This is a genomic window from Martinezella sp. CNPSo 3732 (assembly GCF_057784515.1).
Map to the genome: position 1 here is coordinate 914,661 of NZ_JBXSOO010000001.1, position 57,671 is coordinate 972,331.

Below are 57,671 nucleotides of genomic sequence, written 5' to 3' on the forward strand. Positions count from 1 at the left end.
GTTCCCGTGGTCATCGAGTTTATTCTGGAGCGCGTCACCAACATCGCCATGGGGGCCGACATCAATGCGGTCGTCGAGTTCGAGGAGCTTGCCGAACGTGGCGAGGATGCCCCAACCGCAATCCTCGCTCTACTGGACTGAAGGAGAAATAACATGCCGAAGTTTGCGGCCAATCTCACCATGCTTTTCACCGAGGCGCCGTTTCTGGATCGCTTCGCGCTGGCCGCCAAAGCCGGTTTCGAAGGCGTCGAATATCTGTTTCCTTACGATTTTGCCAAGGAAGCCCTGCGCACCGAGCTCGATCGTCACGGCCTGACCCAGGTGCTGCACAATCTGCCCGCCGGCAATTGGGCCGGCGGCGAGCGCGGCATCGCGGTCCTGCCGGATCGCATCGACGAATTCCGCCGCGGCGTTGCCTCGGCGATCGACTATGCGATGACGCTCGGCTGCCGCCAGGTCAACTGCCTCTCAGGCATCGCGCCGGCGGGCGTGCCCGATGAAGTGCTGCGGACCACTTTCGTCGCCAATCTCAAATACGCGGCTGCCGAATTAGGCAAGCACGGAATCCGGCTTCTGATCGAGCCGATCAACAGGTTCGATATTCCGGGATTTTATCTCAACACGCCGGATCAGGCGGCCTCGATCATCGCCGAGGTCGGCAGCGGCAACCTGTTCATTCAGTACGACCTCTATCACCAGCAGCGCACCGAAGGCGAGCTGATCGGCACGTTCAAGAAGCATCAAGCGCAGATTGCCCACGTGCAGCTGGCCGACAATCCCGGCCGAAACGAGCCGGGCACCGGCGAGATCGCCTACCCCTTTGTGTTCGAAACGCTCGATGCGCTCGGCTACGACGGCTGGATCGGCTGTGAATACAAGCCGCGCACCACGACGGCGGCCGGGCTCGGCTGGTTTGCCGCAGCCGGCCGCCACGCCGAAAGCGCCGCCATTCTCAATATCAGGAGCTAACAACCATGGCACATATCGGATTTATCGGCCTCGGCATCATGGGAACCCCCATGGCGCGCCACCTGCAAAATGCCGGCCACATCGTCGTCACATCAAAGTTTTCGATACCACCGCGCCAGGAGCTGCTCGACAACGGCCTGCAATTCGTCGAAACACCGAAGGCGCTGGCCGAAACCGTCGACATCATCATCCTGATGCTGCCGGATACCCCCGAGGTCAAGGATGTACTCTTCGGCGAGAATGGCGTTGCCTATGGCCTCACGAGAGGCAAGCTCGTCATCGACATGAGCTCGATCTCACCGATCGAGACCAAGGAATTCGCCAGGAGAGTTCGCGAGACCGGTGCGGAGTATATCGACGCACCTGTCTCCGGCGGCGAGGTCGGCGCCAAGAACGCCTCGCTCTCCATCATGGCCGGCGGTTCTGACGCCAGCTTCGAGCGAGCGCTGCCGCTCTTTCAGCTGATGGGCAAGAATATCACGCTCGTTGGCGATTGCGGCGACGGCCAGGTCACCAAGGTCGCCAACCAGATCATCGTCGCATTGACGATCGAGGCCGTGTCCGAGGCACTTGTCTTCGCTTCCAAGGCCGGTGCCGATCCGGCGCGCGTGCGCTCGGCCCTGATGGGCGGCTTTGCCTCCTCGCGCATCCTCGAAGTGCATGGCGAACGGATGATCAAGCGCACCTTCGAACCGGGATTCCGCATCTCGCTGCATCAGAAGGATCTGAACCTTGCGCTCCAGGGTGCCAAGGTGCTTGGCGTGTCGCTGCCGAACACAGCGGCAACGCAGGAGCTTTTCAACCAATGCGCCGCCAATGGCGACAGCGGGCTCGATCATTCCGGTCTCGTCAAGGCGCTGGAGCGCATGGCGAACCATCCCGTCGCGTAAGATGTGAGAGACCCGATGTCTGATATCGCCGATCCCCGCGCCTTTCTGAAAAAGCTGTTCTATACGGCGGTCGCTGCCGCCGATCCGGACAAGGCGCTGGCCGCTCATTTGCCGGAAAAGCCGAAGGGTCGGACGGTGGTGATCGGTGCCGGCAAGGGGGCGGCACAGATGGCGCGTGCCTTCGAGCGTCTCTGGCGCGCTCCGCTTTCCGGCGTTGTCGTCACGCGCTACGGCTATACCGCGCCATGTGAGCGCATCGAGGTTCTCGAGGCCGCTCATCCCGTACCGGATGAAAGCGGACTGCTCGCAGCGGCGCGGTTGATGGCGACGGTAAGCGGCCTCACGGAAGACGATCTGGTCGTCGCCCTCATCTGTGGCGGCGGCTCGGCATTGCTGCCGGCGCCGGCCGGCGATCTCACGCTTGCCGATGAGATCGCCGTCAACCGGGCCTTGCTTGCCTCCGGCGCGCCGATCGATGCTATGAATGCCGTGCGCAAACAGATCTCGCGCATCAAGGGAGGGCGGCTGGCGGCCCTGGCCCATCCGGCAAAGGTCGTCTCCCTCGTCGTTTCCGATATTCCCGGCGACAACCCCGCGCTGGTCGCCTCCGGTCCGACCATTGCCGACGAGGCGACCCGCGCCAATGCACTTGCGATCATAGAACATTATGGTCTCGATTTGCCTGACGCGGTGATGCGTCATCTCGAAGATGACAGGGACGAACCGCCCCTACCCTCGGACTCTCGTTTCGCCGGCAACGAGGTGAAGCTCGTTGCTTCGGCGGCCATCGCACTGGATGCCGCTGCCGATGTCGCCCGCAAGGCCGGCGTCGAGACCATCGTGCTGTCCGATGCCATCGAGGGCGAAGCATCGGAGGTCGGTCGCCAGCATGCGGCGATCGTAGCCAAGATCCTGCAGCGGGGTCTGGCGTCGCAAGACCCCATGCTTCTTCTGTCTGGCGGGGAAACTACGGTAACGATCAAGGGCAAGGGCAAAGGCGGCCGCAACAGCGAGTTCCTCCTGTCCTTCGCCTGCGCCATTTCCGGCCAGGAGGGCATTTCAGCGCTCGCCGCCGACACGGACGGCATCGACGGTTCCGAGGACAATGCCGGCGCCTTTGCCGACGGCACCACCGTTTCACGGCTTGCGGATCGAAACAAGAATGCGGCTAAATTCCTTGAACACAACGACAGCTGGTCGGCCTTCGCCGCTCTCGACGACCTCTTTATCAGCGGTCCGACCGGCACGAATGTCAACGACTTCCGCGCCATCCTGCTGCAATAGGATCATCTCCGCCTGCCGATCGAGCGAGTGGGAGAATACGCAGCCGATGGCGTGACGCATTCTGTATTGAGCGGCGCAGTTGGAAAGCGTATGAGTTCATCAAAAAGCTGACTATTTTTCTTGCCGGCAAGGCCAACCGTTGCGGGCAAGCAGGGGATCGAAACTATCATGAATTTGTTGCACTTGCTCACTATCGAGGAGTAGCAAGGAGAAAGCGCTGTTGCGCCAGTCAATTTTTTGATCTGGTCATCGCGTGTCTTCGGTATGATGAATAGGGGGGTGAAATCGCAGTATCCTTACAACTGCCGAAGCTGCCGGGAAAATCCATATCGGCACTCGTCGACTTCATAGCAAAAGTGCAGATCAGCGGCACGCAAGCCGGAGCTTACCGACCTGGAAATAGATCAGTAAGTTCCGATAAATGCTACGCCCAATATTGAGCTGTTAAGTTTGTTTCCATTGCCCTGTGGAACTTAACCGATCTTTAACAGCCAGTTGTGCAGGCTGGAGATAGAACGGGCAAGGCCCATACCCCGAAAGCATCGGACCCTCAATGCGTCTTCTTGCCTCAATTATTTTTGCAGTCCTTGCTGCGTTCGTCGCGCCCGCCCTGGCGCAGGACGTGCCGTCAGTGACGATTACCGGTTCCTCGGGCTCGGTGACGTTCGATCGCAATCAGCTTGAGGCGATGGGCCTCGTGTCGATCAAGACTTCGACGCCCTGGAATGCCGGTGTCGTCAACTTCGAAGGCGTGCCGATGGCGCTGTTGCTTGAAAAGGCCAAGGCCCAAGGTGCGACGGCCACGGTCATTGCCCTCAATGATTATAGCGTCGATATCCCGACCAGCGATTTCACCAAGTTCGGCACGATCCTCGCCGTCAAGCGCAATGGGGCATACATGCCTATCGACGATCAGGGCCCGTTCTTTGTGATGTATCCATTCGACAGCAACCCCATCCTGCAGGGACAGCCCTATCACGGTCGTGCTGTCTGGCAGGTCAAGGCAATCTCCGTGAAATAGCCCCGGACCGCATGCGCTACCTCCGCACAGCGCTGATCATTGTGATCCTGGGTTTCATCACCTCGGCGATCTATATTTCCGCCTTGGTCTTCCAGCGCCAGACCGCACTACAAGATGTCGGCTTGGGCAATATCACCTGGACGATAGCCCAAGCTCCGAGTGAGTTCACCAGGCTCGAACAGCGCGTCAGTGCCATCGGCATGAACGATGGCCAGGTCGATGCCCACGAAGTCAGGCTGCGCTTCGATATCGTCGTCAATCGCCTCAAGACCCTTCGGTCGAACGGGGTCGAGAAGTTCGTACAATCCAACCCGCATATCGGCGAGACCCTCGACGACCTCGAAGAGGCGCTCAACCAGACCCGGCCACTGCTTAGCCAGCTTTCAGTGCCCGGTACGCCGGCGCGGATCCTGGCGATCCTGGAGCCGATCTATCCGAAGCTGGCGCGGCTCTCCAGCGACAGCAACATGTGGTACTCGGCGCGCATTGCCGAAGATCGGCGCGGTCTCCTCGGGCTGCAATTGGCCCTGACCTGGGTCACCGTCGGCATGCTCATCGGCGGTTGCCTGCTGATTCTGCTGCTGCTCATTCACAATGGCCTTCTGGGCCGGGCGCAGAAGATCCTGCAGGCCAAGGAGCAAACCCTGGCGATCCAGAATGCCCGGTTCGATGCGGCAATGGAGGCCATGTCGCTCGGTCTCTGCCTGCTCGACGACCAATATCGCGTCATCGTTCATAATCCCCGTTTCCTGGCGCTGTTCGGTCTGGACGAAGTCCGGGCTCGGATAGGCACTCCCTTGGCTGATCTCATCGCGCCCGAATTGCTGCCTCCTGGATTGTCAACCACCGGGCCGCGCGGCATTGTCGGCGATAAGGCTCGTGTCCGGAACGACATCGCCGTGCTCAGCGACCATATCCATCATCTCGCGAACGGCATGGTGCTGGCCGTATCACACGAGCCTACGGGTGAAGGCGGCTGGGTTTGCACTTTCGAGGATGTCAGCGAGCGTCATCGCGCGCAGGATCGTGTGGTGCATATGGCTCATCACGACGCGCTGACCGACATGCCCAATCGATTGCTATTCTGGGAAAGCGTCGGTCACGCATTGCGCGGATTGGCGGCCGGCGGCCAATTATTCACCATACTCTATCTCGATCTCGATCGCTTCAAGGAAGTCAACGACACGCTGGGCCACCCTGTCGGCGACGTGTTGCTGCGCAAGGTCGCCAGGCGGCTACGCAACACCGCATCACAACATGACATCGTGGCGCGATTGGGCGGCGATGAATTTGCCGTGCTGCACCGGTGTCTGGATTCCACACTCGACAGTGCCCGCGATCTGTCGGAGCGCCTCATTGCCAGCATCAGCCGGCCTTACCGCATCGATGGCAATGAGATCGTTGTCAGCACCTGCATCGGCATCGCAGTCGCACCGCGCGCTGGCGGTGATACCGGCCAGCTGATGAAGAATGCCGACTTGGCACTATACCAGGCCAAGGCCGACGGTAAGGGAGTCTACCGCATCTTCTCCCCGCAGATGGAAGAAGATCTCCAGAACCGGCGCATTCTGGAGGCGGATATGCGTCACGGCATCAAGCTTGGGCAATTCGAGGTTCACTATCAACCGCAGATTTCGCACAAGACCCGCAAGATCGTTGCCAGCGAGGCACTGGTGCGCTGGCGCCATCCAGAGCGCGGGCTGATCCCGCCAGCCGAATTCATCCCGCTGGCAGAGGAAACCGGCTTCATCGACACGCTCGGCAAATGGGTGCTGCAACAGGCATGCGAAGATGCCCTTAACTGGCCCGAGGACGTGCGCGTCTCAGTCAACCTCTCTCCGGTTCAGTTCCGTCAGGCGGATCTGGTCGATATGGTCAAGAACGTGCTGGAATTTACCGAATTCGATGCGCGGCGGCTGGAACTGGAAATCACCGAGTCGGTACTCTTGCGGGACAATGCCGCGAACATCGAGGTCCTGAACCGGTTGCGTTCGCTTGGCTTGACCGTCGCGCTTGACGATTTCGGCACCGGCTATTCTTCGCTGAACTATCTGCAGCGCTTCCCCTTCGATAAGTTGAAAATCGATCGCAGTTTCGTGCGCGACCTGGAAAACCGGCCCGACAGCTTTGCCATCGTCCAGTCCATCGCTACGCTCGGTCGCAATCTCCAGATGCTGACCACGGCGGAAGGCGTCGAGACGCAGACCCAGCTCGACATGGTCATCAAGGCCGGTTGCTCGGAGAGTCAGGGCTATTACTTCAGCCCGCCTGTCCCGGAAGCCGAATTCCGCGCCATGATCGGCCGGAAGAACAGCGATACCAGCGGAGCCTCAAACGGTCGAAGCCCCAAGCCTGGCAGGGACAAAAGTTCGGAGAAGGCTGCGGATGCTGATTCTGCGGACGGGCAATATTAGCCCATCCCCGACTGCGCGGCATTGACCTGATGGGTGAGTGACACGTCCTAACGGAAAGCGACCTGCCGTTCAAAGCTGATGCCAATACTGAAGGGTGCGTCCGACGACAAAGGATGGGGGCAGTCGTCGGACGCTGCACTGTCCGGCCCGAGGGTGGCATTCAGACCGGTAATTAGAATATTAGCATCTACCGTAGATTTAGGTGAGCTACCCAATTGGATTGGAAGGCGGGTAGCAGCAATTCCTTTGTGTTGATCGTGCAGCATCGATCGATTGCAAGTTTGGCAGGGCCGGCGGCACCGACGGATCGCACGATGACGGATCAAGCCGTCGCCGGCCAGGACGAAGCAGGTCCATTCGAAGTACGCGTTGGTCATTATTTCGTGCTGGGCGACAACAGGCACAATTCTGTCGACAGCCGTTTTCCAGATCAGTTCGGCGAAAACGGATTTATTTCTGCCAAGGATGTTTCCGGGAAGGCCACGATCATCTTCGTTTCTCCCGACCCCGATCGAATTGGCGCGTTGCTCGAGTGAAAATCGTGCTTTGCAGCTTTTGCAGTCCGAGGTTTCCCTCATGCAACTGCTGAATTCCGCCTTTATTGGCGAGAATATTATTCCAAAATCGTTTCGAAAGTTAGCAAATCACTATAGGCTCGATTTCGACTCGGCTGCGCACACGCTTTGAGCGAGCTCGCTGCATCGCCGATCGAGATAATCCTGCGAAGAAAAGCCGACATGCCCAATAGACCCTCTCCGCTCGTCGCGTTCCAGTCGAAGACTTTCCGCTCTCTCTGGTCGGCAACGCTCATTTCCAATCTCGGCGGATTGGTCGAAGGCGTCGGTGCCGCGTGGCTGATGACCAGCCTTGCGACATCACATGGCATGGTGGCGCTCGTTCAGTCCTCCACCACCCTGCCCGTCATGATCTTCTCGCTTGCGGCCGGAGCGCTGGCTGACAATTACGACCGCAGGCGGATCATGCTGATTGCGCAGACGCTGATGCTCTCAGTCTCGGCGACGCTGGCGATCCTGTCCTACAGCAATGCGCTGACCCCATGGCTCTTGCTCTGCTTCACCTTCCTGATCGGCTGCGGCGGCGCGCTTCACAATCCGTCGTGGCAGGCGTCGATGGGCGATGTCGTGCCACGCGAGCACCTGCCGGGTGCGGTCGCGCTGAACAGTATGAGCTACAACCTGATGCGCAGCATCGGGCCTGCCATTGGCGGCGTCATCGTCGCGGCGGCCGGCGCCGCCTTTGCGTTCCTCTTCAATGTCTTCTGTTACTTCGCCCTCATCATCACCCTATGGCGCTGGAAGACCGCGCCCGCCCGCAATACGCTGCCGCGCGAGCCGTTCGGCAGTGCCATGTCGGCAGGCTTTCGCTATGTGCTGATGTCGCCGAACCTTCTCAAGGTCATGTGCCGCAGCTTCGTCTTCGGCTTGACGGCGATCGTTATCCTGGCGCTCCTGCCTCTCGTTGCGCGCGATCATGTCCACGGCACGGCGATCACTTACGGCATCATGCTCGGCTTCTTCGGCTTCGGCGCCATCTGCGGCGCGATGCTGATCGGCCGCATCCGCGATATCCTGAGCAATGAATGGGTGATCCGCGGTGCCTTCTTCACATTGGCGGTGAGCTGCTTGTTGCTTGCGCTAAGCAACCAGGTATGGCTGAGCTGTCTTATTCTTATGCCGGCCGGCGTCGCCTGGGTGCAGGCCTTCTCGCTCTTCAATGTCACGGTTCAGCTTTCCACGCCGCGCTGGGTCGTCGGCCGCGCTCTGTCGCTCTATCAGACCGCCACCTTTGGCGGCATGGCGGTCGGAAGCTGGCTCTGGGGCGAACTGGCGGACGCTCACGGCGTCACGGGCGCGCTTTTCATCGCAAGCGTCGGCCTGGCAATAGGCGGCCTGCTTGGACTGCTGCTGCGCCAGCCGGATTTCGAATCCCTCAATCTCGATCCGACGAACACCTTCAGCGAGCCACAACTGCAGCTCGACCTGCGTTCCAGAAGCGGCCCCATCCTGGTTATGGTGGACTACGACATCGATCAGGAGGATGTGGCGGAATTTCTAGCCGTCATGGCCCAGCGTCGCCGGATGAGAATCCGCGACGGGGCAAAGCAATGGTCGCTGTTACGCGATCTGGAAAGGCCGAACACCTGGACGGAAAGCTACCATCTGCCGACCTGGATCGATTATGTTCGCCACAGCCAGCGCCAGACGCATGCCGATGTCGAAGTCGCCGAACGCCTGGACAGATTGCATCGCGGCGACCGCCCGCCCGTCATCCACCACATGATCGAACGGCAGACGGTGCCCAGGCACGACGACATGCCATTGAAGCCCTATCTCGACGCGACATGACGTTCATGGCTGGGCGCTTGCAACGGCGGAATCGCTTCCCGCGTGCTGGCGCGCCATTTCGCGTGGCGAATAACCGAAGGCGCGCTTGAACATGGTCGTAAAGGCGGCCGGGTTCTTGTAGCCAAGGTCGATCGCGATCGTCGTCACCGGCACGCCGGCAACAAGCCGCGGAAGCGCGGCATGCAGGCAGGCCTGCTCGCGCCATTTGACGAAACTCAGCCCCGTCTCCAGGCGAAACATGCGGGTAAATGCGCGACGGCTCATGCGCATGTGGCTGGCCCACAGATCGATCGTGTCATGCGTTGCCGGCTGCCTGAGGAAATCCTGGCACTTCTGAGCCAGCGTCCTGTTGCGCGGGATCGGCAGGGACAATGGCAGCGGCCTCAACCTTGCCAGTTCGTGCAGAAGCAATGCCATCAAGGCGCCGGCCCGATCATTGACGTCGTAATCGACCGGAATGTCGACGGCTTCGGCGATGAGCGTGCGCAGCAGGGGCGAGATTTCGACCACCTGACAGTGATCCGGCATTGTCTTGATCGCTTCCGGCTCAATGTAGAGACTGCGCATGCTGACCTTGCCGAGCATGCGCACGCTATGGATCACGCCCGGAGGGATCCACATCCCACGCTCCGGCGGCATGACGAGCGTGCCGTCAGGCGTGGTCACGACCACTACGCCGGAGAAACCGTAGAGCAGTTGGGCACGGCGATGCTGATGCGGTTCGACGCGGTGGCCGTCGCCATATTCATTGCCGAGGGCAATGAGGGGACGGTCGACGTCGATGAACGGATCTATGCGGCTGTTCCTGACCATTCTGGCCCAGTCTCGTAAGAACTACGCCCTGTCGCGGTAGCGGGCAATTTTGTTTTCTAATACCAGCGCTGCAGAACATTGAAAAGTGACGGTCATGAGCCAGGTGATGAATCCGCCCCGGGCGGCTACGACGATATATCCGGTCATTATGGTGGCGAGCCTCGGCCATTTCATCAACGACGTCACTCAGGCATTGCTGCCGGCAAGCTATCCGGTGCTCAAGACCGGCTTTGACTTGAGCTTCGCCCAGCTCGGCGTGCTGACATTCGTCTACCAGATCACGGCCTCGATCCTGCAACCCTTCGTCGGCTGGTACACGGACGGACGGCCACAGCCCTATTCATTGCCGTTCGGCATGGTCTGCAGCTGCGCCGGCATGATCACGCTCGGCATGGCGCCCAATTATCCGACGCTACTGATGGGCGCGATACTGCTCGGCTTCGGCTCCTCGATCTTCCATCCGGAAGCATCCCGCATCGCCCGCCTGGCATCAGGCGGAAAGCACGGCTTCGCCCAGTCCCTGTTCCAGGTCGGCGGCAATTTCGGCACCTCGCTCGGCCCGCTGCTCGCAGCCTTCTTCATCCTTCCGCATGGCCAGCATGGAATGGCGGCGCTTGCGAGCCTGGCTTTTGCCGGCATTCTTATTCTCGGTGGCCTCGGCCGCTGGTATCAGCTGAATGGCAGCCACCTGCGCGCGCCGGCAAAATCCGGCAAGCCCCATAAGGCGCGGAGCCTATCGCGCGCCCGCGTCGGTCTTGCCATTGCCGTCCTGATCGCGCTGATCTTCTCGAAGTATTTCTATCTGGCAAGCTTCACCAGCTACTACAATTTCTATCTCATGGCCCGGTTCGGCGTGACGGAACGAACGGCTCAGCTCTGCCAGTTCGTGTTCTTCGCCGCCGTCGCCGTCGGCACGATGGTCGGCGGCCCCGTGGGCGACCGCATCGGCCGAAAGAAAGTTATCTGGGCCTCCATCCTTGGCATCCTGCCCTTCACTGTCGTCTTGCCTCACGCCAATCTCGAAACGACGATCATCCTCAGTGCAATCATCGGCACGGTCATCGCTTCCGCCTTCTCAGCGATCGTCGTCTACGCGCAGGAATTGCTGCCCGGCCGCGTCGGCATGGTGTCCGGCCTGTTCTTTGGCTTCGCCTTCGGCATGGGCGGCATCGGAGCCGCAGCGCTCGGCGTCCTTGCCGACCATACAAGCATCGAATTCGTCTTCGAGCTTTGCGCCTTCCTGCCGCTGATCGGACTTTTGACGATCCTGCTGCCGAACGTAGAGGATTAAGGGCAACCCAAAAGGGGCAGGGCGCCGAGGTGGGGACATCGGCGCCTTGCTCTCTACCTTTCACGAGGCGGAGATTTTCTTCATCCAGGCTTCAACATCATCGCCGCTGCTCATGCCGGCCTGCACCCGCCCGTCGATCATGAAGGTCGGGGAAACGTGAATACCGTTCTGCCGGGCATATTTGCAGCGCCACTTGATCTCGCGATCGAGATTCGGGATGGCAAAAGCCTCCTTCAATGCGATAGCGCTGCAGCCGCTCGATCAGTTCATTCGGCGTCACAACGACATGCCCGAGATCAAAAATCTCAAGCGCGAGAAGCAAATCTGAAAGATCGCGACGCGCTTTAAACGGGCTCGTCTGCACCGGTCAAAGTTGCGGTACAAAAAGGTCACACCCATGCGGGTTTGCTGTGGGCATCACCATGAAATCGTCGAATGGCCTACAACCGGGTATTGAGCTGACGGGTAGAGTGTCTATTTCCTCGCGCTGCAGCTGTGGGCGCCAAATACCCCTAGGATTTTGCGAAGCATATGCTTCGCTCCTCGCCTTGCGGCTGTCTACGCAACCATTCGGAGTTTCAGGGCAGACAATGACATTTCCGACGATCAAACTTCCCGAAAGAGCCCTGCAGCTTGCTCAGAGCCTTATTACAATGCCGAAGGCCGTCTATTTCTCGCTGCCGATCCTGATCGGCCTGACCGTTTTCATGGCTATTTCCGAAGCGCCGGGCATATTGAGGGATTGGACGATCAGCCAAAATCCCGTCAAGCTCGTCAACGGCGATATCCGCGATGGAAAATGCTCGACCCGGAAGGGCTTCTTCACAACCTGCGAGGCGCGCCTCAACTACGCCTACGATGGCCAGACCTATGACAAGGATGTCGAGATCATGTTCGTCGACATCCACGCCGGTGACTATGACACGGACCTCGTCATCTCCGGCGACCATCCGGACTTGGCGACCCTCAGCCTCGGGTTGGATATGCTCTGGAACCGGATCATAACGCTTGGCGTCTTCGTTGCCCTTCTTGGCGGCGCCTGCATCGCGATGATTTTCCAGATCCTGCGTGTCTGGCGTGTCCGCGGGCAACTGCACAGGGCTGCACAGCTTGAGCCGGTCCCGGTGGAAATCACAGCCTTCCAGCGCCGAGGCAAGCGGCTGACGGTGACCTATACCGACAAGATCGCCGGCAGAAAAACCGGACGAGCGGCCCATACGAACTTCCAGCCAGGACAGGAACCTCTGGTCGTCGGTGCAAAGGACGGCAAAGCCGTGGCGCTCGCCGTCTGGCACGGAAATACGGCTCTCCCGGTGCTTTTGGATAGCCGACTGGAGCGGATCGACATGACGGCGGAAGAACGCGCAAGCATTCTCGCGCCGCTGACGGCAGAACTTGGCGGCCAGTCGCCGGAACTCGTTGCTCAAGGGAAGAAAGGGCCGTCCATCATGACGCGGCTCGCCAGGGTTTTCCTGGTCATACTTCTCTTCATCGCCGGGATTTTCGGCTACTGGGTCTGGTATGTGACCAGCGCCGGCTCGCAGTTCACGTCGCCCGCCATGGACCTCAACAATATGATGCCGGCGCCTCTCAACCGCTGGGGCTGCGATCAGTTGAAGAAGCGCTTCGGTGATCAACGTGCGCCCTTCGGCTGCACTGCCTCGGACTATACGAGCTGGAAGTGACGTTCGACTGGCAGTGTTGGACGCGGGTTCATAAGTAGGCCGCGTCCTTTGCCCGTTCATTCCAAGATCTGGAGATGGCGGGGGCTCGCGATGAAGGAAGCCCGGTCACCGCTATATGCGGTGTCCCTTGCGTGCCGTTGATCGATTCAAAATTAATCACTATGATTAGAAATAAATCGAACCTCTCGGAAAGGATGATCGTGTGGCAAACTCGGCGACCAAAGTCTTGACTGCACATGTACCGCTTTCGCTGGCCGAAAAACTCGACTTGATGGCCGAGAGGCTCGAGCGTTCCCGCGGCTGGATCATGAAGCAGGCTCTGACCGCGTGGCTCGACCAGGAGGAAGAGCGCGAGCGGCTGACCCGCGAAGCTCTCTCCGACGTCGACGATGGCAATGTGATCGACCATCAGGCCGTGCAGGCATGGGTCGATAGTTTAAGCACTGACGATCCATTGCCGGCCCCCCGCTGATGGAAGCAAAATGGACCAGCAAGGCGCTATCCGACCTCACTCGCCTGCATGAATTTCTGGCCGCGGTTAACAAGCCGGCGGCTGTTCGCGCAGTGCCGTCTCTGACCAAGGCGCCGACCATTCTGCTGACCAATCCGCGAATTGGAGAAAGGCTGTTCGAATTCGAGCCACGCGAGGTCCGGCGGCTTCTCATCGGCCACTACGAGATACGCTACGAAATTCAACAGTCGGCGATCTACATCTTGAGGCTATGGCACACCAGGGAAGATCGGTAGCTGGCCTTCCCGTCAACCTCGACGACTTTGAGTAGACGCCGATCCGCCTGCATAGGCACCGATCCGAAGATTGGCTCGACCGGAGACGCCGGTCTCCCTATAATCCTCTGATCGAGGTCGCCTCCAATCCGGGCGATAGATTTGGCAGAAGCGCGCAATCATGGACCAGTTCAACAGTGCCGCCACGACGCTTCTCTCCAGCAAAGATCGTGGCTGGAAAGGCTTGGAGGCGAACCTCCTTCGTATTCAAGCTGGCCGCACCCATGTGCCTGGATCGCAGACGCATCGGCTCGGTATTCATTTCGGACGGGCCGTGAATGCTTTTTGTGAGTGCGACGGCCGTCAGCACCGGCGTCATCAGGCGCATGGCGATATCGACATCGTTCCTGCCGGGTTGGATGGCTGGTGGGAGGATGACGGGGACTGCACCATTCTGCGCCTGAATATCCAGCACGAACTCCTTCGATCGGCCGCGGAAGCACTTGGCAGAAATCCGGATGCCGTTTCTCTGGCGCCGAAATTCCAGCTTCGGGATCCCCGGCTCGAATCGATCGCCTGGGCGATCAAGGCCGAAATCGAGTCGCGCATTCCGTCGGACAGGACATATGCCGAAGCGTTGGGATTGGCGCTGGCGATCCGTCTTGTAGAAGGCAGCGAACAGACTTCGGTCGGGACAGCCGCGACAGGCGCCACTTTGACAAACCGCCATCAGCGGTGCCTGGTGGATTTTATCGAAGCCCATATCGATCAGTCGCTGTCTCTTACCGATCTCGCCGCGACGGTCGGTCTCAGCGTATCGCATTTGAAGCCACTCTTTCGCGCCACTTTCGGCATGCCGGTTCATCACTATGTGCTGACGCGCCGGGTCGAGCGCGCCAGATTGCTCATTCTCTCCACCGACATGCCGCTCGCCGAAATCGCTTTGGCGACAGGGTTTGCCCATCAGAGCCACATGACGCACTGGATGCGGCGCATCCTCGGCGTCACCCCCGGCATGCTGAGCCGGATGCATGCATGACTTCGATTGTCGTCCAAACCTGCAAGTGACCGTCCGAACCCGCGCGACCCGATGGGCACTCGTGACTAGGCTGCTCCAAGATCGACAGGAGAAGATGCAATGTACGCAATTCTGGGCGCCACCGGCAAAGTTGGCCGCACGACTATCGCCGCGCTACGCAAGGCCGGCATTCCGGTTCGCGCAATTCTGCGCGACCGTTCCAAAGCACAGGCTTTTTCGGATCTCGACTGCGAGATCGCCGTTGCCGATGTGCATGACCATCGGGCGCTGACGGCCGCATTCGAAGGGGCAAGCGCCATCCAGATAATCTGCCCGGTCGATGTTCGCGCCCCGCAGGCAAATTCCAGCATAAGACGACTGGTCGATTGCCTTGGCGAGGCCCTGGCAGCTGCCAAACCGCAAACCATTCTCGCCATTTCCGACTATGGCGCACAGCATAGCTCCGGCACCGGCGTCACCTTGATCTTCCACGCCCTCGAAGCGCGGCTGCGTCAGCTGGAGGCCAGAAAACTTATCCTGCTGCGGTCGGCCGAACACATGGAAAACTGGGCGCGTCTGGCAAAGGTAGCGGCAGAGAACGGCCGATTGCCGAGCTTCTACCATCCGCTGAACAAGCTTCTTCCGACCATTTCCGCCTATGACGTGGGCTCGATTGCTGCCGAACTGCTTCTGGAAAAGCAGGACACCGCCGTAAGGATTATTCATGCCGAAGGCCCTCGGCGCTATACGCCGAACGACGTCGCGACAGCCATTGGTTTGCTGACCGGTCGCGATGTCGTTGCCCAGCCGCTTCCCGAGACAGAGTGGCAGGCCGCGCTCATGCGGGCGGGCCTATCCGAAGACTACGCGCAACTTCTCGTCGAGCTTTACACTGCTCATAATGCCGGCCGAATAGACGCTGAAAAAGATGTCGGCGAAATCCGTCGTGGTACAATCGAATTGATGGAGGTGTTGCGCCGAATTCTCAACGCATGAGGATGCCGCCACGCCTGGAACTGGCCGTTGCCGCCCTGCACGCGATCTCAGCAGCGCGGGATAGTCAGCACGACGGTCGTGCCGCCGCCCTTGCGGCTGTCGATCGTGGCATGGCCGCCATGCGCCTCGGCGATCGCCTTCACAACGGCAAGACCGAGGCCTGACCCACCGCCTCTTCGCGTTCTCGCATCGTCGGCCCTCCAGAACCGCTCGAAGGCCCGTTCGCTTTCCGCAGCCGTCATGCCGGGGCCGTCATCCGAAACCATGATGACGCATAAGTTGCCGGCCTCCTGAGAGGCTACACGCAGCGTCGAGCCGGGAGCATAGCGTGCGACATTGTCGATGAGCGCAAGCACAGCCTGCCGGATGCGCGCCCGATCGGCGATGACAGCCATCTTCTGCAAGTCGGTTTCAATCCGGATGTTAAGGCTGGCAAGCGATGGCCTCACCGAATCGATGATATCTGCGACTTCTTCTCCAACGTCGAAACGCGATTGCTGCAGCTCCATGCGCCCGGCATTCATTAGCGAAAGCGTCTTCAGATCGTCGACGATGCGGGTCAGCGCATCGATATGACCGATCAATCCGCGGAATACCTCCTGGCTCGGCTCGAACACCCCATCCGCCAACCCCTGCATGCGCCCGCGCAGGATCGTCAGCGGCGTGCGCAATTCGTGCGCGATGGCCGAATTCGAATATTGGAGCTCCTTTTCTGCTCTTTGCAACTCCTCCGCCATCCGATTGAAATCACTGATCAGACGGTCCGCTTCGCCGAAATTGCCCTCGCCGGTCGCTCGTCCCGCGAAGTCTCCATCCGCAATGAGGCGGGCAGCCTCCGTCACGGCCGTCAGAGGCTTGACGAGACGCCGAGCAAGCCGCCATCCGACATAGGCGCCGACGGCTTGGCCGATCGCCACGTTGATGCCGAGCACGACGAAATCGCTGACGGCCCAATCATCCGGCGGAGCGGCGTCCTTGAACAGCCATTCGTAGACATAGCCGTAGATCAGGAATCCAAAAAACATCACCGACAGGGCGACGAAAGCGACGATCGTCGTCGACCAGATGATCTGCCTGTTAAGGCTGTTGCTAACCGAAATCGCCAAGGCGGTAACCTACTCCCCGAACACCGTTGAGGAGGTCGCCGACACCGGCGGCATCGAGCTTGCGGCGAAGTTTGCTCATGTGGCTGTCCACGGTGCGGTCAAGCGCATCGCCTTCGGGAAGGCAGGCATCGACGATCTCGCCACGTTCGAAGGCCCTGTTCGGGAACCCCGCCATATATTCGAGGATGCGGAATTCGGTGCGCGTCAGGTTCAACGAAATGCGGGTTTCGCCGTCCTCGACGACAGCCATGTGGGCGATCGGATCGATCGCAAGCCGGCCGACCCGCAGCACCTTATTCGCAGCACTTCCCGTCGCCCGTCGCAAAACCGCCCGCGCCCGGGCGACCACCTCGACAGGATTGAACGGCTTGACCACATAGTCGTCGGCGCCGGAGCGCAGCCCATGTAGCTTGTCGAGGTCGTCGGCAAGCGCCGTGACCATGATAACCGGCGTATTGCCTCTTTGGCGGATGGTGGCAAGCACGGTATGACCGTCGAGTTTCGGCAGTTTCACATCGAGGACCACAAGATCGGGCCGCAGCCGCTGGTGATGGGAAAGCCCGATCTCGCCATCCGAGGCCGTCAGCACGCGAAATCCCTCGCGCTCAAAATAGCGTTCGAGAATATCGGAAATCTCCGGCTCGTCTTCCACGATCAATATCAGTGCATTTTCCATCCAAGGCTCCTTTACCGGATAGAAACGTCAGACAGGGCCTGCGCGTCAACATTCCTCTGCTCTCCTCCATAAAACCTCCACAAAACGTCGACCGAAGACCAACAATCCCGATGTTTGCTTAGGCTCGGACGAAAAGTGCCATTCGCGCCCGGCGTTGAAGCGGCTCCTTTCGAATGGGTTCATGCCGTCGAGACGCGGAGCGACGATCTCCTCGTGCCACGGTCAATTGGGAATACATCTATGCGATCTGCGTTCGAACTGCCTTGCGGGAAGGCGATATTGGCGGCAATGGCGATGCTTATGCTGCTTTCCGGCCATGCTTACACGCAGGAGAGCGGCGAAGTGCCGCCGCCCGCCGTCGGTGTCCTAAAAATCAAGGCGCATCCGGTGCCCGTCATGAGCGAGCTCCCCGGACGCATCGCCGCCACCAGGATCTCCGAAGTGCGTGCTCGGGTCTCGGGCATCCTCCAGGAGCGCGTCTTTCAGCAGGGCAGCCTGGTGCATCAGGGCGACGTCCTTTACCGGATCGATCCGAAGCTATTCCAGGTGCGGGTGGCGAGCGCGAGAGCGGCCTTGCAGAAAGCCAAAGCCGTACTGGCCAATGCCAGACAGCAACTTGAGCGGCAGCGCTCGCTCCATGAGCGCAACGTCTCGACGGCCGTCGACTATGATACAGCCGCCGTCAATCTTGCACAGGCCGACGCCGATGTCGCGGCTCAGCAAGCCGCCCTCGACGAAGCTGAAATCAATCTGGACTATACTAAGATAAGAGCGCCCATCACCGGCATCATCGGCGGCGCTCTGGTGACCGAGGGAACGCTCGTGACAGCCGAGGGCGCATCCAACCTCGCGCTCATCCAGCAGATCGATCCGGTCTATGCCGATTTCACACAGTCTGCGCAGGACCTGTTGGCGCTGAAGCGCGGCGTCAGCGAAGGCAGGCTGCAGAGCCCGGCACCCGGACAGGCATCCGTCGAGCTCGTGTTCGACGGTGGAAAGAGCTATTCCAAGCCAGGCAAGCTCCTGTTTTCGAACGCGAATGTGGACCCCAACACGGGACAGGTCACATTGCGTGCGGAATTTCCCAATCCCGATGGCGATCTCCTGCCGGGCATGTATGTCCGCGTGCGCATCGAGCAGGCAGTCCAGAAGAGCGGCATCACCATTCCGCAAAGGGCGGTGATGAGAGACGCCCAAGGCAACCCTCAGATTCTCGTGCTCGCCGCCGACCAAACGGCGCAGGTGCGCACCATCGTTCTCGGCGCATCTCTGAGCACCGAGTGGATCGTTGTTTCCGGCCTGAACGACGGCGAAACCATCATTGCCGACGGGGTCCAGAAGGTCACGCCCGGTGGCAAGGTCGTCGCCGAACCATGGACACCGCAAAATGCCGAGCCGAACACCTCAGACCAGGCCGCAAAGTAACCAAATCATGGCACAGTTCTTTATCAGGCGACCCGTCCTCGCATGGGTCTTTGCACTCTTCATCATGATCGCGGGCATCATTACGATCCCCCTATTGCCGGTCGCACAATATCCCGCCGTCGCTCCGCCACAGCTCTCCATTTCCGCCTCCTACCCCGGCGCCTCCCCGCAGGAAATCTATCAGGGCGTGACCCGGCTGATCGAGGAGGAGCTGAACGGCGTCCATGGCATCGCCTATTTCGAATCGACCTCCGACAATTCCGGCTCGGTGAGCATCAACGCCACCTTCGTCTCCGGCACAGATATCGGCAAGGCGACCGTCGACGTGCAAAATGCGGTGCGACGCATCGAGGCGCGGCTGCCGCAGACGGTCCGCACGCAAGGCATTCAGGTCGAGGAAGCCAGTGCCGGCTTCCTGCTGATCGCGGCCCTGACCTCGACCGACGGCAAGATGGATGAGATCGCGCTCGGCGACTACATCAACCGCAATGTCCTCGGAGAGCTGCGTCGTTTGCCGGGCGTCGGCCGGGCTCAGGTCTTCGCCTCGCAGCGGGCACTGCGCGTCTGGATCGACCCGGACAAGATGGTCGGCCTCCATCTGACGGCGGCCGACATCAGCGCGGCGATCGCCGCCCAGAACGCGCAGGTCGCAGCCGGTCAGATCGGAGCCGCACCCAATCCGGTCAGCCAGGATCTGACCGCGACCGTGATCGTCGAAGGCCAACTCAACAGTGCGAAGCAATTCGGTGACATCATCCTCCGTGCCAATCCCGATGGCTCGACCGTGCGCCTGCGCGACGTCGCCCGAGTCGAGGATGGCGCGGAAACCTATTCGACCGCAAGCCGGCTCAACGGCAATCCGAGCGCCGGCCTTGCTATCCAGCTTTCCTCGACCGGCAACGCCGTCGCCGTCTCGGGGGCCGTCAAGGCGAAGATGGACGAGCTGTCAAAGTTCTTCCCGAAGGGCGTCGAATATTCGATCCCCTACGACACCAGCCCCTTCGTCAATGCTTCGATCGAGAAGGTCGTGCACACGCTGATCGAGGCGATCGTCCTTGTCTTCATCGTGATGTTCGTCTTCCTGCAGAATTTCCGCTATACGCTCATCCCGACGCTCGTCGTGCCCATCGCTCTGCTCGGAACCTGCGCCATCATGTATGCGACAGGCTTCTCCATCAACGTGTTGACCATGTTTGCCATGGTGCTTGCTATCGGCATCCTCGTGGATGATGCGATCGTCGTGGTCGAGAATGTCGAGCGCATCATGGCCGAAGAGGGGCTGCCGCCGAAAGCCGCGACGCAGAAGGCGATGAAGCAGATCACTGGCGCCATCCTCGGCATCACGCTGGTGCTGTCCTGCGTCTTCATTCCGATGGCATTCTTCCCCGGCGCTTCCGGCATCATCTACCGCCAGTTCTCGCTGACCATGGTCGTCTCGATCATGTTCTCTGCCTTCCTGGCGCTGTCGCTGACGCCGGCGCTCTGTGCCACTTTCCTGAAGCCGATCGACGGAAATCACCATGAGAAGAAAGGTCTCGGCGGCTGGTTCAATCGCAAGTTCGACGGAATGACGGCGGGCTACGCCAGGACCACGGCCGGCCTTGCACGCCGGTCAGGACGCATGATGGGCGTCTATCTCGCGCTCGTCATCGGCCTCGGCTACCTCTTCGTCAACCTGCCCGGCTCCTTCGTGCCGGAAGAAGACCAGGGCATCCTGATCGTCGACATCCAGGGACCGCCGGAGGCGAGCGCCAACCGTACGATCGCGTCGCTGAAGCAGATCGAGGCGATTTTCAAGGCCGAACCGGCCGTTGAAAACGTCTTTGCCGTCCAGGGTTTCAGCTTCTCCGGAAACGGCCCGAACTCGGCCATCGCCTTCGTGACGCTCAAGGACTGGGCCGTACGGCCGGCCGGCAGTTCGGTGCCGGAAATCGCTGCGCGCGTCAACGCACAGCTCGCCGGTTTGAAGGACGCCACCTCCTATGCCCTTTCGCCGCCGCCAATCGAAGGTTTCGGCACGACGAACGGCTTCTCCTTCAGGCTCCAGGACCGCGCCGGGCGCGGACAGAAAGCGCTCAAGCAAGCGGCGGAAGAGCTGATGGCAAAAGCGGTCAAGAGCAGTGCGGTGACAAACGTCCGCGTCGAGGGCATGCAGGAGGCGGCGCAGATCGTCCTTGCGATCGACCGCGAGAAGGCGAACACCTTCGGCGTCGGCTTCACCGACATCAACGATGCGATCACCGCGAATCTCGGCTCTTCCTATATCAATGACTATCCGAACGCGGGCCGCATGCAACAGGTCATCGTGCAAGCGGACGGCCGCAGCCGCATGCAGGTTGGAGACCTGATGAAGCTGAACGTCCGCAACACCACCGGCGGAATGGTGCCGCTCTCGTCGTTTGCGACCGCTGACTGGCGCAAGGGCGATCCGCAAATCGTCGGCTACAATGGTTTTCCGACCATCCGCATTACCGGGGAAGCAGCAGCAGGCAAGTCGTCAGGCGCCGCCATTGCCGAGATGGAACGCCTCGCATCCGAACTTCCCGACGGTTTCGGCTACGAATGGTCCGGCCAGTCGCGCGAGGAAATCGCCTCCGGCAGCCAGGCGCCGGTCCTCTTCGCCTTCAGCATCCTCTTCGTCTTCCTGCTGCTTGCAGGTCTCTACGAGAGCTGGTCGATCCCGCTATCGGTCATGCTCGTCGTGCCGCTCGGCATTATCGGCTGCGTGCTGGCGGCGATGCTGCGCGACATGCCGAACGATCTCTATTTCAAGGTAGGGCTCATCGCGATTATCGGCCTATCGGCGAAGAACGCCATCCTGATCGTCGAGTTCGCAAGGGATTATTACGCGCATGGCAAGTCCCTATTGGACTCGGCGACCGAGGCAGCCCGCGTCCGCTTCCGCCCGATCGTGATGACGTCGCTTGCCTTCACGCTCGGCGTCGTGCCGCTGGCGATTGCAACGGGTCCCAGTGCCGCCAGCCAGAACGCGATCGGCACCGGCGTCCTCGGCGGCATGATTTCCGCGACAGTCCTTGCCGTCTTCTTCGTCCCCGTCTTTTTCGTCTTTGTACTGTCCCTCCTCCGGACCAAGAGACCGGCCGAAGAGAAGGGTGCGGGCGCCGACGTCCCGCCCGCACCCACCGCTCACTCCTGATCCGGATAGGGTATGAAGGGGACAAAGAGTGGAAGGGCCTGAAATGATGCAGGCCCTCTTCCGTTCATGATCAATCAGGTTTGTTGGAAGCTGCGCTGGGAGCGCGGGATACCAGGCCACTGATCCTGCTTTAGATGCAATCCGGCCGTTGGCGTCGCGCTCAATTCCTGACATATATGCGGAAAGGCGACTTGCCGTCGTGGATATGGCGTTATGAACGGGTCAACACCGGAAAAAAGCAAGTTGCGAGCACCTGCGGGCTCCGTTACGGGGCTTTGCTCCGCGTCCGCGACGATGTTTGCGGTGGGAATGGCCTTTCTGGGCTACTGGGGAGTGTATGACCAAGGGCCCTGGCGCATATCCGATTATTTCGTTGTGGCCTTGGCCATCATCGGATTTGCGGCTCTCGGTTCCGTGCCCTGGATCGTAACGACGCCCGTAGCGGAAGAAGAGGCCGAGAAAGTTGTCGGAGCCAGGCGCGCATTGGCATTGGGGGTCGCCTTGATCTGGCTGTCCGTTTGCATCGCGGTATGCACCTGATCCATTCTGCCGACTTGCATACGATAGCTGATTCAAAGCTGCCCAGCTGCAAAGGATACCGGATTGCTGGGCCAAGCGAACACCCATGAAAGATCACGGAGCTTTTATCCTCCCGCTTTCTCGAGATACATGACATAATCAACGGCCATATGCAGCAGGAGCATTTTTCGATGCAGCGCGAAGCGGTGTGGACGCTGGCTTTGTTTGTTCTCCTAGTGTTTAGCGCCGCGGCCGGTTCGATATTGCGTGCGAGATTACCTGCCCCACATCGCGGCAACGAGACAATAGACTTCCTCCGCGTCGTCACAGCCCTTCTTGTCACTTTTGCCGCCCTCGTCATGAGCTTGCTTCTGGCATCGGAACTGAACGCATTCACAACGGCGTCTCACGATCGCAACCGCTACGCCGCAAGTCTGGCAGAGATGGACCGCTGTCTGAGGAATTACGGCCCGGCATTGGATAATGAGCGACAACTTCTGCGTAGCTACACAACCGCCGTCATCGCCAGCACATGGCCGGGTGAGCCAGTTCCAACAGAGGTGACATATCCTGACATATCAAAATTGCCTTTGACTGGCGAAGCGCCTGCTCTTGGAGCAATTCTCAACAACATCGGTCTCGGCATCGCCCGCGAGCAGCCAACCGATGCCTTGCATCAACTGCTCGTGACCCGTTGCAATCAGCTCTTCGGCAATCTCCTGGCAGCGCGATGGACCGTGATCGAGGACGCGCACGGCGCGCTTTCAGCACCCTTTCTCGGTGTCCTGATCTTCTGGCTCATGCTGGTATTCCTAAGCTTTGGTCTTCAAGCTCCCAGAAACCCGCTCACGGGTTCCATCGTCGCCGTCGCCATCGTGTCGGTGGCAAGCGTCATGTTTGTCATCCTGGATCTTGATCTTCCCTATGGCGGTCTCTTCGGCATTTCGAGCGAATCCATGCGGCATGCGCTCACGGATATGCTGGCACAATAGCGATCAGCAAAGCCGTGTGCATCGCTCGATCGACGCGCGGGCGCGAAATCATCTGCTCGACACTCGATAGACTGCCGAATGTGCGCATCTTTTGGCCTGGCGGAAGTTTTTATTTCTTCTTCTCCATTCACGACATGAATAGTGACTATGATATGGCGCGCAGGATCCTGGAGGAGGCAGGCGCGGGGATCGCACCCGGCTCGGCTTTCGGGCCGGGCGGGAAAGAATTCCCGCGTGTGTGTTTTGCCGTTGATCCTGCGCTCATCGAGGAAGGCGCGAAGCGACTGGAAGCGTTTCTGTGCAAGCAGCAATAGGATGAAGGACAATGAAGAAGCTCATCAATCGACCCGCTGACGTGGTGCGGGAAATGCTGGAGGGCATTGTCGCTCTCGCACCCGGCCTTGCGCTGCTCGACAAGGAGAATGTCGTGCTGCGCGCCGACCTGCCCGTGATCGCGGACCGGCCGGTCGCCCTGATCTCGGGTGGCGGTGCCGGACATGAGCCGGCCCATGCCGGATATGTCGGACCTGGCATGTTGACTGCGGCCGTTACCGGCGAAGTCTTCACCTCGCCGAGCGTCGACGCCGTGCTTGCTGCCATCCGCGCCAGTGCCGGCCCAGCAGGCGCACTTCTGATCGTGAAGAACTATACCGGCGACCGCTTGAATTTCGGCCTTGCCGGAGAACTCGCCGCCATCGAGGGCATCCCGACCGAGCTTGTCGTCGTGGCGGATGATGTGGCACTTTCCGGTCTCGTACCGCGCGACCGCCGCCGCGGCATCGCCGGAACGGTGCTGGTCCACAAGATCGCGGGCGCAGCCGCAGCGAGCGGAAAGAGCCTGAAGGAGGTTGCCGCCATCGCTCAGTCGGCGGCATCGCGCCTCGGCACGATGGGCGTTGCGCTCGGCGCCTGCATCGTACCGGCCGCCGGCAAGGCCGGTTTCACGCTGGCCGATGATGAAATCGAACTTGGCCTCGGCATCCACGGCGAAAAGGGCGTCGAGCGCACGAAACATCTACCCGCAGACGCCATCACGGACAGGATCATCGGTCAAATCGTCACGGACATGCAGCTTGCTTCAGGCTCAAGGGTCGCATTGCTCATCAATGGTCTCGGAGCAACGCCGCCCATGGAGCTGGCAGTCGTCGCCCGTTGCGCGATCGCATCGCTGCGTTCGCGTGGCCTCGGGATCGAACGGGCATGGAGCGGCAATTTCCTGACGGCGCTCGAAATGCCGGGTTGCTCGATTTCACTCCTGGATCTGAATGAGAGCGATTTCGAACTGCTGGATGCCGAGACGTCTGCAACCGCATGGCCGCGGGGCGGCGCGATCTCGGAAGCACCTCATATCGTGCGGGTGGCGAACATACCGGAGAACGAAACCCCGCTCGGCGATGTGGGCCGGTTCGCCCCTCACGACTTGCGCCGCATCGGTCTTGCCGTCTGTGATGCGCTGGAAGCGTCCGAAGCTCATCTGGCCGAACTCGACAGCAAGGCCGGCGACGGCGATCTGGGCGCGAGCATGCTTCGTGGTGCCGAAGCCATTCGCGCCCTGCCCGAAAGCGCCTGGATCAACCCTGCCAACGCTCTGATCGCAATCGGCAATGCGCTGCGACGGGCGATCGCCGGAAGCTCCGGGCCTTTCTATGCGATCGCCTTGACGCGAGCTGGGCGCCATCTCGGCGAAAGTAATCGCTTCTCGCCTGAAGATTTTCGCACCGCCCTCGCGATCGGTATCGCTGCCATTAGCGAGATCGGTGGAGCAAAGCCGGGCGACCGCACCATGCTCGATGCACTCGACCCGGCCTTAAGAGCGCTCGAGGCAGCCGGCATCAAGGTGCCCGCCGCCAAAGCCTGGAAGCAGGCGGCCGCAGCCGCAGCCGAAGGCGCCCGCCGCACGGCGGATATGATACCGAAACTCGGCCGCGCGAGCTATCTCGGCGAAAGAGCTCTCGGCACCCAAGACGGTGGTGCAGCAGCGGTCGCGATCTGGATGGAGGCGCTGGCGACAAGTCTATGACTTCGCTGGCGTAGCGCCAAAACCAACATTCGAACAACCTGGATTTCATGGCCTTTTCCCCAAGGAGTGGCGATCTCTGACCTGCGCGCCAATGTCATCGGCAACGGGTTGCATCGCGTACTACGGCAGCCAACCCTTTTTCCGGTGAGGCTGCCGATGCGATCCTACCGGTTCGCGCTGGCCCGTAGCGCCAGTATGAGTTAAATCCCGCGCCGACAAAAATCTGCCGTGCTGTTGAATTATATCGTATTACGATATAATTTGCAGCTTGGAGGATTAGTCATGATGGAGACGACCCGAGATACAACATTGGATTTGGAACTGTTTGCCAAGCGTCTGGCCCGTGGTGCCAAGCCCAAGAACACCCTGCAGCATTCGCCAACCTCCGACGAACTTGTGGATCTCAGGCACGCGCTTGACTTGCATCTTCGACGCGGCAGGATGGACTTGAAACTTCTAATGCTGGAATGGCGATATGACATCGCACTTTTGCTCGATCATATGCGCCATTGGATGTTCGAAGTAGATCGAGATTTCAACCGGTAGAAACTGCGATCCTTTGCGCAAGTAACCGATCCAAAGTCAGGATAATTGACAATCGATTTTCGGCGAAAGGCGCCGCATGATCGTTGTGCAGCCTACGGCAGGCGCTTCGGACGGCGGAACTCATGAACGTCAGCAAGGTAATATCGCTATGTCATTTAGCCCGGATGGAATTCTAGCCTGTCAATCGAGGCGAGGATAAGTGATTGACGATTAATGACTGGAACCGGCCGCCCCCAGCAATTGACGGGCTTCGGACAGCACGGGGACGTAGAGCGAGCTCAGGGTCGCCGCGAACGTCGCTGTGAGATGATCGGCATCCTTATAGAGCGGCAGACCGTTTCGCACGGCATCGCAACGATCGCTGCTGCAGATGGCTGGCAGCGGATCGATGATCGTTGCACCATATTTTGCAGCCACACGGCTCAGGATCACATGTGAGAGCGCCTGCCTCTTCTTGATATACTCCAATGGGGGAGCAACCTCCGTTGACGTGCCTTGCATCATCGCCTTGGCGACGGCCTCGGGCATATAGCGTCCCATTTCAGGGACATCCGAGACCAGCACGACCTTGGTTCCCTGTTTGGTCAGCTCGGCAATCAGGCGGTCCATCGATTGGACGACCAACGCCGATCTATCCTCCAACGGGGGCGGTACGGAAGGGTCGAAATACGGCCCCTCATTGGGCATTTCGGCATCGTGGACATATTTGGGCCAATAGGCCACCAGGAAAACCAGTGGAATATGCTGGGCCTTAATCAGGTCGTGCACCGCGCCGTTGAAATCACCGCAGAGTTCGGTATCGCCGCGCGGCGTGAGCTGAACCTCTGGCAAAGGCGGGCACGAGGAATGGCCTGCGAAGAGACCGCTGATCCCAACCTGTTTCGCCGCCGCATCGATGGCAGGCGCCATGGCGCCGGAATGGGAATCGCCCCAAACGAGAAAGGCGGGTTTCGCTACGTCCTCCGGCCCGAGCGGACAAAGCTTGCCTGCACGAATATCCGCAGCCGAACGCGCCGCCGTGTCGGATTCCGCAAAGCACGGCGGCAGGCTGAAGCGGCTCTGATCGTAAGTGGAAGCATAAACCCGCTGCACATCCGCCGGCAGTCGACCGGGTATGCCGCCGTGATGGGCGACATAGTCTCCCATTACTGCAGCGGCGATCACGACGGTCAGTGCTCCAGCAAATAACGGCGAGCGCTTTACGAGGCTGCCGCGTCCACGGAACGGCCGCTCGATGAAGCGCCATGAGATGATGGCCATGGCGAGCGACGCCAGTACGATCAGGCCGCCCTGCATCGGCGAAAGCTCTCGTCCTGTCACCTCCCGGCTGAAGACGATGAGCGGCCAATGCCAGAGATAAAGCGAGTAGGAGATCAACCCGACGAAGACCATCGGCCGTGATTGCAGAACCCTGCTCGCTGGCCCGAGCTCGTCTCGCGCATGGATCACCAGCGCCGCGCCAAGACAGGGTAGCAGAGCTGCCGGGCCGGGAAAGAGTGTCCGCTCGCTAAACCCGAAGACGGCAATCGCGATCAAAAGCACACCGGCGGAGGCCAATCCGGCTCTCACCTTGGGTTGCTTTGGCATCGGTAGGACACCGACGGCCAGCAGCGCTCCAAGAAGCAGCTCCCAGCCACGAAATTGCAGCAGATAAAATGCGTCGGGCTGCGACCGGAACAGCGTCCACGTGCTCGCTACGAACGACACGGCCAGCAATCCAGCCAGGATCGGTGCGATATACCGTTGGGCAAATCGGCTGAGAACCAACAGCAGCAAGGGAAACAGAATGTAGAACTGCTCCTCGACGGCCAGGGACCATGTGTGCAGCAGCGGTTTCATCTGCGCGCCGATATCGAAGTATCCGCTCTCCTTGTCGAATTGGATATTCGATGTGAACAGGGCCGCCGCTTTCAAGCTGCGCGCGAAATAGGCGAATTCGGCCGGCATCAGCAGGAACCATGCCGCGACCGAAGACATGGCCAGGACAGCGAACAATGCCGGAAAAATCCGCCGGATACGGCTCTCATAGAATCGGACGAGACTGAATTCGCCCTTCGCGATTTCCTTGGAGATCAGCGATGCCATCAGGAAGCCGGAAATGACGAAAAACACATCGACGCCGACAAAACCGCCGCGGAAGCCGGGGATGCCCGCGTGATAGAGAACGACCGGAATGATCGCCAAGGCGCGCAGGCCGTCGATATCGCGGCGATAGGTGAAGCCGCCAGGCTCGTATCCGGAAACGGGCACCCCAGAAGACGAGCGCCTAACAACAAGATTCAAATTCAACTCTCCAAAACTGACAACACCGGCATACAGCCGCAGCGTGTCGCTTTTGAGAAATAGCTTCGTTGACTGACGTAAAGCTGAAACCCTGGTTTGGAACGCTTGCTCGAGGCGTCAGCCATGAAGTCAACAAAATCCCGCGACGCCGGCGCAGCCGACCGCGCGCCGCGGAATTTCAGCAGGTCAGGTCAGATTGGTCGTCACCAAGAGCTAAGGTGGGCTCGTCGCAGATGAGAAACTCTGGCTGCGGAAAAAGCGCGCCCGATTGAAGTTCCATTTCATGGCCGATATGGTATGGACAAATGTAACGACCGTAACAATAAAGAAAAACGTTTTGGGCCAATGGATACTGCTCACCTACAAGGTGCCTTCGGAGCCTGCAGCTCGAAGGGTCGCATTGTGGCGGCGCCTCAAGGGCTTGGGGGCTATCTATCTCCAGAATGGGGTTTGCCTCCTCCCCCGCACCGATGAAAACCTGCGACGGCTGAAGATGTCGGAACTCGATATCTCCGAGATGGGTGGCGAATCCGTGTTGCTGGATTCGGCACCGCTCGATGACGCCCAACTCAACAAAGTGATCGAACGCTTCAATGCGGATCGTGCTGAACTCTACCAGGAATTCATCGGACGCTGCGACGATTTCGAGAAGGAAATCGCAAAGGAGATATCGAAACAGAAGTTCACCTATGCCGAACTCGAAGAAGAAGACACGGACCTTAGGAAGCTTCAGGAGTGGTTCGAGCGGATCAAGAAGCTCGATTTCTACGGGGCGCAATTAGCAACGTCGGCTGCCGAAAAGCTCAAGATGTGCGAGGCCCTGCTCGACGATTATGCGCGCCAGGTTTTCGAAGCCAACGAAGAGAATAAAACCGGCTGAACAAGATGCGCCGAAAGGATCCGCCAATGGTCGATGTCAACGCGAAAAGCCGTCGACCGGTACCAGCCATACCCGGTGGCGTCTGGGCGCTGGGCTTCGTCTCGCTTTTTATGGACATTTCCTCCGAGATGATCCACGCCCTGCTTCCTGTCTATATGGTGACCGTTCTGGGGGCCTCGACGCTTTCCGTCGGCATCATCGAGGGCATCGCGGAAGCCACCGCCGCGATCACGAAAGTATTCTCCGGGGCCATAAGCGATTGGCTCGGCAAGCGAAAACTGTTGGTCCTTCTGGGATATGGGATGGCTGCACTGACCAAGCCGATTTTTCCGGTTGCGCCGTCGATCGGCTGGCTTGTAGCAGCACGTTTTATCGACCGTATCGGCAAGGGCATTCGCGGTGCTCCGCGAGATGCCCTGATTGCAGATATTTCGCCTCCCGAAGTTCGCGGCGCAAGCTTCGGACTGCGGCAATCCTTAGATACGGTCGGCGCCTTCCTCGGCCCAGCGATCGCGCTGCTGCTCATGTGGTGGACTTCGGACCAGTTCGGCACGGTTTTCTGGATTGCCGTCATCCCCGCCTTTGTTGCGGTCGGCCTCATTCTTTTCTTCGTCAAGGAACCTTCAAAAGCGCCCAGCGATAAGAGCGCGACATTCCCGTTACGAAAATCCGATCTCCTGCGTCTTCCAAGCACATATTGGCTTGTGACCGGGGTAGCGGCGATTTTCACGCTTGCGCGCTTCAGCGAAGCCTTTCTGTTGCTCGATGCCCAGAGCCTCGATCTGCCCGTCATGCTAATTCCGCTTGTGCTGATCGGCATGAATTTCATCTATTCGATATCCGCATACCCGGTCGGAGTTCTTGCCGACCGGGTCGATCGCGTCACCTTGCTCTTGATCGGTGTCGGGCTCCTGGTCGCAGCTGATCTGACGCTGGCTTTCGTTCCTGGGCTACCCGGTCTGGCTCTTGGCGTGTTGCTCTGGGGCTTGCATATGGGCTTCACGCAAGGGATCTTTGCAACACTGGTTGCGGACGCCTCTCCGAGCAATCTGCGGGGAACGGCTTTCGGAGTCTTCAATCTCGTTTCCGGAGTTGCGCTATTGGGCGCCAGCATCCTTGCCGGTGGACTCTGGGAATGGATCGGGCCTGACAGCACCTTTGTCGCCGGCGCGGCTTTTGCGTCCGTGGCCGGTCTGATCCTGCTTGCTTTCAGAGAACGCCTCAAGAGGGCTTGAAGCGCACGCCCGCCTATGGCTCGGCTCAAGGAGCCTCGAATGTTTTGGACTGATTCAAACCGGCAGCGCGCGCCAAAAAGCCAGCTTCACACAAGTCATTATCGCTACCATCCCGGCATCAGCAACGTGCGAGGAACCAATGAGCATCTTTGGTAGCATGAAAACGGCAGTTTCCGGCATGAACGCGCAGGCAAATAAGCTTAGCACCGTGTCGGACAACATCGCGAACGTCAATACAACGGGCTACAAGTCGGCGACCACCAGCTTTTCGTCGTTGATTCTCCCTTCGGGCGGCGGCAACTATAACTCCGGCAGCGTCGAAACCAACGTCAGCTATTCGGTCTCGCAGCAGGGCGATACAGTCTCCACCTCGTCGAGCAGCGACTTGTCGATCCAGGGCGCCGGCTTCTTCGTCGTGCAGGGCGCCGACGGCAAGACCGTTCTGACCCGCGCAGGCGACTTTACGCCGGATGCAAACGGCAACCTCGTGAATTCCGCTGGCTATACGCTGATGGGCTACTCCTATGCTTCGGGAGCGCCGGCTGTCGTCGTCAACGGCTTCGACGGCCTGGTGCCGATCAACGTCAACCAGAGCGGCCTTGCCAACTCCCCTTCGACCTCAGGCAGCTTCACGGGCAATCTCAATTCGAACGCGACGGTTGTTGTACCCAGCTCCACCGAAACATTGCCGAGCGCCAACAAAGCGACAACAACCGCCAATACCCAGAAAAGCTCGGTTGTCGGCTACGACAAGCTCGGCAATACCGTCATGTATGACATCTATTATACCAAGACGGCGGATGCCAAGCCTGCGGTCGCCGCTGATCCCACTGCTACCCCGCCGGTCGCGGCCTCCCCGGCGACCTCTGGTACATGGGAAGTCGCCGTCTACCGCAACGCCGACGCCGCGACGGGTACCGGTTCATCCTTCCCTTACTCATCCGGCCCTGTTGCGACAAGCACGATGACGTTCGATACAAGCGGCAATATGCTAAGTGGCGGCAGCTTTACGATCACCGATCCGACGACCGCTGGATCGATCGCCATGGATCTGAGTAAGATGACGCAGAAGGCCTCTGATTTCGCCTCGACCGGCTCGACCAATGGGCAGGCGGCAGCGGCGGTCACCGGCGTTACCATCGACAAGAACGGCGTCGTCTACGCGAACTATGCTAAAGGTGATCCGAAGGCGATCTACCAGATCCCGCTCGCAACCGTTGCAAGCCCAGATAAGCTGACGCTGATGAGCGGCAACGTTTATCAGGCCAATGCCGACTCCGGCGTAACGGTCACCAGTTTCGCCAACAGCAACGGCCTTGGCTATATCCAGTCGAACTCGCTGGAAGCTTCGAACGTCGATCTGGCGGGCCAACTCACCGACATGATCCAGGCGCAGAAGAGCTATACCGCCAACTCCAAGGTGTTCCAGACGGGCTCCGACCTGCTGGACGTGCTGGTCAATCTCCAGCGCTGATTTTCCGCATGCGCAATCAGAAGGGCCCTCCGGGGCCTTTTTTTTCGTACGATCCGGCGAGGGAAACCTGTTGTTGAACACTGCTCCGGCGGAGGCATGAGGATCTGCGAGCGCAGCTGGCGCTTGGCTCGCGCGTAAATTTCAGGATCGGATCGAGCGAAAAGAATTCGGCGGATACAGCGGTCGGATGGGCCGGATTTCCATAATCCTCAACGGCCCGCCTTACGCGCGGCCAGCTGCTTTCCGGTTGATGAAACTCAGAGCGAGCACGGCAAAGATCAGTGTTCCCGTACCGACTTGCTGCCAATAGAAATTCAGATCGGTCAGTAGGAGCCCATTGGCCACGATACTGAGTAGCAGCACACCCAGCACGGTGCCAGCGACGTTCGGGCGCCCGAGCGGGCTGAGCGTCGTGCCGATGAAGGTTGCACCGATGGCGTTCAGCAGAAATGCATTGCCGGAAGATGGGATATAGACGGTGACGGTCGCAGTCAGAATGAGGCCGGCGACGGCTGCGATCAACCCAACCAGTACGAAGGTGGCCGCTATATAGGCGGGAGCCGCAACGCCGGAATAGCGTACGACGCCCGGCTGGATACCGATTGACAGGATGATGCGGCCGAAGCGCGTGCGGGCAAAAATAACCGCAGCGATCGCGATGATGACGATGGCGGTTGCAAGCGGCACAGGGAAACCCCAGATCGTACCGTGGCCAAGGAAACGGAAAGTCTCCGGCACGCCGTTCGGAGGCAGATAGACGGGATTGCCGCCGTTGGTCAGCAATTGCTGGATGCTGCGGCCGATGAACAGCGTGCCGAGCGTCGCAAGGAACGGCGAGACGCCGATCCCTGAGATCAACAGCGCATTGAAGGCACCCACGAGTGCCCCGGCTCCCAATCCGGCAAACGCCGCAAGTGCCACCGGCTGCCCGGCAAGGACGAGCGAGACGAAGGCAAAGCTTGCGAAATCCATCGCCGTCCCCACCGAAAGATCGATGCCACCGGATCCAACAGCAAAGGTCATGGCAATGGAAACGATGGCAAGCAGCGTGAAATTGTTGACCAGAATGCTCTGCAGGTTGGCAAGGGTCAGGAATGTCGGCGTGATCAGGGAAAAGGCGGCAAAGACCGCAACCAAGGCGAGGATCAGCCCGTAGCGCACGAGGTGGCCCGCCATCAGGCGCCGCAAGCCAGCCGTGGCGTGTGCGGAAGTGTGGAGCGACATGTTCAGGCCTCCTGCCGGCGCAACAGGGTGGTCGCCGAGACCACGACGAGAATGAGCAGGCCCTGAACGCCACTCACCAATGTGCTCGAAATGTTGAGCAGCTGGAAACCATTGGTGAGGAAGCCGACCAGCAGGGCTGAAAGCAGTGTTCCGGTGACGGTCGGAACCAGCCGGCGTGAAAAGACCGAGCCGAGCAAAGCGGTGACAACAACGGGCAGCAGCATCTCGCCGGAACCCGTCGTGCTGCCGCTCAGGTAGGAAACCGAGAGGATGCCGGCGATGCCGCCCGAGAAGCCGCTGGCGACGAATGCACCGGCAAGCAGGCGGCGAAGCGGCAGGCCGGCGGCGCGCGCAGCATCCGGAAACTCGCCGACGGCATAAAGGCGGAGACCAAACGGCGTATATTGCACAATCGCCGTTGCAATTGCCGTGAAGCCGATGAGCACGTAGGCGAGGATCGGCATGCCGAAGGAGTCCGAAGCAGAAAGCGCCGAAAGGAACGGCGTGGAAGCTGGAAGGACGGTATTCCCCGTCAGCACCAGTTCCAGGCCGGCAACGACGTTCATGACGGCAAGCGTGGCGAGCAGCGGCACGATACCGGCATAGACGACGGCGATGGCATTGACCGCGCCGATCAGTGTACCAGTCAGGATCGATGCCATGATCGCCGTGACGTCACCAAAGCCAAGTTGCGTCAGGCTGGCATAAACGGCAGCACTGAGGCCCATATTGGCGGCGAGCGACAGGTCGATGCCGCCGGTGACGACATTCGAGCCGCCGGCGATGAGGACGATCGTCAGTCCGATCGCGAGCACGCCGGAGATGGCTGATTGGCCGAGCACATTGCCGATATTGCCGATGCTGAGGAAATAAGGCGCTGTCAGCGAAAAGACGATCAGGATGGCCGCAAAGGCGATCAGCGACCCGAAGCGCAATGCCGCGGCCGGGACGCTGCCGGTCGGCCGGGCAGGCCCTTCTGCGGTCGAAAATCCGGAAGGCGCGAATTCTACTTCAGCCGACATGGCGCTGCCCTTCCGACGATCCTGTCGCTTCAGCGAGCACAGCATCCGCCGTCGTCTCCGACGATATGAATTCCCGGACCACCCGGCCACGGAAGAGCACAAGGATGCGATCCGTGATGCCTAAGAGTTCGGGCAGGTCCGAAGACAGGACTATGATACCGGCGCCCCGCGCCGCGAGTTCGCCGATCAGCGTATAGATCTCGACCTTGGAGCCGATATCGACGCCGACCGTCGGCTCGTCTAGGAGATAGACCTCGGAATGGCGACTGAGCCATTTGGCAATCGCCACCTTCTGCTGATTGCCACCTGAAAGCGTGCGCAGCAAGGCATTACGCCCTCTGGTCTTCACCTGCAGCCGTTCAATCAGAGCATCGATTTCGCGCCTTTCGCCCTTGCGGTCGAGAAAGCCGAAGCGCGTGAAGCGATCGAGGCTGGAAAGACTGATATTTTCCGCAACACTGAGGTCAAGCGCGACGCCGTGGCGGCGCCTATCTTCGGGCACCAGGGCGATCCTGTGGTCCGTCGCGTGGCTGGGATTGGCGAAACGGGCAGCCTTGCCGCCGATTTCGATACGACCGGAGGCCGGCCTATCGAGACCGAAGAGGGCGCGGACCAGCTCCTTTGCCCCGGAACCGAGCAGACCGGTGAGGCCCAGCACCTCGCCGCGGCGAAGCGTGAAGCTGACATCCTCGTATTTTCCTGGCGCCGAAAGCTGTTCGACCTTGAGGATTTCGTCGCCGGGTGCGACCACCGGCTTCGGAAACATTTCCTTGATGTCGCGCTCGACCATCAGCCGCGCGATCGCTGCAGCCGATGTATCCCCGATCGGCAGCGAAGCGACGTCCAGCCCGTTACGCAGCACGGTGACGTGGTCGCAGAGTTCCTCGATTTCGTTCAGGTAATGCGAGATGTAAATGATGGTCACGCCTTCATCGCGCAGACGACGGATCAAGCGGAAGAGGATGTCGGCCTCGCGACGCACCAATGCCGCCGTCGGCTCGTCGAAGACAAGCACCTTAGGCTGGTTGAGAAGCGCGCGGGTGATCTGCACGATCTGCTTTTCGGCCGTCGACAATTCGCTGACCAGCGCGCTATTCGGCAACCGGACGCCGAAATAATCGTTGAGGATATCGGATGCACGGCGCTGCATCAGCCGACGATCGAGAAATGGCGTGCCTGGTATGCGCGGCTCCCGGCCGAGAAACAGGGCTTCGCCGACCGTAAAAGTCGGCACGAGCAGGCGATCCTGATGAATGAAATGAATACCGAGCTCTTCTGCGAGATGCGGGGTCAGCCTGTCGAAAGCTTGCCCCTCGATCTCGATCCGCCCGTCATCCGGCTGGTGAAGACCGGCGAGCAGCTTGATCAGTGTCGATTTGCCTGCGCCGTTCTGGCCGACGAGACCATGGATGGTTCCACGCCTGACGCTCAGTGACGCACCCGCCAGCGCCTGCGCTCCGCCGAAGCGCTTAACGATGCCTTCGAAGCGGACGATGTCGTCTTTTGCCGTCACGGGCTGTTTGAAAGAAATAGCGCTCATCTCGGTCTCCAGCGGACATATTCCGGGCGATCCAGCCATGGCAGCATCGCCCGGCGCGGACTATCAGCCAATACCGAGCTTCTTGGTGACCTCGCCGACATTGGCCTTGTTGGCCAGAAGGGCTGGAACGTAGGTCTCGCGCGGCAGCGTCTGACCGGCAAGCAGCTTCGCGACATTGCGGATGGCAGTGCGGCCGATTTCTGCCGGCTGTTGAGCGACATCGGCGCCGGCGGGCGATTTCGGATCGGCGATGAGCTGCAGCACTTCGGGGCTGCCGTCGACGCCGTAGGTGCGGATTTCGGTACGGCCGGCAGCGGCAAGCGCCTGGGTCGCGCCGAGCTGCGGGATGTCCCATGCCGACCAGATCGCCTTGATCGATCCCTTTTCCGGATATTTGTTCAGAATCGCGGTGATCTGGGTGAAAGCGTCCTGTACGGTGTTCGGGATGACGTCGCGCAGTTCCGGCTGGAGGATCTTCACCTTCGGGAAATATTTGACGACATTGACCAGCTGGTCGTAGCGGATCGCGCAGGGCGTCACGCCATAAAAGCCGTTGAAGACGACGATATTGCCTTCGCCGCCGATATCGGAGACGAGCTGCAGCGCCAGGTCCTTACCGATGCCCCAGTTGTCGGAGGTGGTATTGTTGATCGAATTGGTCGAGCCGACGTCGACGGTCAGAACCGGAATGCCGGCATCGCGCGCCTTCTTCAGCCAGGGGTCGATGACGCTCAGCGTACCGAGGATCTGAACGATCGCATCCGGCTTCTGGGCAATCAGCGTCTGCAACTGCGAGACCAGCTTGCCGTCATTGCGGCCTGCGTCCACGGCGATCGGCTCGCCGCCGAGGCGCTTCACCTCTTCGATCTGGGCATTATAGGCCTGCAGGTCGAAGAAGTGGTCGGTTCCGGTCGCGCTGATGGCGATGCGCTTGCCTTTCAGAGACAGTTCTCCGTCGCCGGCGAAGACTGGCTTCTGCCCGATCAGGGAAGCGCCGGCGACGGCAACTCCGGCCGCTGCGGATAATTTCAACAAATCCCGTCTTCCCAGACCGCTATCGGACTTTTCGATGCTCATTACCACTCTCTCCAATTAGACCTTTGTCTATAAATTAAGTGGACTAATGAGAAAGAGGAGAAATGAATTTCCAAAAAAGAGGATCGCGAGGGAAAAGAGTGCACAGAGCGGGCGCTCATCCCTGGCTGCGGTTTTCAAAGGCGATCAGCCGATGGATGCTGTCTCGGCCTGCAAGGGCGGAAGCATTGGGGTCGAGCTCAAGTCCGCACCCTGAGCGCCCGCTCCGTCCTGTCCGCGATCTGGGTTACGGCATAGGCTATTACCATGTAGATCACGACCGCGACCAGGAAGGCCTCGAGATAGTAGAAGTTCAGCGCGGCGGTCAGCTGCGACTGCGCGAAGATATCGACCACCTCGATGGCGAACCCCAGGGAAAGCGCCTTCATGATGACCATGAAGGAATTGGCAAGATCCGGTATCGCGGCGACGATGACCTGTGGAAGTATGACCCGGCGGAAGAGCTGACTCTTCTTGTAGCCGAGCGAATAGGCTGCATCGGCCTGGCCGGTGTCGAAAGAGTTCAGCGCGCCTTTGACGACTTCCGCCTGGAAGGCAGCGACGCAGGCCGTCAGGGCGACGATGAGCGTGACCCAGTTTGGCGTCGAATGGCCGTTATAGTTCACACCCATGAGCGACGTCAGGAATTGCAGGGTCGAAGGAAGGCCGTAATAGGCGAGGAAGATCACCACGACCATCGGCACGCCCTTGAACGCGACCTTATAGGCGACGACAAGCTGGCGCAGGACAGGGATCCGCCGATATTCGAGCATGGCGAACAGGCTGCCGATGATCGTCGAGAGGACGAAGATCGCAAGCGCCATCGCAAGCGTGAGGGGTACTGCACCCAGTATGTCCCAAAGATCGGGGAGAAGAACGTCGATATCGAACATATAGCAGCCCCTCTGCTTAGACACTTGCCATCAGCGTGGTTCTGCCGCGCTTCGCGCCTGGAGAAAATCTCGCGGAACGAAGCTCGAAAAAGCGGACGACGGACCAAGCGACCAGGCAAAGCAGCGAATAGAGCACAGCCAGCACGAGGTATGTTTCGAACTGGTACTGGTTGTAGTCGCGCTCCATCACAAGGTGGGCGGTCGCCATGACGTCAGCCGCGCCGATATACATGACGAGCGCGACGTTATGGATCAGGTAGATGATCGAGTTGCCGTAGCCGGGGAGCGCGATGTGAACCGCCTGCGGGCCGAGAACACGCGTGAGCTTCTGGCGGAACGTATAGCCGAGACTGTCCGCCGCATCATGCTGGCCACGTTCGACGGCGAGATAGGCCGGCCGCATGACCTCGGACAGATAGCCGCCGTGATAGAGGCTCAAGCCAAGCATCGCGGCGATGGTCGGAGACACGAAGTCCGCGACGCCGAACGCACCCACAAGCACGGGAAGCCCGTAGAAGGCGACGAACAATTGAAGGACGACAGGCACGCTGCGGGCGTAGGATACGTAGAGATCCGCCAATTGGCTGATCACCGGGATCCTGCGAACCCGAAATGTCGTCGCAATCAACGCCAGCACGAAGCCGGCGATCATGGCCGTGAACGTGATCGCGAGCGTCAGCGGCAGGGCCGAAAGCAGCTCTGGGATCATTACGGAAAGGTCCACTTCGGAACACTCCTTCTTTCAGTCTTTGGCCTGATCGCCGGGACCGGAGGGCGGCGTTACTTCATGTACGTGGTGATGTCCTCGCCGAACCACTTCTGCGAGAGCTTGGCAAGCGTGCCGTCGGCCTTGAGCTCCTTCAGAGCCTTGCCGATGCCATCGGAGAGGGCCTTGTTCTCCTCGGAACGATGGATCAGGACGAAGGTCTGATTGATCGCGACCGGCTCGCTCGTCTTGATGTCGAGCTTCTGCTGGTCGATCACGGTCTGCTCGCCAAGGTTGGATGGCAGTACGAGCGCATCGTATTTGCCGTTCTGCACTTCCTTCAGACGGTCCGGATAGGGAACACCGGCGCTCGAAGCGGTGATTTCGATCTTGTAGGCCGGGTTTTGCTCCTGCCATGCCGTGGCGAACTTATAGATGCCGCCGCCAGCGGTGACGGGCACGATCTTCTTGCCGACCAGATCCTTCATCTCGTTGATGCCACTGTCCTTGCGGCTGTAAATCTTGATCAGGCTCGCACCGATCGGCGCGTCAGGAATGAGGAACTGCTTTTCACGGGCGGGCGCGCGGTAATAACCGCCCGTCGCGATGTCGTACTTGCCGGTAGCAAGGCCCGTTTCCTGCGCGATGTCGGCCGCACCTTCCATGACGAACTTATATTGGGGCAGCTTGGCGTTGATCGCCTTCAGCACGTCGGGTTCGTAGCCCTGCGGCTCGACGCCGATCGCGCCCCAGGAGAGCGGCTTCGATTCGGCAGCGGTGGCGATCTTGATCGTGCGGACCTCCTCGGCGAACGAGGCGGTTGCGAAGGCGATTGCGACGCCTGCTACGGCGAGACCGAGGCCACGGCGCGAGATTGAACTCATGGAAGTCATTTCAGGCATCCTTTCTACTGGATCGCGCGTTGTTCGGAATTGAGAAACTGAGCGAGGCGCGGGTTGGAGGGTGTGTCAAAGATTTCGGCAGGGCTTCCGTCGGCTGCGACGACCCCCCGGTCCATGAAGACGATGCGGTTCGAGATGTTCTTGGCGAACTGCATCTCGTGGGTAACGAGGAGCGAGGTGATGCCCGAGGATGTCACATCCTTGATCACCTTCAGAACCTCGTTCACGAGTTCAGGATCGAGCGACGAGGTCGGCTCGTCGAATAGCATCACGTCCGGCTTGACCGCCAAGGCGCGGGCGATGCCGGTCCGCTGGAGCTGACCGCCTGAGAGCTGGGAGGGATAATTGTCGAGCTTGTCGGCAAGACCGACGCGTTCAAGCTCCTTAAGGGCGATGGCGCGGGCTTCTTCCTTCGGCTTGCGCTGAACGACGACAAGCGGGTCCATGACGTTCTGGATCACCGTCATATTCTTGAAGACGTTGAACTGCTGGAAGACCATCGCCGTGCGAAGACGGATCGCCTGCACCGCCGCCTTGTCGGGGCGTCCGTAATCCATGCGGATGTCGTCGAACGCGATCGAGCCGGAGGACGGCTTGGCTAGATGGTTGATGCACTTCAAAAGCGTGGTCTTGCCGGTACCGCTCGGGCCGATGATCGACACCACGTCGCCGCGTTTCACCGACAGGTCGACGCCGTTCAGGATCTGCGTGCTTCCGTAGGACAGCTTTAGGTTCTTGATCTCCAGCATTTCGGGTCTCAGGTCCTTTCGGAGGATAGGTCGGAAGGCTCTTCGGTCTCGTCGTCTGCCCACTCGTCTCCGAGGAGTTCCGGCGTGTCGAAGGCCTGGAGGTTTTCGAAATGCTTCTCGCGATCGGCGACGAAGAGGGCGCGGACAATGCCACGCGCCAGACGGTCGGCGCCTTCGCTGATTGCCGGGATGTCGCCGGTGAGCTTGCCGTGACTGAGTGTCGCCGGAAAATTGAAGCAGTGAATCTTTGCCAGCGTCGGGCACGAGCCCGGCTCCCTTTCGAGGAATTCGAACGCTTCTCCGAGATCGGGAGATCCCTCGAGTTCGGCGTTGGGCATTTCCGCCGGCACGGGGAAGCGATCGCGCCACAAGCGTATATGGGGGCCGAAGGCGGCAAGCTCCGGCCGATTGCTCAGCTCGATCTTGAAGCCCGTTCCAAAGATCAGAAAGTCGACGGGATAGCTGGTCCTTGGCGTCTTCAAGATGACGTGGTCGCCTTCCTGCTCCAGTCCGTTGATCGGGCTCTCCAGATGGAGATGGGCTTGCGGGAAGGAACTGACGCGCAAGACGCTCGCCCGCGGCGGCGGCGTCTGCTGGCCCATGGCATAATTGAGGAAGCGCCACTTCCACTCATCGGGAAGGCCGGCAAATCCATGCACGACGCCCTGGCTGCCGATGCCGGTGAACTTGTTGATCCGCGGCAGCTCCCTGCGGCGCACGAACATATCGAGGCGGGACGCACCGGCTTCGAGAGCGGTCGCGGCATTGTCCATCGCCGAGGCGCCGGCACCAACAACGCCAATCCGCTTGCCGCGCAGCACGGCGAAATCGATATCCTCAGCGGTATGCGCCCAGAACTTGCGGCCGATGCTTTTCGCGATATCAGGCACGAACGGGCCGCCCAGACCATCGCGGCCGGTCGCCAACACCGCATGACGCGCAATGATCGTCTCCTTGAGGCCATGCTCGACGCAGACAAGATCAAGCATTCCGTCCTCGCGTGGGAGGATCGCATCGACCGTCACACCGTTGCGGACGGGAAGCTCGAGCACCTTGCGGTACCAGATCAGATATTCCATCCACGTCACACGCGGCGCGCGGTCAAGCGCGACCCACGCCTCGCGGCCGAAACGCGCTTCGTAATAGGCACGAAACGTCAGAGCGGGCAGCCCCATCGCCGGCCCGGTGAGCTGCTTCGGAGAACGCAGCGTTCGCATCCGGGCGAAGGTGACCCACGGCCCTTCCTGACCAGCAGTCGCCTTGTCGAGGACGAGATGGTTGGCGACCCCGAGACGCTTCAGCATACCGGACGCAACAAGCCCTGCCATGCCTGCACCAATGATGACGACATCGACGACAGGCTGACCACCGACCACGCGCGGCGGCACCCAGGATTTGGCCGGCAGTTCCAGCCAGGCGAGATCCTGCCGCAGCCGCGCCTCAAGAGCATCGAGGCCGTCCGGCAAGGTGGACAGATCGCTCATATCGACATTCCCTCAGGTCGCGGAGCCCGCCCGTAAACGGTATCGGCCAGCGCTTCTGCGCCGCTCGAGTCGAACAGGCGGGAGCCTGGCATCGCCAAAGCCACCGCGCGCGCCGCCTCGATCACGGCTGTGATCGTCGAAGTGAGCGGCAGCGCGGCGGGCGATATCGCACCGAACAGGAAGGGGATGGTATGATCGAGCACGCGCATCACGACACCGTCAAGCGGCACGCCGACCACGGTCGCCGGCTCGACGATGCCAACCCCAAGCCCGGCCCGCACCAACGAAAGCGCCGTCAATGAAGCATTGACATCGATGATCCGGTCCGGCGAAATCCCTGCCCGTTCCAGCGCCTCATCGACCCGGTGACGCAAGCGATATGGGTTTGCCAGGGTGATAATGCGGCGGTCGGCGAGATCGGCAAGGCGCACCAAGTCACGCTCGGCAAGCGGATCCTTCGCGCCGATAGCGACGACACATGGCGCCTCCGCGATCCAGTGTATTTCGAGGCCGGGATGTTCGAGCGGCAGGCTTGCAATCCCGAAATCCGCCGAGCGGGCGAGCACGGCCTGAACGACGTTTTCGGCCGCAAGCGCCTGCACATGCAGATGACGCGGGATCAGATCCGGGGCAACAGCCGCAAGCGCCTGCGGCAGAACGCCCGCAGCAAGCGAAGGCGTGGCCGCGATCGTCAGCGTGGGGGGCTCATCACGACCGATCGCCTCGGCACGCTCGCGGATATGTGTGAGGCTGGCGAGATGACGCTCGACCTCGGAATGAAACAGCACCCCCCGCGAGGTCGGCGTGATCCGCGGACCGCTTCGATGCAGGAGCGCATAGCCGATATCGGCTTCCAGATCCTGGATGAGCCTGGTGACCGCCGGTTGAGATCGGCCCAGCAGGCGCGCTGCCCCGGTCACGCTGCCTGCGGAAATCACGGCTGCGAAGGCTTCAAGTTGCCGAATATCGAAAGAGTTAGAATGCATAAATGGCATGAAACACTCCTCTTAATGTGAGTAAAGCATAGGAATTCTCACTTGACGATCGGAATTAGATAATTATTTCGCATCAAGATCGCTCATTCATTATTATTTGACATAATGACATGTCGCGCCTACCTAGATGCTACCCCACAGACGCACCGAGGAGCCTGTTTTGACACTCATCGAAACCCTAGTCTCCGTGAAGCCCGGCTCCGCGCTCGCCGAAGCCATGGAAAAGCGCGCGGAGATTCTGCGCCTGAGCGAGGCAGCCCATGATGCCGTGCTGCTGCCGCGTGATCCCGGCGGTCTCTCCTATGGACTTCGCGCAGCGCTTGCCGCCCGCATGGCCCGGCAAAATCACAACGAGGCGCTGGCGCGCCACTATGATGCTCTCGTGGAACGGGCGGGCGAACCCGCGATTGCCCCGCTCTCCGCACCGGGCACGACGGCGCAGGACCCACGCGTCGCCGAGATCGTTCGTCACGCCGACCGGCTGAGCGTCGCACCAAGGGAGGCAACCCGCGCGAACATAGAAGCATTGCGCGCCAGCGGCGTGACCGATGCCGACATCGTCCGGCTCTCCGAACTGGCGGCCTTCGTGAACTACCAGGTGCGCGTCATCGCGGGATTGGCACTGATCGGAGCAAGACAATGAGCGAAGTCGTCCACGCTTTCACCACCAAAATTCCGCGTTGGCAGCCCTATGTCGTTCCGGTCGACCTGGAGACTGCGACCGAGGAACAGCGCGCGGCCATGCAGGTAACGCCGTCCAACAAAGGCATTTCACCCTATGTTCTGACGCTTGCGCACGATCCGGAATCGCTCACCGTCCGCTCTCCCCTGTTCAATCTGATCATGTACGGAAAGGACGGGCTTGCTTCGAGCGAGCGAGAACTGGGCGCGACGGCCGCATCCGTCGTCAACCGCTGCGTCTACTGCGCCGCGGTTCACGCCTCCCGGTTCATCAGCCAGACCAAAAGAACCGACGTGATCGAAGCAATTTTCGCGGACGGCCTCGATGCGGAACTCGACGAGCACCTGCAGGCGATCTTCGATTTTTCCGCACGCCTCTCGCCAACGCCGCCCAAGGCCACGAAAGCCGACGCGCAGGCATTGGCCGATGTGGGCTTCTCTGAATTGGAATCCCTCGACCTCGTCCTGTCGTCAGCCATCTTCGGCTGGGCGAACCGTCTTATGCATACGCTCGGCGAGCCGGTAGCCGATTAGGCGGGATAGACCAAGAGAGCCGTTTCTGGATCGGTCAGCCGGCTTGCCTGCACGCACGGCCGTATGTTTCGAGGACATCGCCGACAAACGTCTTGACGATCCTGCCTACACTGTTCTTCGCGCCGATCCTGTCTGCCATCCGCCCCAGGAACTGGCTTGCCAGCGTCGGCGGGATTTCGCGGCCATTGAGTGTATCGGTGAGCTTTTGAACGGCGCCGACAGCTTCCGGATAACCCCAATAATAACGGATTCTGTCACTGTAGCTGTAGCGAAGTTGAAGCCGGATAGCCTCGTCGCTGCCGTGGTAATGTCCCGCCCAGTCGCCTGTATGCTTCAGCATTAGGCGCTCCATGGTGACGGCAAGATTACGGTCATAATCCCGGTCAAGTTCCGTTGCGATCAAGTCGAGCGCGAAGAGGCCTTCTCGCAACGCGAACGTCAATCCAGGCCCAACCTTCAGAATTGGAAATCCATCGCGCACCAGCGCGGTCAGCGCACCTTCCGACTGGTAGTCTGTCGAATGCGCTTCGAAAACCAGACCCACTTCATGATCGAGCACGCTGGTCAGTTTGCTTGCGAGTTCAGGTCTGTAGCTAACCACGTTTTCATTGCCGAACTCTACGCCCGGCTGAACGACGAAGGCAATGCATCTGTCGAATGCCTCCGCCAGCCCCTCTCTTGCGAAAATCTCGCGATGGATCTCGATGGTGGCCCTGGCGGCTTCCGCCCCGGTCGGCTCGACGACGTCGAGCGCGTGGTCCGCGCCTCCCGGCACCGGGACTTCCGTCCCCAGCACGTAGAGCGGCTTGGTGCCCACTTCCCGCGCAGCCTGTTCGGCAATTTTGGCAAGCCTTGCCGCCCTTTGAGCCACGATCGCATCGTCGAGGGCGGATGGGTCATCGGCGCATGCCATGGAAGCGTCGAGATGGATTTTGGTGAAGCCCGCTTTCACATATTCCGCAACCATGACCTCGGCTTTGGCCATCGCCGCGGAGGCGCTCTCTCGCCGCCAGGGATTTGGTCCGAGATGATCGCCACCGAGGATGACGTCGGAAGTCGCCACCCCGTTGGCCTCGGCGAGCGCGAGAACATCTCCGGCGAAATCCGCCGGCGTTTTTCCGGTATAGCCGCCGAACTGGTTAACCTGGTTGCACGTAGCCTCTATCAGGACGGGACCGCCCTCCCGCCGAGCCAGCGACATCGTCGCTTCAAGCACGAGCGGGTGCGCCGAGCACACCGACGTAATTCCGACCGGCTTGCCCGCGCGGCGCGCATCTGCAAGGCTTTTGAGGAAGAGGTTCATGCCGCTCTCCGTGGATTGGTGGACAGGAAAAAGTCAAGCTGTGCGATGTCGGGCAGACCGGTCATAGGGCCCATCCGGGTCACGTTATAGGCCCCGGCCGCCGCGGCCCGCTCCAAGGAGACTTCCGGGCCAAGGCCTTGCCGGCGCGACGTCAAATAAGTCGCGCCAAAGGCATCTCCTGCGCCGGTTGGATCGACTTCGTTCACTTCGAACCCGTGGAAATCATATCTCGCGTCCGAGGCCCCGAAGAAGGTCGCTCCCTTCTCGCCGCGTTTCAATACAATTTCGCCGACACCACGGGCCTGTAGCGCCCTGATGGCCGCGGCCTCCCCGTCCGTTCCCGCGGCCACAAAAAGCTCTTCGCCGGACGGCAACAGAAGATCCACGTTCTGGATCATGGTTTCGAACTGGCGCCGGAAATTTCCCGACCCGAGGAGTTCCTTGCGGACGTTCGGGTCGAATGAAACCGATCCGCCGCGGGAACGAACCGAACTGATGGCGGCATCGATAACCTTATCTGCTCCTGGAATTGCAAAGGCGGATCCCATCACATGCAGGTGTCCGGCCTTCGCAATCAAGGTTTCTGCCGGAGGGCTCAGGGTTATCGAGCCCGCCGCCGAGTGCATGATGTTGAATATGAAGTCCCTCGATCCGTCGTCGCGATAGCGGACGAACGCACTTCCGGTCGGTCGATCGGGCGAGATGGATATGGCCGACGTGTCCACGCCGTCCTGCGTGAGGCGTTCTATGTTCATAGTGCCGAAATCGTCGGCCCCTACCGTTGCGATGATGCCTGCCGCGCCGCCGAGGCGAGCGACCTGATCGATGAATATTGCCGGTGCGCCACTCGGAAACGGGCCGATGAGCGCCTGAGGCTCCTTGAATCCGGACCCGGTGGTGCTCGCCATGATCTCGACGAGTATCTCCCCGACCGTGATCGTCGGGCCGAAGCTTTCCGGGGCTATGCGCCCATTGTGAACCGTCATCGTGCTCATCCTCCCTGCTGCATTGAGCAGGTACGTCTTCCAAAGGCTCGCGTCAATCATAAGTTTACGCATGAAAATTTTTTTGAAAGTGCGTATTTTAATCGCCAACAGGCACATCGATATGAAATTGAGGATAATATGTTTTATTTTCAATTGTTTAGTGATATATCGCCAAAGCGCATCATCTTCTGTCAATAATTATCGATTGACTCTGAGCCGACGCTGGAGAATTTAATATTTACGCACGTAATCTTGTGCGCCAACGCTCGTAAGGAGGAGCGAGACGATGAAGAGGATTCTTGCTGTAATGCTGTCTTCGGCGGCCGGCTGCACGCTGGCCGCAGGTTTGGCTCAGGCTGAGGAATTGACCATCGCCACCGTCAACAATGGCGATATGATCATCATGCAAAAGCTTTCTCCCGAGTGGGAAAAGCAGACGGGCAACAAGCTCAACTGGGTCGTTCTCGAAGAAAACGTGCTCCGCCAGAAGCTGACGACGGACATCGCGACGAAGGGCGGCCAATACGACATCATGACCATCGGCGGCTATGAGGCGCCGATCTGGGGCAAGAAGGGTTGGCTTCAGCCGATCGACGATCTCGGCGATGATTATGACTATGGTGACCTGCTTGCGCCCATCAAATCCGGCCTGACTGTCGACGGCAAGCTCTATGCCATACCGTTCTACACCGAAAGCTCGTTTACCCTCTATCGCAAGGACCTGTTCGACGCTGCGGGTCTCAAGATGCCCGATCAGCCAACCTATGATCAGATCAAGGAGTTTGCGGACAAGCTCACCGACAAGTCCAAGGGGCAATATGGCCTTTGCCTACGCGGCAAGCCGGGCTGGGGCGAGAACATGGCTTTCCTCGGAACCATGATCAACACCTATGGCGGCCGCTGGTTCGACATGCACTGGAAGCCGCAGATCAACTCCGAACCGTGGAAGAAGGCCATCAGCGATTACGTCGACCTCATGAAGAAGGACGGCCCTCCCGGCGTGACTTCAAACGGCTTCAACGAGAACCAGGCCCTGTTCTCGACCGGTCATTGCGCCATGTGGATCGACGCTACTTCCGCAGCCGGTCGCGTCTATGATCCCAAGCAGAGCCAGGTGGCCGACAAGATCGCCTTCACGCGCGCTCCGGTCAACGTGACCCCGAACGGATCGAGCTGGTCATGGTCGTGGAACCTCGCGATACCAACCTCTTCCACCAAGGAAGAGGCGGCAAAATCCTTCATCAAGTGGGCCACTTCCAAGCAATATGTGAAGATGGTCGGCGAGAAGGAGGGCTGGGTTGCCGTTCCGCCCGGCACTCGCAAATCCACCTACGACCTGCCTGAATATCAGAAGGCTGCGCCATTTGCCGCCACCGTCGAGAAGGCCATCCTATCCGCCGACCCGGCACATCCGACCAAGGATCCGGTTCCCTACACCGGCGTCCAGTTTGTCGCGATCCCGGAATTCCAGGGGATCGGAACGATCGTCGGTCAACAGATCGCGTCGGCGCTTGCGGGCCAGCAAACCGTCAATGCCGCTCTCGACAATGCCCAGAAGCAGGTCGAGCGCGAGATGAAGAAGGCCGGCTACCCCAAGTGAGGTAGCCGGCTCGCCCGCGGTGTCGCGACCGCGGGCCTCCTCCCGGAGGGTTCCGGCAGCGTCGGCTGTCGGGATTCCGGCTTGCCTTCCTTCCCAGTCGCGTCCTCCGATCGCTGTCGTCCGGCGCCCGAGGCACGGCGAAGAGGTTTTCGATGACAACGATTTCGCGTGAATTCATTCGGCGGAGACGGCCATCTTTTCAATGAAACGGCATCGCGCTGCACAGGTTCGAAGCCCCTATATCACCACCAACGTTGCGCATTAGGCGCAAGCTCTGTCAGGGAGGAATATCATGAAGCTGAAAGACAAGATCGCACTCATTACAGGCGGTGCGCGTGGTATCGGGCTTGGCTTTGCGGAGGCCTATATCAAGGAAGGCGCGAAAGTCGTCATCGTCGATATCAATATCGAAAGAGCATCCGAGGCGGCCAGAAACCTCGGGCCGAACGCAAAGGCGATGAAACTCGACGTCACCGATCTCCATGCCATCGACGCTGTCGTCAAGGAGATCGACCAGGCCTATGGCGGTATCGACATTCTGGTGAACAATGCCGCCATCTTCGACATGGCTCCCATCAACGAGATCACCGAGGCCAGCTACGAGAAGGTCTTTTCGATCAATCTGAAGGGTCCTCTCTTCATGATGAAGGCCGTTTCGAATGTCATGATTGGCCGCGGCCGCGGCGGCAAGATCATCAATATGGCAAGCCAGGCCGGGCGGCGCGGGGAAGCATTGGTGCTGCTCTATTGCGCATCCAAGGCAGCCATCATTTCGGCAACGCAATCGGCCGCCTTGGGCCTGGTGAAATACGGCATCAACGTAAACGCCATTGCACCTGGCGTGGTCGATGGCGAGCACTGGGATATCGTCGATGCCCATTTCGCGAAATGGGAAGGCCTGAAGCCGGGCGAGAAGAAAGCTGCCGTCGCCAAGTCCGTTCCGATCGGACGGTTCGCAACGCCCGACGATATCAAGGGTCTTGCAGTGTTTCTTGCATCCTCGGACAGCGATTACATTCTCGCACAGACCTACAATGTCGATGGCGGCAACTGGATGAGCTGAGGGATCCGACATGAAAGCAATATGCTTCACGGAAAAGGGCGTCGCGGGACTGGCCGATATGCCGTTGCCCGTTTTGGCGCCGGGACATGCCCTCATCCGCGTGAAGGCTGGCGGACTTTGCCACACGGATATCGACGTTCTCCACGGCCGCTACGGCGAAGGGCGCTTTCCGCTGATACCCGGCCATGAATATGCAGGCCTGGTCGAGGCGGTCGCCGAAGACGTCACGGGCTTGCGGCCGAGTGCGAGGGTCGCCGTCGACCCCAACCTGCCCTGCGGCACCTGTAGTCTGTGCCGCAAGGGACTGACAAATCTTTGCAAAAAGCTGGAGGCTTACGGCGTCACGCAAGATGGCGGCTTTGCCGAATACAGCATCGTCAGGGTGTCTCATCTGCACGATATCGGCGATCTTTCATTCGATGTCGCGGCTTTGGCCGAGCCGCTCGCCTGCGTCCTCAACGGGCTCGGCAATATCGGCCTGACAACCGGAGTACGGCGCGCGGAAAACGCTCTGATATTCGGCGGCGGTCCGATCGGGCTTCTGCTTGCCCTGTCGATCAGGGCGCAGGGCGTCAGCGACGTCGTCGTTGCCGATATCGATGAAAGCCGTCTGAGCTTTGCCAGCGAGCTGGGATTGGAGGCCCTGCACCCTGCGTCCCCTGAACTCGAAGGCCGTAAACGATCTTTCGATCTTGTTGCCGATGCGACGGGTGTTTCAACCGTCGTGGAGAACATGCCGGAATTTGCACAGGACGGCGGTGCGATCTTGGTGTTCGGCGTGTGCGCGCCGGGTGTCCGGGTCTCGATATCGCCCTTCGACATCTTCCGGCGTCAGTTGACGATTGCCGGCTCGCACTCATTGAATCAGAACCTGCCTGCTGCCCTTGATTTGCTTCGCAAAGACAACGGCACGATGGCACGCCTGATCTCCCATCGGCTTCCGCTCAAGGAGGTATTGCCCTTTTTCACCAAGAGCGGCGCTACGCCCACGATGAAGGTGCAATTTGTCGCGGAATAACCTCGGTTCCTCCCTGGCGGAGGAACTCTCTTTTCCCTCGATAAAGAGTCGGATAGACACTTTTCTATAGAGTCTGGAGACAACATCGTGCCGAAACCGATCAAGACAATGGAGGACTTTTCGGAATTTGTCGGCCTTTCTCGCCCCACGGTCTCCAAATACTTCAACGATCCGAATTCAGTCCGAAAGAAAACGCGCGAGACTATCGAAGTTGCGCTCAAGAAATCGGGATTTCGGCCAAACCTCTTTGCGGTCAACCTCAATCGGCGCCGGACCAATATCGTCGGGATCGTGATTCCAAACTCGGTCGACCAGTTTTATATGGCGCTCACCCGAAGGATCGAAGCGCTGGCGACAGAGGCGGGGTTCTTTCCGCTTGTCTTGTCGACGGATGGGCAGCCCGACCTTGAAGACAGGGCGATCCGCACCCTCAAATCGTTGAACGTGGCCGGCGCGATCATCGCACCGCTCGGCGTGGAATCCCACCAGCAAACTCTGGCGGAATACGGCAGAAGCGTTCCGCTTGTTTATGTGGATTCGCCATTGGATGACACGTCCGCTTTCGTCGGTACCGATAACCAGCAAAGTTTTGGACTGATCGTCGATTATCTATGCCGTTCAGGCGAGCCTCCGAGCTATCTCGGCATGCCCGATGTGAACACGAACGCGCGTACGCGCGAAGCCGCCTATGTCAACGCGATGACGCGGTTCGCTTTGACACCGCACATCCTGCCTTTGACAAAAATCCGAACGTGGGATTTCGAAAGGTTCGGATTCGACGAGATGACGCGCCTCGTCGACCTGAAACGATTGCCGACGAAAACCATCCTTTGCGCAAACGACCGAATTGCATTCGGTGCGATCGCCGCTGCCTACAAGATAGGCCTCAAAGTTGGACATGGCGCGACGTCCGACATCCGCATTGCCGGGCATGACGATCATCCCCTGTCGCGATACGCCTGTCCGCCGATCACGACGGTCGCGCAGAATGTCAGCGAAATCGGCAGGCGGGCAGTTGATATGCTTCTCAGCATGCTCGGCGACAATGACGAGAGCGAGGATCGAGTCGAAGAAACCTCGCCTGCGCGATTTCTATTGTCCGCTGACCTCATGCTGCGGGAATCGGCTTAGTAACAAAGCTCGGTATAAACCGGGGCGGCAAGCCACAATATGGCCTGCTCAACGCGTCGCTGACCGCCCCAACTGATCTCACGCAAGTCGGCGCTGCCGCGGAACGGCGACAACGCTCGGAACGAAGGCCCAGTCTTATCGGCAGCTACGGCTTTACCAGTTGTCAGGGCTCGACCTTAGCGACGCGCTCTCGTCTCAACACGAGAGCGCGTGTGCCTTATGCGCCCTCAGTCAGCGACATCTGCTTCGAAGACGGACGCAGGATATTGTCCAAAGCCCAGCTACCGGCACCGGCAAAGGCGATAAACAAGAAGATGAAACAGAACATGATCGCTGCCTCACCCATATTGAGTGCCGGCCAGAAGCCCTGCGGAGCATGCGCCATCCAGTAGGCGGCCGCCATTTCGCCCGAAGCGACGAAAGCGGCGATGCGCGTGAAGAGGCCGACGGTCATCAGCAATCCGGTGACGATCTCGATTGCGCCGGCAGCAAGCATGATGGCCGGCAATGGATAGGTCACGCCCGGAATCGCTGCCGGGAACTGGAAGAATTTCATGGTCGCATGTTCGAGGAACAGCAATGCGGTCACGATCCGCAGGATCGCAAGAACATGAGGGGTCCATTTCGTGGTATTCAACATGGTATTTCTCCTGAATGGCCGCCAGATCATCAGGCGGCTGTGCCTTTGAGTTCGAAATTTTCCTTCCAGAGCGCCATCATCGGCTTGAGGGCGCGTCGCCGAAACGGAAGCTGGATGCCGTCAGCCCGCCGGCGAAATCAGTCTGATGGTAGGTGACGGCGCCGGGCTCGTCGCTTGCGGCACCCACGGCCACCATCAACGGAATGAGATGATCCTCGCGCGGATGCGCTGCGCGGGCCGAAGGGGCCCGTTCCCATTCGAGCAAAAGCTTTGCGCGCTCTTTGGGTGATGAGTGGATCAGCGTCTGCTGGAGCCAGGCGTCGAACTGACGGGACGGCTCGTAGCCCTCCTTCCCGCGCATGGCAGGCAGATTGTGATAGCTGAGACCGCTTCCGATGATCAGCACGCCCTCGCCGCGCAGCGGCGCCAGCGCACGCCCAACCTCGAGATGCAAGGCCGGATCGTAGCCGGCATCCAGAGACATCTGAACGACCGGAACGCTTTCCTCCGGATAAAGTGGTTTCAGAATGCTGAACGTCCCGTGGTCGAAGCCGCGGGTCGGATCGAGCCCTGCCTCGATCCCGCGCGCATGCAGCAAAGCCTGTACCCGCTTGGCAAGCTCGGGTTCGCCCGGAGCGCCGTATTTGATATGATAGAGATACTCCGGAAAGCCATGATAGTCGTAGACCATCCCAGGATGGGCTCCTGAGGATATGGAAAAGCCCTTCTCTTCCCAATGGCCCGAGACAACCAGGATCGCCCGGACCGTATTCCCCAGCTCGGCACGCATCTCGATCAGAGACTGCTCGAGCTTGTCGAAATTATTGCGGAATTCACCGCTCATGTAGGGCCAGGGGCCACCGCCGTGACTGATGAAGTAGGTCGGAAGACGAAGCTTGTTCACGTGTTCATCCTTGTCGCGGGGCACCCATCATCCAACTCGAGACCGGAGAGAATGATGGAGGCCGGTCGTGTATCTGGCCAAACTAACTTTTCTCATTTATTGATCAATACAGCTTATATTGAAGAAACATTTCCTGTGAGTTGATGATCCATGGATACGCTAACGAGCTTGCGGGTCTTTTGCGCAGTGGCGGAGTTCAAGAGCTTTACAGCGGCGGCAGATCGGCTTGGCCTCTCGCCGGCAATGGCGAGCAAACATGTGATGCACCTTGAGAACCGGCTGGGAACCCGGCTGCTGAATCGAACCAGCCGGCATGTCAGCATGACGGAAAGCGGCATGCTCTATTTCGATCAAGCCCGGCAGATGCTCGATGGACTGGACGAGGTGGAAGCGGCCGTCAGCAACGTCACGGTCATGCCGCGCGGAACTTTGCGGCTCAGCGCACCGGTATGGGCAGCGAACACGCTCGTCGCCCGGATGATCGCCGAATACCACCAGCGCTATCCCGACGTGCGCTTCGACATGGATCTCAGCGGTCGGATCGTCAATCTGGTTGATGAGGGCTTCGACCTCGCCCTGCGGGCGACCTCCCCCGAGCGGCTCGATCCCAATCTCATCGCCCGACCGTTGACGCGCGTTGCTTTTCACCTTGTCGGATCTCCGGCCTATCTGTCCCGCACAGGCCGTCCGAGCGAGCTCGCTGATCTCAATGGTCACGCACTGCTGGCCTATAGCGGCATGAACGCGAATGGCAGCATAGCCGTCGCCGGGCAGGATGGGACTCAGACCGTGAACTTCCGTCCCGTCATGCAAAGCGAAAACGAGATCATGCTGCATCTGGCAGCGCTTGAGGGCATGGGGCTGGTTTTCCTGCCGATGTGGATGACGCAAAACGATGTCTCCGATGGCCGATTGGAGATGGTGCTGCCGAAAGCCGTGACATTCGATGCCACGCTGCATGCGGTCTATCCCAGCAGGAAGTACCTTTCCGCAAAGGTTCGAACCTTCATCGACTTCCTCGCCTCGCGGCCAAACCTGTACTCGGAGACCGCCGAAGAGCGCTGACCGCATGGGCTCATTTCAGTGGGATGTTTTCCTGCGAACCGCGTGCCTTGCATCTTCTGACACTTCGCAATGCTTTTTCGCCACCGCAACAAACCAGCTATCCGGCTGGAGCGAAAATTCGGCTGTGCCCATGCCGAGACAGAGGAGCCGGACGCGGCCAGGCCCGTCGTTCCGCCTTTTTGTCCGGATTACGCGTCAAATGCTGCCGCGCATTTCCACGCGGGGTTCGATCAGCAAATGTCTGGCGTCATGCCGGCCATCGATCCTGCTGAGCAACACCTCCGCAGCCGTCCGCCCGAGCTGCATCTGATTTTGATCGACGCTCGTCAGGCCGACAAGCGGTATGGCGGCCATCGGAGAGTTGTCGTAGCCGATGATCGCAAGATCTTCAGGCACGCGAATTGCGCTTGTCCGCGCCGCATTGAGCAAAGGGACAGCATCGAGATCGGACCATACAAAAACTGCGCGCGGCCGGTCCTTTGAATCGAGGAAATTCCGGATCGCCCGCTCGCGATCGACAGCGACCGGCGGCAGCCGGATGATGCGTCCCTTGAGCCCGGCATGCTTCATGGCATCGAGGTAGCCCTCTTCGCGCTGTACGGCAACGATGGTCGCCGGCGAATCCAGGAGATCATAGCTCAGCATGGCGATATCCCGATAGCCTGCATGCAGGGCGGCCTCGACAGCCAGATATCCGCCTCGCCGATCGTCCGAATTGACGGTGTCATAGGTTTCGGCATGCGGCTCGTGATGCGCGATGACCACGATCGGAATCTGCCGCGCATAGCGCTCCAAAACCTTGCCGGATATGCGCGGGGCGATGATCACGACCCCATCCATCCGGTTGTCGATCATCGATTCGATCATTGACGCTTCGATCGAGCTCGCGGAACGCCCAATGCCGATCAACGCCTTGAAGCCATTTTCCGATAAGGCGGCATTGGCCTCTTCGATGACGCCCGGAAGGAACGGGTTCGATAGCTCGATCACCAAAACACCAACGGTCTGCGTCCGCCCACGCATCGCTCGCGCGGCAACCGATGGACGATAGCGAAGCTTTTCGATCGAGGCTTCGACCCTGCCTCTCAGGCTGTCGCTGACGCCGTAAGCATTGCGCAAGACTTTCGATACCGCTGCAACAGACACACCTGCATCTTCTGCCACATGCCGGATGGTCACCCTCTCCTGCGCCGCGTTAACGATCTGATTTTTCGTCATAAACTGTTTCAATCCCCGATCCGGGCAAATTATAGGCACAAAAGTCTTGCGCCGCAATCGATTGTGTAGAATGATATACATAGAACGATACACAAAATCGTATCCCGCCGGAGGACAGGCGGCTGAGGAGACATGCAATGACAATTCGCTCAGACCACGGCGCCGCCGTGGCCAAGACCCGTGTCGATTCCGCACTCCAATTTGCTGCATCGATGATCGCGCCGGCGTGCGATGCCGGCCAGGGAACCGCAGGGACATTCGTCTCCCGACAATTCACGCTGGAAAAACTGCCAACCGAAGCGACGCTGCGCATTTCCGCGCTGGGGCTCTATCGTGCCTTCATCAACGGCAGGCGCGTGGGCGAAGATCTGCTCACGCCGGGCTGGACCTGCTACGATGACCGGATCGCCTACCAGACCTACGACGTTACCGAGCATCTGCGCGCCGGCGAAAACCGCATCGAGATCTGGCTCGGGGATGGATGGTACCGCAGCCAGCTGATGTGGGCACTTAACCCGGTCTTCAATTGCTGGGGCCAACGGGCGGCGGCAATTGCGGAGCTGAATGCCGACGGCGAGCTGCTTTTGAAGACCGACGACAGCTGGAAGAGCGGTTTCACGCCGGTCACCCGCAACGGCATCTATTATGGAGAGGATTACGACGCCCGCATCACGCCGCAGGACAGCCATGGCGTCGACGTTCTCGCGTTTGACAAGGGATTGCTCGTTCCGCACGAGACGGGCGCCGTCAAGGAACTCCCCGAGCACACACCGATCGACAGCTGGATCGAAGACGGCGGCAGCAACGTCTATGATTTCGGCCAGAATGCCGGCGCCTATATCCGCATCCGCGTGAAAGGTGAGAAAGGTGCCAAGCTCCGCATCGAACATTCCGAAGTGCTCGGCCCAGGGCGATTTTTCGACAATCGCAACTATCGCAGCGCGCGTGCCGAGCTGATCTATACGCTCGCCGGCGAAGGAGAAGAGGTCTATGCGCCGCTCTTCACCTTTATGGGCTTCCGCTATGCGCGCGTCCACATCACCGGCCAGGCAGAACTGGTCGGCATCGCCATGGTTCCGATATCATCCGTTCCCGTGGCGGCCGGCGGTTTCAACTGCGGCGTCGCGGCGGTCAACCGCCTTGTCGAAAATACCATCTGGTCGCAGCGCTCCAACTTCATAGAGGTGCCGACAGACTGCCCGCAGCGCGATGAACGATTGGGCTGGACCGGCGATGCGCAGGTCTTCGCCGGGACGGCGTGCTGGCTGGCAGACAGCCAATCCTTCCTGCGGAAATTCCTCCGCGATGTCATGCATGATCAGCGTGCCAATGGGGCAATCCCGCATTTCTCGCCGGACCCGACACGGCTTCACCCGATCGATAGCCGAGGCGACTGGGCGGGATCGACCGGCTGGGGAGACGCCATCGTCATCATCCCCTGGCAGCTTTACCTCCACTATGGCGATACCGCCGTGCTTAGGGAATGCTTCCCGGCCATGCAGCGCTGGCTCGACTATTTATGGGGCATTTCCAACGGACCGATCATTCGGCCCCCCGCCGTTTGGGGAGCGAATGGCTTCACCTTCGGCGACTGGCTGCAGCCCGTTGGCGACAATCGTAAGCCGCGGCCTACGGTCGCCGATGATTGCGCAGCGACCCTCTATCATTTCATTTCTACCCAGTTGACGGCAAAGATCGCCCGCATACTCGGAGAAGATCAGGCGGCTGAACGTCTGGAGATCCGGAGAGAGGAGATCCGAGGCGCCTTCAAGGCGGAGTTCTTTACACCGTCCGGCCGCATCGCACATAACGATCAGACATCATGGGCGCTGGCCTTCCTATATGGCCTTGTCCCGCCGGAGCATGAAGAGGCCGCCCGTGCCTATTTCCGGCGCGTGGCCGAAGAAACCGACGGCGTCATCGGCACAGGCTTCATAGGAACCCCTGCACTGCTTCCGGCTCTCACGCGGCTCGGCATGGATGATCTCGCCGAAAAGATGTTCCTCAATCGCAAGGTGCCGGGCTGGCTATACCAGGTTGATCAAGGTGCGACATCGATATGGGAACGATGGGACGCGCTTGCCGAGGACGGAACGATCTACGATCCGGACATGAACAGCTACAATCACTATGCCTATGGAGCCGTTTGCCAATGGCTCTTTGAGGATGTGGCCGGAATCAAGCCGCTGGAGGACGCGCCGGGCTTCGAAGAAATCTCATTCGACCCTGCCATCCTGCCGGCACTATCGCCGGTCTCGGCCTGGCATGACACACGGTTCGGCCGCATAGAGACCGCATGGGCGGTGAAGGGAGAAACCGTCACATGCCGTCTGTTGCTGCCGGAAGGTACAACGGCCCGCCTGGCAGTGGGAGAAAATCGAAAATCGTTAAAGGTGGATGGCGCCGAGATCGAACCAAGCAGGCAACTCAAACTGAGCAAGGGGGAACATACGATCAGCTTTGCCATCTGATACAGCTTGCGGCATCTCATCCCGCAAGCAGGCAGCTCAATTCATTCCGGTCTTCAGGAGGAGGAAATGACTATGAGAATGATGAAGTGCGTCCTCGCGGCAATTTCAATGTCGCTGACGGCGGGCGTCGCACATGCCGACGTGACGCTCAGCGTCCTGATTGACACCAATCCCGAATCCATCGCGTCATTCGATGCCGTCTCCAAGGCCTATATGGAAAAGCATCCGGATGTGAGCTTCGATGTCGAACAGCGTGCCGGCGGATCGGAAGGCGACAACATCATCAAGACACGCCTTGCAACCGGCGAAATGGCCGATATTTTTCAATACAACGCCGGCTCGCTGTTCCAGGCCTTGAAGCCGGAGCGAACAATGGCTGACCTCAGCGACCTCGCCTCCGAAGCCGGAATTCTCGATAGTTTCAAGAGGGTCGTCACGGGCCCGGATGGCCACGTTCGCGGCATCCCGTTCGGCCCGGCCATGGGAGGCGGAATCTTCTACAATCGCAAGATCTATGCCGAGCTCGGCCTTACTCCGCCCAAGACCTGGGCGGATTTCATGGCCAACAACCAGAAGATCAAGGCGGCCGGCAAGGTGGCGATCGCGCAAACCTACGGCACGACCTGGACGTCGCAGCTTTTCGTGCTCGCCGATTTCCACAATGTTCAGGCGGAGATCCCGG

Annotated in this window: 52 protein-coding genes and 1 pseudogene (2 of these 53 cut by a window edge); 33 read left to right on the forward strand and 20 right to left on the reverse strand. The window is 59.9% G+C overall.

The features are described 5' to 3' along the window. The 8 genes from gcl to AC13RM_RS04170 all read left to right on the forward strand — a co-directional run. Positions 1-141, forward strand: the 3' portion of a protein-coding gene (gcl, locus tag AC13RM_RS04135; RefSeq protein ID WP_488554609.1) for a glyoxylate carboligase. 1,644 nt of this gene lie to the left of the window's left edge; 141 of the gene's 1,785 nt are visible here — the last part of the coding sequence; the start codon falls outside the window, past its left edge; its stop codon occupies positions 139-141. A 12-nt stretch (positions 142-153) separates the two neighbouring features. Beyond that, the gene (hyi, locus tag AC13RM_RS04140; protein ID WP_488554610.1) at positions 154-969 is read left to right on the forward strand and encodes a hydroxypyruvate isomerase; all 816 of its coding nucleotides are present in this window, start codon (positions 154-156) and stop codon (positions 967-969) included. A 5-nt stretch (positions 970-974) separates the two neighbouring features. Continuing rightward, entirely contained in the window at positions 975-1,859 is an 885-nt protein-coding gene (glxR, locus tag AC13RM_RS04145) for a 2-hydroxy-3-oxopropionate reductase (RefSeq protein WP_440479235.1), read from the forward strand. Between the two features lie 15 nt (positions 1,860-1,874). Next, positions 1,875-3,143, forward strand: a complete 1,269-nt coding sequence (locus AC13RM_RS04150) for a glycerate kinase type-2 family protein (RefSeq protein WP_440479234.1) — start codon at positions 1,875-1,877, stop codon at positions 3,141-3,143. Between the two features lie 553 nt (positions 3,144-3,696). Beyond that, the gene (locus AC13RM_RS04155) at positions 3,697-4,164 is read left to right on the forward strand and encodes a putative pterin-binding protein (protein ID WP_285170877.1); all 468 of its coding nucleotides are present in this window, start codon (positions 3,697-3,699) and stop codon (positions 4,162-4,164) included. Positions 4,165-4,175: 11 nt separating this feature from the next. Continuing rightward, positions 4,176-6,578 carry a putative bifunctional diguanylate cyclase/phosphodiesterase gene (locus tag AC13RM_RS04160; RefSeq protein ID WP_488554611.1) on the forward strand — a complete coding sequence of 801 codons (2,403 nt, stop codon included), beginning with the start codon at positions 4,176-4,178 and terminating at the stop codon, positions 6,576-6,578. 314 nt (positions 6,579-6,892) lie between these two features. Further along, complete coding sequence (locus tag AC13RM_RS04165) at positions 6,893-7,114, forward strand: S26 family signal peptidase (protein ID WP_488554612.1); 222 nt, start codon at positions 6,893-6,895, stop codon at positions 7,112-7,114. Between the two features lie 201 nt (positions 7,115-7,315). Continuing rightward, positions 7,316-8,944, forward strand: coding sequence for an MFS transporter (locus tag AC13RM_RS04170; RefSeq protein ID WP_488554613.1), 1,629 nt, complete (start codon positions 7,316-7,318; stop codon positions 8,942-8,944). Between the two features lie 3 nt (positions 8,945-8,947). Here the strand turns inward: AC13RM_RS04170 and AC13RM_RS04175 are convergent, their stop codons facing one another. Next, positions 8,948-9,757: an AraC family transcriptional regulator gene (locus tag AC13RM_RS04175; RefSeq protein WP_488554614.1), complete on the reverse strand. Its 810-nt coding sequence runs from the start codon at positions 9,755-9,757 to the stop codon at positions 8,948-8,950. Between the two features lie 94 nt (positions 9,758-9,851). Between AC13RM_RS04175 and AC13RM_RS04180 the strand changes: the two genes are divergently transcribed. Then, the gene (locus AC13RM_RS04180) at positions 9,852-11,048 is read left to right on the forward strand and encodes an MFS transporter (RefSeq protein ID WP_488554615.1); all 1,197 of its coding nucleotides are present in this window, start codon (positions 9,852-9,854) and stop codon (positions 11,046-11,048) included. Positions 11,049-11,108: 60 nt separating this feature from the next. Here the strand turns inward: AC13RM_RS04180 and AC13RM_RS04185 are convergent. Further along, positions 11,109-11,328, reverse strand: a pseudogene (locus AC13RM_RS04185) (DsbA family protein); the annotation flags it as partial. Positions 11,329-11,638: 310 nt separating this feature from the next. Here AC13RM_RS04185 and AC13RM_RS04190 point away from each other — a divergent pair. The 5 genes from AC13RM_RS04190 (at position 11,639) to AC13RM_RS04210 (ending at position 15,473) form a co-directional block, all read left to right on the forward strand. Next, positions 11,639-12,733 carry a hypothetical protein gene (locus AC13RM_RS04190; RefSeq protein WP_488554616.1) on the forward strand — a complete coding sequence of 365 codons (1,095 nt, stop codon included), beginning with the start codon at positions 11,639-11,641 and terminating at the stop codon, positions 12,731-12,733. Between the two features lie 202 nt (positions 12,734-12,935). After that, on the forward strand, positions 12,936-13,205 hold the full coding sequence (locus AC13RM_RS04195; RefSeq protein ID WP_113346116.1) for a ribbon-helix-helix protein, CopG family: 270 nt from the start codon (positions 12,936-12,938) through the stop codon (positions 13,203-13,205). Next, positions 13,205-13,480 carry a type II toxin-antitoxin system RelE/ParE family toxin gene (locus tag AC13RM_RS04200; RefSeq protein WP_167078247.1) on the forward strand — a complete coding sequence of 92 codons (276 nt, stop codon included), beginning with the start codon at positions 13,205-13,207 and terminating at the stop codon, positions 13,478-13,480. The genes AC13RM_RS04195 and AC13RM_RS04200 overlap by 1 nt, the downstream gene beginning before the upstream one ends. A 160-nt stretch (positions 13,481-13,640) precedes the next feature. After that, entirely contained in the window at positions 13,641-14,498 is an 858-nt protein-coding gene (locus AC13RM_RS04205) for a helix-turn-helix domain-containing protein (protein WP_488554617.1), read from the forward strand. A 99-nt stretch (positions 14,499-14,597) separates the two neighbouring features. Then, positions 14,598-15,473 (forward strand): NmrA family NAD(P)-binding protein, encoded by an 876-nt coding sequence (locus AC13RM_RS04210; RefSeq protein WP_488554618.1) that lies wholly within the window; start codon positions 14,598-14,600, stop codon positions 15,471-15,473. 47 nt (positions 15,474-15,520) lie between these two features. Here AC13RM_RS04210 and AC13RM_RS04215 read toward each other — a convergent pair whose 3' ends face one another. Both AC13RM_RS04215 and AC13RM_RS04220 read right to left on the reverse strand, forming a co-directional pair. Next, positions 15,521-16,579, reverse strand: coding sequence for an ATP-binding protein (locus AC13RM_RS04215; protein WP_488554619.1), 1,059 nt, complete (start codon positions 16,577-16,579; stop codon positions 15,521-15,523). Then, positions 16,563-17,255 carry a response regulator gene (locus AC13RM_RS04220; protein ID WP_488554620.1) on the reverse strand — a complete coding sequence of 231 codons (693 nt, stop codon included), beginning with the start codon at positions 17,253-17,255 and terminating at the stop codon, positions 16,563-16,565. The genes AC13RM_RS04215 and AC13RM_RS04220 overlap by 17 nt, the downstream gene beginning before the upstream one ends. Positions 17,256-17,543: 288 nt before the next feature. Here AC13RM_RS04220 and AC13RM_RS04225 point away from each other — a divergent pair, with 288 nt between their 5' ends. The 7 genes from AC13RM_RS04225 (at position 17,544) to AC13RM_RS04255 (ending at position 25,914) form a co-directional block, all read left to right on the forward strand. Further along, entirely contained in the window at positions 17,544-18,680 is a 1,137-nt protein-coding gene (locus tag AC13RM_RS04225) for an efflux RND transporter periplasmic adaptor subunit (RefSeq protein WP_488554662.1), read from the forward strand. 7 nt (positions 18,681-18,687) lie between these two features. Next, the gene (locus AC13RM_RS04230; RefSeq protein ID WP_374821156.1) at positions 18,688-21,837 is read left to right on the forward strand and encodes a multidrug efflux RND transporter permease subunit; all 3,150 of its coding nucleotides are present in this window, start codon (positions 18,688-18,690) and stop codon (positions 21,835-21,837) included. Between the two features lie 213 nt (positions 21,838-22,050). Next, complete coding sequence (locus tag AC13RM_RS04235) at positions 22,051-22,377, forward strand: hypothetical protein (RefSeq protein ID WP_095438722.1); 327 nt, start codon at positions 22,051-22,053, stop codon at positions 22,375-22,377. 170 nt (positions 22,378-22,547) lie between these two features. After that, the gene (locus AC13RM_RS04240) at positions 22,548-23,348 is read left to right on the forward strand and encodes a bestrophin-like domain (RefSeq protein WP_374821160.1); all 801 of its coding nucleotides are present in this window, start codon (positions 22,548-22,550) and stop codon (positions 23,346-23,348) included. Between the two features lie 80 nt (positions 23,349-23,428). Continuing rightward, positions 23,429-23,662, forward strand: a complete 234-nt coding sequence (locus AC13RM_RS04245; RefSeq protein WP_374821163.1) for a hypothetical protein — start codon at positions 23,429-23,431, stop codon at positions 23,660-23,662. An 11-nt stretch (positions 23,663-23,673) separates the two neighbouring features. Continuing rightward, complete coding sequence (locus tag AC13RM_RS04250; protein WP_488554621.1) at positions 23,674-25,368, forward strand: dihydroxyacetone kinase family protein; 1,695 nt, start codon at positions 23,674-23,676, stop codon at positions 25,366-25,368. Between the two features lie 282 nt (positions 25,369-25,650). After that, complete coding sequence (locus AC13RM_RS04255; RefSeq protein ID WP_113232527.1) at positions 25,651-25,914, forward strand: hypothetical protein; 264 nt, start codon at positions 25,651-25,653, stop codon at positions 25,912-25,914. Positions 25,915-26,124: 210 nt separating this feature from the next. Here AC13RM_RS04255 and AC13RM_RS04260 read toward each other — a convergent pair whose 3' ends face one another. Next, positions 26,125-28,197 (reverse strand): acyltransferase family protein, encoded by a 2,073-nt coding sequence (locus AC13RM_RS04260; RefSeq protein ID WP_488554622.1) that lies wholly within the window; start codon positions 28,195-28,197, stop codon positions 26,125-26,127. Between the two features lie 283 nt (positions 28,198-28,480). Here AC13RM_RS04260 and AC13RM_RS04265 point away from each other — a divergent pair, with 283 nt between their 5' ends. From AC13RM_RS04265 to AC13RM_RS04275, 3 genes are all read left to right on the forward strand, one after another. Beyond that, a complete protein-coding gene (locus tag AC13RM_RS04265; RefSeq protein WP_350223764.1) occupies positions 28,481-29,077 on the forward strand; it encodes a Chromate resistance protein ChrB in 597 nt (198 codons plus the stop codon). A gap of 26 nt (positions 29,078-29,103) precedes the next feature. Further along, a complete protein-coding gene (locus AC13RM_RS04270) occupies positions 29,104-30,312 on the forward strand; it encodes an MFS transporter (protein WP_488554623.1) in 1,209 nt (402 codons plus the stop codon). A 139-nt stretch (positions 30,313-30,451) separates the two neighbouring features. Further along, complete coding sequence (locus tag AC13RM_RS04275; RefSeq protein WP_285170853.1) at positions 30,452-31,786, forward strand: flagellar hook protein FlgE; 1,335 nt, start codon at positions 30,452-30,454, stop codon at positions 31,784-31,786. A 222-nt stretch (positions 31,787-32,008) separates the two neighbouring features. On the opposite strand, the gene AC13RM_RS04280 is transcribed toward AC13RM_RS04275, so the two are convergent. The 10 genes from AC13RM_RS04280 to AC13RM_RS04325 form a co-directional block, all read right to left on the reverse strand. Further along, positions 32,009-33,010: an ABC transporter permease gene (locus AC13RM_RS04280; protein ID WP_488554624.1), complete on the reverse strand. Its 1,002-nt coding sequence runs from the start codon at positions 33,008-33,010 to the stop codon at positions 32,009-32,011. 2 nt (positions 33,011-33,012) lie between these two features. After that, positions 33,013-34,032 (reverse strand): ABC transporter permease, encoded by a 1,020-nt coding sequence (locus AC13RM_RS04285; RefSeq protein ID WP_488554625.1) that lies wholly within the window; start codon positions 34,030-34,032, stop codon positions 33,013-33,015. Next, positions 34,022-35,572 (reverse strand): sugar ABC transporter ATP-binding protein, encoded by a 1,551-nt coding sequence (locus AC13RM_RS04290; protein ID WP_488554626.1) that lies wholly within the window; start codon positions 35,570-35,572, stop codon positions 34,022-34,024. The genes AC13RM_RS04285 and AC13RM_RS04290 overlap by 11 nt, the downstream gene beginning before the upstream one ends. Positions 35,573-35,635: 63 nt before the next feature. Next, positions 35,636-36,649 (reverse strand): sugar ABC transporter substrate-binding protein, encoded by a 1,014-nt coding sequence (locus AC13RM_RS04295; RefSeq protein WP_285170848.1) that lies wholly within the window; start codon positions 36,647-36,649, stop codon positions 35,636-35,638. A 197-nt stretch (positions 36,650-36,846) separates the two neighbouring features. Then, positions 36,847-37,539: an amino acid ABC transporter permease gene (locus AC13RM_RS04300; RefSeq protein ID WP_488554627.1), complete on the reverse strand. Its 693-nt coding sequence runs from the start codon at positions 37,537-37,539 to the stop codon at positions 36,847-36,849. Positions 37,540-37,555: 16 nt separating this feature from the next. Next, a complete protein-coding gene (locus AC13RM_RS04305) occupies positions 37,556-38,263 on the reverse strand; it encodes an amino acid ABC transporter permease (protein WP_374821192.1) in 708 nt (235 codons plus the stop codon). Positions 38,264-38,319: 56 nt separating this feature from the next. Continuing rightward, a complete protein-coding gene (locus tag AC13RM_RS04310; RefSeq protein ID WP_374821195.1) occupies positions 38,320-39,138 on the reverse strand; it encodes an amino acid ABC transporter substrate-binding protein in 819 nt (272 codons plus the stop codon). 14 nt (positions 39,139-39,152) lie between these two features. After that, the gene (locus tag AC13RM_RS04315; protein WP_374821198.1) at positions 39,153-39,896 is read right to left on the reverse strand and encodes an amino acid ABC transporter ATP-binding protein; all 744 of its coding nucleotides are present in this window, start codon (positions 39,894-39,896) and stop codon (positions 39,153-39,155) included. Positions 39,897-39,904: 8 nt separating this feature from the next. Further along, complete coding sequence (locus AC13RM_RS04320) at positions 39,905-41,380, reverse strand: NAD(P)-binding domain-containing protein (RefSeq protein ID WP_440479222.1); 1,476 nt, start codon at positions 41,378-41,380, stop codon at positions 39,905-39,907. Continuing rightward, complete coding sequence (locus AC13RM_RS04325; protein WP_488554628.1) at positions 41,377-42,375, reverse strand: LysR family transcriptional regulator; 999 nt, start codon at positions 42,373-42,375, stop codon at positions 41,377-41,379. The genes AC13RM_RS04320 and AC13RM_RS04325 overlap by 4 nt, the downstream gene beginning before the upstream one ends. Before the next feature lie 160 nt (positions 42,376-42,535). Here AC13RM_RS04325 and AC13RM_RS04330 point away from each other — a divergent pair, with 160 nt between their 5' ends. Beyond that, a complete protein-coding gene (locus AC13RM_RS04330; protein ID WP_488554629.1) occupies positions 42,536-43,018 on the forward strand; it encodes a CMD domain-containing protein in 483 nt (160 codons plus the stop codon). Continuing rightward, the gene (locus AC13RM_RS04335; RefSeq protein ID WP_285206253.1) at positions 43,015-43,590 is read left to right on the forward strand and encodes a peroxidase-related enzyme; all 576 of its coding nucleotides are present in this window, start codon (positions 43,015-43,017) and stop codon (positions 43,588-43,590) included. The genes AC13RM_RS04330 and AC13RM_RS04335 overlap by 4 nt, the downstream gene beginning before the upstream one ends. Before the next feature lie 34 nt (positions 43,591-43,624). Here the strand turns inward: AC13RM_RS04335 and AC13RM_RS04340 are convergent, their stop codons facing one another. Next, positions 43,625-44,893, reverse strand: a complete 1,269-nt coding sequence (locus AC13RM_RS04340; RefSeq protein WP_488554630.1) for a D-tagatose-bisphosphate aldolase, class II, non-catalytic subunit — start codon at positions 44,891-44,893, stop codon at positions 43,625-43,627. After that, a complete protein-coding gene (locus AC13RM_RS04345; RefSeq protein WP_488554663.1) occupies positions 44,890-45,888 on the reverse strand; it encodes a tagatose kinase in 999 nt (332 codons plus the stop codon). Before AC13RM_RS04345 ends, AC13RM_RS04340 begins: the two co-directional genes overlap by 4 nt. A 277-nt stretch (positions 45,889-46,165) precedes the next feature. Between AC13RM_RS04345 and AC13RM_RS04350 the strand changes: the two genes are divergently transcribed. The 4 genes from AC13RM_RS04350 (at position 46,166) to AC13RM_RS04365 (ending at position 50,691) form a co-directional block, all read left to right on the forward strand. Further along, positions 46,166-47,479, forward strand: a complete 1,314-nt coding sequence (locus tag AC13RM_RS04350) for an ABC transporter substrate-binding protein (protein ID WP_285170830.1) — start codon at positions 46,166-46,168, stop codon at positions 47,477-47,479. Positions 47,480-47,771: 292 nt separating this feature from the next. After that, a complete protein-coding gene (locus tag AC13RM_RS04355) occupies positions 47,772-48,542 on the forward strand; it encodes an L-iditol 2-dehydrogenase (protein WP_113232543.1) in 771 nt (256 codons plus the stop codon). A 10-nt stretch (positions 48,543-48,552) separates the two neighbouring features. Next, positions 48,553-49,560: a zinc-dependent alcohol dehydrogenase family protein gene (locus tag AC13RM_RS04360; RefSeq protein ID WP_488554631.1), complete on the forward strand. Its 1,008-nt coding sequence runs from the start codon at positions 48,553-48,555 to the stop codon at positions 49,558-49,560. A gap of 108 nt (positions 49,561-49,668) precedes the next feature. After that, on the forward strand, positions 49,669-50,691 hold the full coding sequence (locus tag AC13RM_RS04365) for a LacI family DNA-binding transcriptional regulator (RefSeq protein WP_488554664.1): 1,023 nt from the start codon (positions 49,669-49,671) through the stop codon (positions 50,689-50,691). A 217-nt stretch (positions 50,692-50,908) separates the two neighbouring features. Here AC13RM_RS04365 and AC13RM_RS04370 read toward each other — a convergent pair whose 3' ends face one another. After that, positions 50,909-51,331 carry a DoxX family protein gene (locus tag AC13RM_RS04370; RefSeq protein ID WP_113232545.1) on the reverse strand — a complete coding sequence of 141 codons (423 nt, stop codon included), beginning with the start codon at positions 51,329-51,331 and terminating at the stop codon, positions 50,909-50,911. Between the two features lie 76 nt (positions 51,332-51,407). Then, positions 51,408-52,235, reverse strand: a complete 828-nt coding sequence (locus AC13RM_RS04375; protein WP_488554632.1) for a DODA-type extradiol aromatic ring-opening family dioxygenase — start codon at positions 52,233-52,235, stop codon at positions 51,408-51,410. Positions 52,236-52,385: 150 nt separating this feature from the next. On the opposite strand from AC13RM_RS04375, the gene AC13RM_RS04380 reads away from it, so the two are divergent. Further along, positions 52,386-53,300 (forward strand): LysR family transcriptional regulator, encoded by a 915-nt coding sequence (locus AC13RM_RS04380; protein WP_488554633.1) that lies wholly within the window; start codon positions 52,386-52,388, stop codon positions 53,298-53,300. A gap of 195 nt (positions 53,301-53,495) precedes the next feature. Here AC13RM_RS04380 and AC13RM_RS04385 read toward each other — a convergent pair whose 3' ends face one another. Next, the gene (locus tag AC13RM_RS04385) at positions 53,496-54,518 is read right to left on the reverse strand and encodes a LacI family DNA-binding transcriptional regulator (RefSeq protein ID WP_113232548.1); all 1,023 of its coding nucleotides are present in this window, start codon (positions 54,516-54,518) and stop codon (positions 53,496-53,498) included. Positions 54,519-54,655: 137 nt separating this feature from the next. Between AC13RM_RS04385 and AC13RM_RS04390 the strand changes: the two genes are divergently transcribed. Together AC13RM_RS04390 and AC13RM_RS04395 are read left to right on the forward strand one after the other, a co-directional pair. Continuing rightward, positions 54,656-56,989 carry a family 78 glycoside hydrolase catalytic domain gene (locus AC13RM_RS04390; RefSeq protein ID WP_488554634.1) on the forward strand — a complete coding sequence of 778 codons (2,334 nt, stop codon included), beginning with the start codon at positions 54,656-54,658 and terminating at the stop codon, positions 56,987-56,989. Positions 56,990-57,061: 72 nt separating this feature from the next. Further along, positions 57,062-57,671, forward strand: the 5' portion of a protein-coding gene (locus AC13RM_RS04395; protein ID WP_488554665.1) for an ABC transporter substrate-binding protein. The gene runs 662 nt beyond the window's last position; the window shows 610 of its 1,272 coding nt (coding positions 1-610); its start codon is at positions 57,062-57,064; the stop codon falls past the right edge of the window.

What these genes read in the sequence shown, in the direction of transcription:
- AC13RM_RS04380 (WP_488554633.1), top strand. Translation starts at nt 52,386, where the DNA reads ATGGATACGCTAACGAGCTTGCGGGTCTTTTGCGCAGTGGCGGAGTTC.
- glxR (WP_440479235.1), top strand. Translation starts at nt 975, where the DNA reads ATGGCACATATCGGATTTATCGGCCTCGGCATCATGGGAACCCCCATG.
- AC13RM_RS04165 (WP_488554612.1), top strand. Translation starts at nt 6,893, where the DNA reads ATGACGGATCAAGCCGTCGCCGGCCAGGACGAAGCAGGTCCATTCGAA.
- AC13RM_RS04320 (WP_440479222.1), bottom strand. Translation starts at nt 41,380, where the DNA reads ATGAGCGATCTGTCCACCTTGCCGGACGGCCTCGATGCTCTTGAGGCG.
- AC13RM_RS04390 (WP_488554634.1), top strand. Translation starts at nt 54,656, where the DNA reads ATGACAATTCGCTCAGACCACGGCGCCGCCGTGGCCAAGACCCGTGTC.
- AC13RM_RS04310 (WP_374821195.1), bottom strand. Translation starts at nt 39,138, where the DNA reads ATGACTTCCATGAGTTCAATCTCGCGCCGTGGCCTCGGTCTCGCCGTA.
- AC13RM_RS04250 (WP_488554621.1), top strand. Translation starts at nt 23,674, where the DNA reads ATGAAGAAGCTCATCAATCGACCCGCTGACGTGGTGCGGGAAATGCTG.
- AC13RM_RS04325 (WP_488554628.1), bottom strand. Translation starts at nt 42,375, where the DNA reads ATGCCATTTATGCATTCTAACTCTTTCGATATTCGGCAACTTGAAGCC.
- AC13RM_RS04355 (WP_113232543.1), top strand. Translation starts at nt 47,772, where the DNA reads ATGAAGCTGAAAGACAAGATCGCACTCATTACAGGCGGTGCGCGTGGT.
- AC13RM_RS04170 (WP_488554613.1), top strand. Translation starts at nt 7,316, where the DNA reads ATGCCCAATAGACCCTCTCCGCTCGTCGCGTTCCAGTCGAAGACTTTC.
- AC13RM_RS04370 (WP_113232545.1), bottom strand. Translation starts at nt 51,331, where the DNA reads ATGTTGAATACCACGAAATGGACCCCTCATGTTCTTGCGATCCTGCGG.
- AC13RM_RS04240 (WP_374821160.1), top strand. Translation starts at nt 22,548, where the DNA reads ATGCAGCGCGAAGCGGTGTGGACGCTGGCTTTGTTTGTTCTCCTAGTG.
- AC13RM_RS04205 (WP_488554617.1), top strand. Translation starts at nt 13,641, where the DNA reads ATGGACCAGTTCAACAGTGCCGCCACGACGCTTCTCTCCAGCAAAGAT.
- AC13RM_RS04290 (WP_488554626.1), bottom strand. Translation starts at nt 35,572, where the DNA reads ATGAGCGCTATTTCTTTCAAACAGCCCGTGACGGCAAAAGACGACATC.
- AC13RM_RS04365 (WP_488554664.1), top strand. Translation starts at nt 49,669, where the DNA reads ATGGAGGACTTTTCGGAATTTGTCGGCCTTTCTCGCCCCACGGTCTCC.
- AC13RM_RS04150 (WP_440479234.1), top strand. Translation starts at nt 1,875, where the DNA reads ATGTCTGATATCGCCGATCCCCGCGCCTTTCTGAAAAAGCTGTTCTAT.
- AC13RM_RS04200 (WP_167078247.1), top strand. Translation starts at nt 13,205, where the DNA reads ATGGAAGCAAAATGGACCAGCAAGGCGCTATCCGACCTCACTCGCCTG.
- AC13RM_RS04335 (WP_285206253.1), top strand. Translation starts at nt 43,015, where the DNA reads ATGAGCGAAGTCGTCCACGCTTTCACCACCAAAATTCCGCGTTGGCAG.
- AC13RM_RS04155 (WP_285170877.1), top strand. Translation starts at nt 3,697, where the DNA reads ATGCGTCTTCTTGCCTCAATTATTTTTGCAGTCCTTGCTGCGTTCGTC.
- AC13RM_RS04340 (WP_488554630.1), bottom strand. Translation starts at nt 44,893, where the DNA reads ATGAACCTCTTCCTCAAAAGCCTTGCAGATGCGCGCCGCGCGGGCAAG.
- AC13RM_RS04300 (WP_488554627.1), bottom strand. Translation starts at nt 37,539, where the DNA reads ATGTTCGATATCGACGTTCTTCTCCCCGATCTTTGGGACATACTGGGT.
- AC13RM_RS04315 (WP_374821198.1), bottom strand. Translation starts at nt 39,896, where the DNA reads ATGCTGGAGATCAAGAACCTAAAGCTGTCCTACGGAAGCACGCAGATC.
- AC13RM_RS04360 (WP_488554631.1), top strand. Translation starts at nt 48,553, where the DNA reads ATGAAAGCAATATGCTTCACGGAAAAGGGCGTCGCGGGACTGGCCGAT.
- AC13RM_RS04160 (WP_488554611.1), top strand. Translation starts at nt 4,176, where the DNA reads ATGCGCTACCTCCGCACAGCGCTGATCATTGTGATCCTGGGTTTCATC.
- AC13RM_RS04230 (WP_374821156.1), top strand. Translation starts at nt 18,688, where the DNA reads ATGGCACAGTTCTTTATCAGGCGACCCGTCCTCGCATGGGTCTTTGCA.
- AC13RM_RS04225 (WP_488554662.1), top strand. Translation starts at nt 17,544, where the DNA reads ATGGCGATGCTTATGCTGCTTTCCGGCCATGCTTACACGCAGGAGAGC.
- AC13RM_RS04345 (WP_488554663.1), bottom strand. Translation starts at nt 45,888, where the DNA reads ATGAGCACGATGACGGTTCACAATGGGCGCATAGCCCCGGAAAGCTTC.
- AC13RM_RS04220 (WP_488554620.1), bottom strand. Translation starts at nt 17,255, where the DNA reads ATGGAAAATGCACTGATATTGATCGTGGAAGACGAGCCGGAGATTTCC.
- AC13RM_RS04255 (WP_113232527.1), top strand. Translation starts at nt 25,651, where the DNA reads ATGATGGAGACGACCCGAGATACAACATTGGATTTGGAACTGTTTGCC.
- AC13RM_RS04270 (WP_488554623.1), top strand. Translation starts at nt 29,104, where the DNA reads ATGGTCGATGTCAACGCGAAAAGCCGTCGACCGGTACCAGCCATACCC.
- AC13RM_RS04175 (WP_488554614.1), bottom strand. Translation starts at nt 9,757, where the DNA reads ATGGTCAGGAACAGCCGCATAGATCCGTTCATCGACGTCGACCGTCCC.
- AC13RM_RS04180 (WP_488554615.1), top strand. Translation starts at nt 9,852, where the DNA reads ATGAGCCAGGTGATGAATCCGCCCCGGGCGGCTACGACGATATATCCG.
- AC13RM_RS04210 (WP_488554618.1), top strand. Translation starts at nt 14,598, where the DNA reads ATGTACGCAATTCTGGGCGCCACCGGCAAAGTTGGCCGCACGACTATC.
- AC13RM_RS04190 (WP_488554616.1), top strand. Translation starts at nt 11,639, where the DNA reads ATGACATTTCCGACGATCAAACTTCCCGAAAGAGCCCTGCAGCTTGCT.
- AC13RM_RS04275 (WP_285170853.1), top strand. Translation starts at nt 30,452, where the DNA reads ATGAGCATCTTTGGTAGCATGAAAACGGCAGTTTCCGGCATGAACGCG.
- AC13RM_RS04295 (WP_285170848.1), bottom strand. Translation starts at nt 36,649, where the DNA reads ATGAGCATCGAAAAGTCCGATAGCGGTCTGGGAAGACGGGATTTGTTG.
- AC13RM_RS04235 (WP_095438722.1), top strand. Translation starts at nt 22,051, where the DNA reads ATGAACGGGTCAACACCGGAAAAAAGCAAGTTGCGAGCACCTGCGGGC.
- AC13RM_RS04385 (WP_113232548.1), bottom strand. Translation starts at nt 54,518, where the DNA reads ATGACGAAAAATCAGATCGTTAACGCGGCGCAGGAGAGGGTGACCATC.
- AC13RM_RS04285 (WP_488554625.1), bottom strand. Translation starts at nt 34,032, where the DNA reads ATGTCGGCTGAAGTAGAATTCGCGCCTTCCGGATTTTCGACCGCAGAA.
- AC13RM_RS04350 (WP_285170830.1), top strand. Translation starts at nt 46,166, where the DNA reads ATGAAGAGGATTCTTGCTGTAATGCTGTCTTCGGCGGCCGGCTGCACG.
- AC13RM_RS04280 (WP_488554624.1), bottom strand. Translation starts at nt 33,010, where the DNA reads ATGTCGCTCCACACTTCCGCACACGCCACGGCTGGCTTGCGGCGCCTG.
- hyi (WP_488554610.1), top strand. Translation starts at nt 154, where the DNA reads ATGCCGAAGTTTGCGGCCAATCTCACCATGCTTTTCACCGAGGCGCCG.
- AC13RM_RS04265 (WP_350223764.1), top strand. Translation starts at nt 28,481, where the DNA reads ATGGCCGATATGGTATGGACAAATGTAACGACCGTAACAATAAAGAAA.